This window comes from Parasphingorhabdus sp., assembly GCF_048269865.1.
In the GTDB taxonomy this organism is placed as follows: domain Bacteria; phylum Pseudomonadota; class Alphaproteobacteria; order Sphingomonadales; family Sphingomonadaceae; genus Parasphingorhabdus.
Genome location: NZ_JBLWUA010000002.1, coordinates 368,519 through 424,150 on the forward strand (window position 1 = coordinate 368,519; position 55,632 = coordinate 424,150).

The following is a 55,632-nucleotide window of genomic DNA, read 5'->3' on the forward strand; positions in this document are numbered from 1 at the left end:
GGTCGAGACCGAGCAAATCTTCCACCGCATCGAACAGGTCGTTGGTGAAAGCACATTCTTCTGGGCCGTGCATCTTCGGTTTCACGATATAGATCGACCCGGCGCGGCTGTTGCGGAGCGTTCCGAGCTCCTTGATATCGTGCATCGCGATCAGGCTGGTGAAGACCCCGTCGAGCAGACCTTCCGGCGCTTCCGAGCCATCGGCCAGCAGAACGGCGGGATTGGTCATCAGATGGCCAACGTTGCGGACGAACATCAGGCTGCGGCCCGGCAAAGAAAACGGCTTGCCGTCAGGATCGACATAATCGCGGTCCGGGTTCGCCTTGCGCTCGACAGTCTTGCCACCCTTTTCGAACGATGCGTCAAGATCGCCGCGCATCAGGCCCAGCCAGTTGCTGTAAGCCAGCGTCTTGTCCTCGGCATCGACTGCGGCAACGGAGTCTTCCATGTCGATAATCGTCGTAAGCGCGGATTCCAGCACAACATCGGCGATATTGGCGGGATCGTCCTTGCCGATCGGATGGTCGGCATCAAAGATCACATCGATATGCAGGCCATTGTGGCGGAACAGGCAGCCCTTGTCGCTTTTCCCGACATATTGCGCCGGATTTTTGAGCGGGATTCCCTTTTCCTTCACGTCCGTCAGGTCAGCCCATTTGCCATTTGCGAGCGGCAACGCTTCGTCGAGGAAGGCCTTGGCTGCGTCGATAACGTGAGCACCCCGCTCCGGATCATAGCCACCCGGTTTCGCTGCCGGCGCATCCAGCGCATCGGTGCCGTAAAAAGCGTCGTATAGGCTGCCCCAGCGTGCATTGGCAGCGTTGAGGACAAAGCGGTCGTTGAGCGATGGTACCACCAGTTGCGGCCCGGCCATGGTCGCGATTTCCGGATCAACATTCTCCGTCGTAATGGAAAAAGAGGCGGGTTCTTCAACCAGATAACCGATATCCTTCAGAAATGACTGATACTCCGTCTGATCAATCGGCTGTCCTTTGCGATCTAAGTGCCAGGCATCAATTTGTGCCTGCAACGTCTCGCGCTTTGCCAGCAACTCGGCGTTGCGAGGTGCGAAGGTACCGAGGAGTTCTGCAAAGCCCAGCCAGAATTTTGCGGAGTCCACACCGGTTCCGGGCAAGGCGCGGTCGTTGACGAAATCAAACAGTTCCGTTGCGATCTGGATGCCGTTCTGGCTGACATATTCGGACATAGTATTTCCTCGTTCAAATGCATTTGTCTGCGGCATACCGAGTGTGCTGCAGCTTTTCAAAATTTTCCGGGGAGGAATCACAAGCGTCTATGACGGCTCTTGCTGGCGCTGTAAATGGGATGCTTCTGCAGCAAATCGTCAAAGATGAACTTGACAAACTTTACAGTGTTATGAATTTTTACTCCATTGCTCTCCAACATTCTCAGGATAAGGCCACAAGCCACTGATAATTTGTTGACTTTACCCTGTCATCGGCCGCGGCGTTCGATGCAGGCTGATTTATGATTTTTCTCAGCTTCATAATTTTCTCGTTGAACAAAGGGTGTGGTTCAAGGGCTATATTCATATCGGAAAGCGCGCGTGTAGGACAGCCTGCTCACGAGAACAGAGCGGGTGGCATGACAGCATGACAAATGCTATCGGTTTCAGATGAAAGCAAATTCCTTCTCTGAAAAAGACACGCTCGAACAGGCGTCCGGCCTGCCGCTATTGCCGCGCACTTTGACTTGGTCGAAGATCAACAGCGGCACCACCAATCTTGATGGCCTGAAAAGGGTTGCTGAATTGCTCGCCGGGGCCTTTTCGGTATTGCCGGGTGAAACCCGGCTGGTCGACCCGGAGCCGGTCGAGACCGTGCGCCCCGATGGAACGGTTGATCAGATCGAACGCGGCCAGCATCTGAGCGTATCGGTTCGCCCGGAGGCGCCCGTTCGTATCCTGCTGACCGGGCACATGGATACGGTGTTCCCGGCGGACCATCCGTTTCAGCAGATAAAGGAGCTTGAAAACGGTACGCTGAATGGCCCCGGCCTCGCCGACATGAAAGGCGGCCTCTCGGTCATGCTGGGCGCGTTGCAATTGCTGGAGCAAAACGAATATGCCAGCCGGATCGGCTATGATGTAATGATCAACAGCGACGAAGAAGTGGGCTCCGGATCATCGGCATCGCTGATCAAACAGCTCGCCCGAGGCAAGACCGCAGCGCTCACCTATGAACCCGCCCTGCCCGACGGCACGCTTGCGGGAGAACGCGGCGGCAGCGGCAATTTCTCGATCATTTTTACCGGCAAGAGCGCCCATGCCGGGCGCAACCCTGATGAGGGACGCAATGCGCTGGTCGCGGCGGCGGATATGGCCTTGCGACTGAAAGCGCTGCACCGGGAAGGCCTGAGCGTGAACCCGGCGAAAATCGATGGTGGCGGCCCGAATAATGCGGTGCCTGATCATGCCATTTTGCGGGTCAATTTCAGGCCCAAGGCACTGGCCGATCAGAATGAGGCGCAAAGCAGGCTCGACCAGCTGGTCCGAGAGATCGCGAGGGCTCATGACCTTGCCGTTCATTGCCATGGCGGCTTCGGCCGACCGCCAAAGCCGATCGACCCCCAGGCAGAGAAGCTGTTCGGTCTGGTCAGGCAATGCGGTGCCGAACTCGGTCTCGATATCAACTGGCGCGGCACGGGCGGTGTCTGCGACGGCAATAATATCGCAGCTTGCGGCATTCCCGTGGTCGACACTATGGGTGTCAGAGGCGGGGCGATCCACAGTTCGGATGAATATTTGATACCAGAAAGTCTGGTCGAACGGACACAATTGTCGGCGCTGACGATCATGCGGATCGCCGAAAAGGGAGGATTATGAGTTTTCGGATACGGGCGGCGCGGATCGACGATCTGCAGCATCTTTATGAAATGGCGAAACTGACCGGAGGCGGCTTCACCAATCTGCCAGCCGATCGCGGATCGCTGACCGCAAAGCTGGAGCGATCCGAGCGCGCCTATCAGCGCGATACAGAGGAACATGGCGATGACCTGTTCATCATGGTGCTGGAAAATGTGGAAACCGGAGCTGTACGCGGTACGTCGCAATTGTTCACCAAGGTGGGGCAGACATGGCCCTTCTACTCCTATCGTCTGAGCAACCTGTCGCAGACAAGCAAGGAGCTGGACCGGACTTTCAGCGCCCAGATGCTCAGTCTGGTTACCGATCTGGAAGGTGCGAGCGAAGTTGGCGGCCTGTTCCTGCATCCCGGGGAACGGGCCGGTGGCCTGGGCATGCTTTTGGCCCGTAGCCGTTATCTGTTCATCAAGGAACATCGCGAGCGGTTCGGCGACAAGATATTTGCCGAATTGCGCGGGGTGATCGATGAGGCTGGCGGATCCCCGTTCTGGGACGGGCTCGCCGGTCGGTTTTTCGGCATGAGCTTTCAGGAAGCCGATTATTTCAACGCCATTCACGGCAACCAGTTCATCGCCGACCTGATGCCGAAACACCCGATTTACACCGCCATGCTGAGCGATTCCGCGCGGACGGTGATCGGCGTTCCGCATACCAGTGGCCGAGCAGCGATGCGGATGCTGGAGAATGAAAATTTCTCCTATGACGGCTATGTCGATATTTTTGACGGCGGACCGACAATGATCGCGAAAACTGACGATGTTACCAGCATTCGCAATGCCAAATCGGCCGTGATAAGCGCCATCAAAGAGGGCGCTACTAAATCGATCATCGCCAGCGGCACGCTGGAAACCTTTCAGGCTACCTATGCAATGGTCTCTGCCGATGATGACGGCGTAATGATCGATCAGCAAGCTGCCGGTAATATGGGGCTGAGCGTTGGCGACACGATCTGGCATATTGCGCGATGAGCACACTCGTTGAAATCAATTTTGACGGCATTATTGGGCCAAGCCACAATTATGCCGGGCTGAGTCTTGGCAATATTGCCTCGTCTTCCAACGCCGGAGAGACCGCCTACCCCCGCGAAGCGGCTCTGCAAGGCATTGCCAAGATGCGGCATAATCTCAGCCTCGGTCTTGCACAGGGCTTTTTCATGCCGCTCGACAGACCGAACCAGAGCTGGTTGGCTTCCCTGGCAACAACTGCCGCCGAGGCCGAGCCCCATATCAGGGCAGCGGCATTTTCTGCCTCTTCGATGTGGGCAGCCAATGCCGCGACAGTATCCCCCGCACCAGACACTGATGATGGGAAATGCCACCTTACCGTCGCCAATCTGCAGACCATGCCGCACCGCAGCCATGAATGGCCGGGAACACTGGCGCAGCTAAAAATGGCGTTCGCGGACGAGGATCATTTTGCCGTGCATGCGCCGATACCGTCACCCTTCGGTGACGAGGGCGCGGCCAACCATATGCGACTTTGCTCCGGTCATGACGCGACAGGGGTAGAAATATTTATATTCGGCAAAAGCGGCGGGCCATTTCCCGCGCGTCAGCATATCGAGGCCAGTAAAGCGGTCGCACGCAAACACGGGTTGAGCGATGATCGGGCGCTTTTTGCGCAGCAGTCGGAAACAGCCATTGCCGCCGGTGCATTCCACAATGACGTTGTGGCCGTCGCCAATGAGCGCGTCCTGTTCACCCATGAGCAGGCTTTTGAATATCCGGACGCGCTTTATGATGCGATCCGCGAAAAATTGCCCGAGACCGAGATAATCGTGGTGCCGGCCGACCAGGTAAGCCTGGCAGATGCGATCAAGTCCTATCTGTTCAACGCCCAGTTGGTGACGCTGCCTGACGGCGGCGGTATGGCGCTAATCCTGCCAAGCGAAGCCCGCGAGAATGAAGCAGTCTGGCGCTATCTGACGGATCTGGTGGCGGGTAACGGCCCGATCCGCCGACTCTGTCCGGTCGACGTTCGTCAGTCCATGGCCAATGGTGGCGGTCCGGCCTGTCTGCGCTTGCGGGTGGCTGCCGACCCTGCGACGGTCGATCCGCGCTTTCTGGCAACGCCGGAAAAACTGGATGCGATTACCGCAGTCATCACCGAACGATGGCCGGAAGCGATCCGTCCGGATCAACTATCCGATCCAAGCCTGATCGATGCAATCGGCGCAGCAAGACATCATCTGCTAGCGGTCTGCGGATTGACCGAGCTGGATCGCTAACGCCTGCCTGACAGTGTCGGGTTAACTTACAGTTAACTATATTTTTTTGACAGAATTGGCGGTTTTCCGCACTTGGCACGACGCTTGCTAATAAAATCTCATGTGGAAAAAAATCAGACGGCTCTTCGTTATCAAGACCAAGTTCGAGGCTTTCCTCATCATATACGCACTTGCCACCGGCGCGGTTCAGCGTGGCCAGCATTATCTGGTCCAATATCCCGGATGGGGAGGAAAGCTGCTGTTTCTGGCGGTTACCGGAGCGGTGTTCATGGCCGGGGCCAAGATGATCGAGGCCATTGACCTCAACCGGATTTACAGTTCCGAATATTGATCGGGCCGCGTTCGGTCCGGCAATGCTTATTTCGCCGTTGATTGTAATGAGTGGAAGGCTTCTGTTGCCCGGTGCCTTCCAAACCGCTGAATTCCCTTCTGTTGCCCGGTGGGTTCAACCGCGCGTAGCTTTCTAACTTATGACCGTGAGGTCAATGGGTTAGGCAGCAATAGCGAGTGCTTCGTTATCGTTTGCACTTATAAGTTTTGAGCAATCACGGCATACTCAGGCCGGGCAAAAATAACGCCTTTGAACACCCGTCGATCCTAGTTCGGCCCCATCAACAGAGGCGTTTCACATTGCTGCAAATCGCCTGAGATGGTGGAGCCGCCGGGTACTGCCCCCGGGTCCGTAGTGTCTATTACACGCCATCGTTTATCGCCATAGTCCGTCGGAACGGACGCTCCCTATATAGGGACATAATTCTGAATGAACAGTGCACAGACAAGAAAAAGGGCCAACCGGTTGCCCGGTTGACCCTCCTCTAGTTCCCCAAAGGGAAATCGAAATTACTGAGCGAGAACGCCTTCTTCAGCGTCGGCTTTGTCTTCCAGGGCATCAGCCTTGTCTTCCATTGCATCAGCCTGATCTTCCAGCATCTCTTCACCAGCTTCCGTCGTTGCATCATCGGCAGCTGCTTCGAGATCGTCAGCTTTCATCTCAGCTTGCTGAGCGTCAACTTCCGTTGCGGTTTCGGCACCGCTGGTGTCTTCTTGTGCACAAGCGCTAAGCGCCAGAGCGGCCGCAGAAGCGGTCAAAATCATTAATTTACGCATGTTAATCCCTCACTATTTTCAAGGAGCAAATAAGAGCTCCTCAACTCTTCCAACCTGTTGGCGAAAGATTGGTTCCCGATTTAGGAAAAAAGGTCACGCGATTGCGCGCCTGAGCCTTTTTATCTTGCCAACAGAAAGTTTCAAATACGAAATGCTTACTCGGTAGCAGCTTCTTCAGCAGGAGCAGCAGCTTCGTCCGCAGGCGCAGCTTCAGCAGTTGTTTCGTCAGCCGCAGGAGCGACTTCTTCTTCAACAACCATGGCATCTTCAGCAGGTGCCACTTCTTCGGTAACAACTTCGTCAGTTGCGGCAGCATCGTCAGCTGGAGCATTGCAAGCACTCAAAGCGAATACAGCTGCTGATGCAGCCAAGACAGCGAATTTACGCATAATAATTAGTCCCCATTTTGTCGGTCATATAGCTGAGAATCAAACCAGCTAAACCGGCCTATAGAATTGAAAATTCTGAATGTATCTCAAAAAATAGGAGCGGATTACAACCTTCTGAATTGTTTCACTTATTATTTATATTTTGGTCCATTTTTGAGCGTTTTCATCGGCCCAATTCCGCATCTTGCACGCCAATATCAGGGCCTGAGGCCTGGTCTGGATCATAGCCCCGACAGTGGCCAGACGATCGCCAGACTGGAATGCCGAGCCCGCTATTTTTTCAGACTGTCCCGGATCTCGATCAGCAGGTCAATTTCACTCGGACCCGCCGGCGGCGCTTTGGCCTCTTCTTTCTCAATCAGCTTGTTCGCATAGCGAACGATCAAGAAGATGATGAAGGCCAGAAGAACGAAGTTGATCACCACCGTCAGAAACTGTCCCCAGCCAATCATTGGCACGCCCGCTTCCTTCAGTGCAGCATAATCGGTCATCGAACCTGTGTAATCCGCTGGCGGCGAACCAAGCAGCAGAAAAAGCCCCGAGAAGTCGGGCGCGCCGATGATCGCGCTCACAATCGGCATCAGCACATCTTCGGTCAGGGATGTCGTGATGGTCGAAAATGCGGCGCCAATAATGACGGCGACGGCCAGATCGAGCACATTCCCCTTAAGGACGAAGGCTTTAAACTCGTTCAACATATTTACCTCGATTCAATTTTCTTATGGGCTGTGAATGTATGAATATTCGGAAATTGTCGAGCACAGCCGTTGCAAATGCAGTCAATGCTCACTATTTTTTACGCAATGGAGCGGCTTTTCGCCGTGCGGATGGAGGGTATTCAAACATGCTGAACAAATGGATTAAACTGCTGCTCGTGCCGGCCGTGGCCTTGTCGCTTAGCGCCTGCGGAATAAACAGCGTGCCGACGGCGGAAGAAAATGCCAAGGCCAAATGGGCTGATGTTGAAAGCAGCTACCAGCGCCGCGCCGATCTGATCCCGAATCTGGTGGAAACGGTGAAAGGCTTTGCGACACAGGAGCAGGACACACTCACGGCAGTGGTGGAGGCCCGGGCAAAAGCAACCTCCATTCAGGTCAATGCTAATGATCTGGGAGATGCGGCGAAAGTTCAGGAATATGCCGCGGCGCAAGGTGCGCTCTCGCAAGGACTGGGACGTCTGCTGGCAACGGTGGAAGCCTATCCCGAATTGAAATCGAACCAGAATTTCCTGGCACTCCAGAGCCAGTTGGAAGGCACGGAAAACAGGATCAATGTGGCTCGCCGCGACTATAACGAGGCGGTCCGCGAGTATAATACAACCATTCGGACGTTCCCGGATATCATTGGTGCGAAAATCATCCACGGGGCCGAGCCTATGGAGCCATTCAAGGCAACAACCCCAGGTGCCGACGAAGCACCTGAAGTAAAATTCTAGGAGTGATTGCTCCTCGACCCTTAGTGCAGCTGAAAGCTGTGCTGCTTGGGCTGGCCGTCGCCTTTTTCGCGATGGCCAGCCCTGTATGGGCCCAAAGCTTTCCCGAATTGACCGGACGTGTTGTTGATCAGGCGAACCTGCTCGATCCGGCCCAAGAGGCGGAGCTCACGGCCAAACTGGCAGCGCTGGAGGCGCAGTCCAATCGGCAAGTCGTTGTCGCGACCGTCAACAGTCTCGAAGGGTATGACATTGCTGACTATGGGTATCGGCTCGGTCGGACATGGGGAATCGGGCAGGATGGCGATGGTGAAACAGAGAAAGATAATGGCCTGATCCTGCTGGTTGCGCCGAACGACCGCAAGGTCCGCATCGAGGTTGGCTATGGCCTTGAGGGCATAATGACCGACGCGCTGTCGAGCATGATCATCCAGAGCGACATTCTGCCCCAGTTTCGTGATAACAATATGGCCGGTGGAATCATTGCCGGCGTCGACCGGATTTCCGCGCAATTGACGCTACCGGAAGAAGAAGCGCGTCTGGTCGCCCAAGATGCTGCACAGCAATCCAGTCAGGGCGACGGAGAGAATATCGGCCTGATCATCTTCTGGGGTTTCATCCTGATCTTCTTCGTGATCATCCCGATGTTCTCGAACCGCAGCGGCAAACGCTATCGGCGTGGTACCGGACCGGTTGTCATCTGGGGTGGCGGATCTGGCTGGGGCGGTGGCAGTGGCGGCGGTTTCGGCGGCGGCGGCTTTGGAGGCGGTGGCGGCTTCAGCGGAGGCGGTGGCAGCTTCGGCGGCGGCGGCGCTTCGGGAGGCTGGTAGTGGCAAAGGTGAACCAGTTTACGCCCGCCGATCATGAGATCGTCACATCTGCCGTATCGCTGGCAGAAAATGCAACCGATGGCGAAATCGTTACCATCGTGACCGAGGAATCCGATCATTATGGCGATATTGCCTGGGCCATTTCCGGTCTCGTCGCACTGACAGCCCTGCTGGTGGTCAGCCTGTTTCCAGAAATCTATCTGACGATGATAAACTGGCTCGCTGGCGGCTGGAGCGGGATGACCGCCCTTCCCTATTGGGCGTTGTTCGCCTTTACGACGCTGAAATTTTTTGGCGTCAGGCTGGTGCTGATGTGGAAACCGCTGCTGTTCCTGCTGATCCCAAATCCGATCAAGGCCACCCGTGTCCGCGAACGCGCGACGTCATTGTTCCGGGTTTCGACTGACTATCGCACAGTCGGTCGCACGGGTATTTTGCTCTACCTGTCGATGCGCGAGCATCGCGCGGAAATTGTTGCAGACACAGCGATCGCCGAAAAAGTCGAGCCCGCGATATGGGGGGATGCCATGATTGCGATGATTGATCTCGTCCGGATCGGGGCACCGGGTGAAGGCATGGCAGAAGCCGTGCGGCAGATGGGCATTGTCCTATCGGAACATTTTCCCAAAACCGACCAGAATCCCAATGAACTCCCTGACCGGTTGATCGAACTTTGAGCGATCGTGACGACGCTCCAGTAGAGGTGATGTGGCAGGGTCGCTTCATTACGGCCAAGCGCGAAGGCAAGTGGGAATATGTTTCCCGCAGTCGCGGTATCCGGGCTGCTGTCATTCTGGCGATAGAGGACGGACACGTCCTGCTGGTCGAGCAATATCGCGTACCACCTGGCAAAACCTGCATTGAGTTGCCAGCCGGGCTGGTCGGCGATCACGAGGACAATGCCAACGAAGACAGCGCCATCGCGGCGACCCGTGAACTGGAAGAGGAAACAGGCTATCGCGCCGAAACCATGGAAAATTGCGGCGAATATTATTCGTCCCCAGGAATGGTTTCCGAGAGCTTCTGTCTGTTTCGGGCGCGCGGGTTGACGAAGGTTGGAGAAGGCGGTGGAGTCGACGGAGAGAATATCACCGTTCACCGGGTCCCACTGACGCAGCTATCCGGGTTCATCGAGCGAAAACGCCAAGACGGCGCCGGCATCGATGTAAAACTCATGCTTTTTCTAGAGACAAGCTGAAGACGACTGAGACATCACAACACCCGAATAATTTGCGCGGGTATAATTGGCTAAAGGGGCTCCAGTCTTCGCCAAGCCAGGATTATTTGAAGTTGTCGGCGTAGGCCTGAATTTTCAACGTCTTTTGCGGCGTTGGGATCACCGCATAATCGATCGCATATTTATCCGCATAGGCCTTCGCTTCATCACACGACCCGAAGGTGAGATGCACCTGCCGTTGGGTATCGCCGGATCCGGCCCAGCCAGTCAGGGGATCAGGTTTCCGCGCTTCGGCCGGCTCGAATTCGAGTATCCATTTATCGGTCAGCGCCCTGCCCGACTGCATTGCATTTCTGGGTTTCTGATAAATTCGTGCGGCCATATTCTGTTCCTGTCGTGAACGGCGTCAATAAGCGCGAGAAATCGCAAATTCAACCGCTTCGGTCATCGCATCTTTCGCTTTCCCGGATGGGAAAATTCCGAGTGCGTCGATCGAGCGCTGACCATAGTGACGGGCCCGCGACATCGTATCTTTCATCGCTTCAGTCGAGCGAATCAAATCTGTCGCACGGGCGAGATCCTCGTCGGACGATTTATGGCCGATAATCGCATCTTTCCAAAATTTGCGATCTTCTTCACTACCCCGAGCGTAGGCCAAAATAACCGGCAAGGTCACTTTCCCCTCGCGGAAATCATCACCGGCATCCTTGCCCATGGTTTCTCGGTCGGAAGAATAGTCGATCGCGTCATCGACGAGCTGAAATGCAATGCCCAAATTGCGTCCATAGCTGTCCAGTGCCAGTTCGATTTCGTCATCGCATTCCGCGACGACAGCGGATATCCGGCTGGCTGCAGCGAACAGCGCCGCGGTTTTCGCGCCAATGATATCCAGATAGCGGTCTTCGCTGGTTTCGATCTTGCGCTGTGCGGTGAGCTGATTGACTTCGCCTTCTGCAATCACCGCAGAAGCATTGGACAATATTTTCAAGACTTTGAGAGAACCATCCTCGACCATGAGTTCGAATGACCGGCTGAACAGAAAGTCGCCAACCAGCACAGTGGCCGGGTTACCAAAGATGAGATTGGCCGCTGTCTTGCCACGCCGCAAATCGGAACCATCGACCACATCATCATGCAGCAGGGTCGCGGTATGAATAAACTCGACCGCAGCCGCCAGTTTGAAATGACGGTCCCCCGGATATCCAATCAGCTTTGCCGCTGCCAAAGTCAGCATCGGCCGCATGCGCTTGCCTCCGCCCGCGATCAGATGTCCGGCCAGTTCGGGGATCAGAGGAATTTCGGATTGCATCCGGTCCAGAATCACGCTGTTGACCTGATTCATATCGCTGGCGACCAGCGATATGATGGGTTCAAGTGAAGGCACGGTATCCCGCCCGAGATGATGGATCGTTGCTGACATGTTGCACCGGATGTGGCAATTCACTAGGGATAAGGCAAGAGAAATAAGGCCCGTGGCGCTTGCATATCGCGTAAGTGTGGCAAAATGACTGGCGGGCGGAAATCAGGCGACAAATCATGGACGAAAAGCTCAAGCAATATCGCGAAAGCATCAACAATATCGACGCCGCGTTGGTATTCATGCTGGCCGAGCGATTCAAGGTCACCCAGGCGGTAGGCGAGTATAAGGCGAAAAACAGTCTGCCTCCGGCCGATGGTGCACGTGAAAAAGAGCAGATCGCCCGCCTCCGCCAGCTTGCCAGCGATGCCAATCTCGACCCGGAGTTTTCCGAAAAATTCCTGCGCTTCATCATCGATGAAGTGATTCGACATCACGAACGGATCCGCGAACAGGTCTAGCTTGCCCTATCATTACCGGATCGTCAGCCCAAGCTTGCCAGACACCGTCTTGGCAATAAGCCTGCGGACAATCGGCAATCTCGCGAAATGATGGATGATGACATCCCTGATCCACGGCTTGATGACGCTGTCCGACTGATAGAGCGGCGTAAAGACCGAACTGAGCGCCTGATATAGGCGAATATGCGACAGGCGCGCCTGACGGTATTTTTTACACACTTCCGGCAGTGAACCAGATTGTTCCAAGGCTGTGGCCAACGCCGCCGCGTCTATCAGCGCCATATTGGCCCCTTGTCCGAGTTGAGGACTGGTACAATGCCAACTGTCTCCGACCCGGATCAGTCGGCCGGCCGGTGAAGACGGCCCGTCCGTGCGATGATTGTAAACGGCCAGGTTCAAGTCTTCCACGCTAGTTAGCTGCGAAACGAAGGGTTCCGCTTCCGGCCAGAGATCGCAATAGTTTTTCCGAAACCGTTGAATGCCCGATTCTATCACACGCTCAAAATTTTCAGGCTTTTCCGACCAGAAAATTGCGGCGCCGGGATTGCCGGTTGCGGGGTTCAACCCGATCGGCATGATACCCGCCATTTGACTGGCCCGATAATATCTTTGATCCAACGCGTCCGGTATCAAAGCATGCGTGGCCGGCATATCGACCGTCGCCCAAAAGGCACCATAGCCAAGCCGTTTTGCCTTGCCTGAAGCCATCGGACTCCGCGCTCCGCTTGCATCGATCAGGAGATCGAAAGACATATCAGACGTTCCCGTCTCGAAGACCGGTGTAATCAGATTTTCGCTCTCTTGAACGCCCACCAGCTTGCTATTGACCACAATCGGAACAGAAGCGGCCTCAACCGCTTCCAGCAGAACGGAAAACAGGCTGGCGCGATGGATTCCCAACGCCGCTGTCCCCTCGCCTGTATTTGAATAGCGCATGTCGAGAGCGCGAAGATTATGCTGCACAGAGATCCCGTGGAGCTGCCGCACAGGGCTGGCCAGTGACCGAATAGGGTCCAGCAATCCTAGCATATCAAGTATCGACTGACCTGAAGGCTGGATCAACAATCCTGACCCCACTGGCAGCGGTTTTGAGAACCGTTCGAAAATCGTTACCGCATGACCTTGGCGTTTGAGGAACAGAGCTGTGGCCAATCCGCCGGGTCCGCAGCCGGTTATCGCTATGTTGAGTTTGCCAAGCATGACGATCGATTGTCCGGCGCTGTCAGGAGAAGGAATTAGACAATTTGTGCTTCAGCCTTTGGCAAACGCAAACGCACCAGCAGGCCGCCCAGATCTTCGCTTTCTTCCAGCGATACCGAACCGTCGTAGATTTCCGCAACATCCCGGACAATCGCCAGCCCCAAGCCCGTTCCCGGCTTGCCGCTATCCAGCCGTGCACCGCGATCAAATATCCGCTGCCGTTCTTTTTCCGGAATGCCACGACCGTCGTCTTCAATCTGCAGTTCGACGAATGCATCATCGCTTTCGACCGTGATAAACACGCTGCCACCGCCATATTTGGCGGCATTTTCGACGAGATTGCCGATCATTTCATCCAGATCCTGCCGCTCGACCGAGGCGACGGCTTCCTTGTCGCCGTCGATATCGATCCGCACATGCGGATAGAGTCGGCCCACGGCGCGCTCGACCGCTTGCAGGCTTTGCCAAACCTTCGCCCTGCTGTGGACGTGACCTCGCCTGCCGACGGCTCGCGCGCGGGCGAGATGATGATCGACCTGCCGGCGCATGACACCCGCTTCGCGTATGACCGTATCAGCCAGGTCATCGGCTTTCGCAGTGGCGCTGTTCATTATTACGGTCAGCGGCGTTTTCAGGGCATGGGCGAGATTACCGGCGTGACGCCGCGCCTCCTCTGCCTGCTTCTCGTTGTGATCGAGCAACGCATTCAGTTCGTCGACCATCGGCGTCACTTCGATCGGCATCGGCTCCACCACCCTGCGCTGTTGGCCCGTCCGCATCGCCGCAATGGCAATCCGGATTTTCCGCAATGGCCAAAGACCATAGAGCGTTTGTAGCGCCGCCATCCCGATGAGGCCGAGCGCCAGGATCAGGAAGCTGTTGACCAGTATCGAACGGATATTGGCAATCTGGGCATCCAGCCCGTCGCGGCTTTGCCCGACCTGGAACAACCATGTCGTATCTGAATCCGGTAGAATGATGCTGCGCTCCAGCATGCGCAAGGGTTCGTCCGGAAATTGGTCGCTGTCATATATATGGGTCTGCCGGTCGTCATGACTGATATTCGATTGCAATGTACGGTCCCAGAGCGAGCGGGAGGGAAAGTCATCATGGCCTGCGCCGCTGATCTGCCAGTAGAGGCCGCTGTTCGGCTCGAGAAAGCGCTGGTCCCCCAGAGGACGGTTCAAAAACACCTCACCATCCGGACCGATCTCGGCTGAGGCAATCATCGCCGTCAGTACATATTCCAGCTGATTGTCGAAATTGCGGGTCACCGCGTCGTTCAGAACACGATCCAGAGCGAGACCGCCACCAAAGAGCAAGACGACAATCCAGACAGCAGCAATACCGGTCATCCTCCGGCCCAGTGAGCCAGTGGTCTGGGTGCCTAGCCGGGAGTGGGGTGTTGCTGCCTTTTGATCGACTGGACTATCTATCGGACTGGATTCATTCAGGCTTCGGGATCCTCTAGACTATAGCCAAGCCCCCTGATTGTCGAAATGACCTCGGCGCCCAATTTTTTGCGGATGCGGGTCACGAACACTTCAATAGTGTTGGAATCCCGGTCAAAATCCTGATCGTAGATATGCTCGATCAGCTCGGTCCGGGACACCACCTTGCCCTTGTGATGCATCAGGTAGGAAAGCAGCTTATATTCCTGCGCTGTCAGCTTGACCGGGCTGCCATCCAGAGTCACTTTTCCCGACCGCGTATCAAGCCGGACGGCACCGGCGGTCAGTTCGGATGACGCGTTGCCCGAAGCACGGCGAATCAGCGCGCGCAATCTGGCGATTAATTCTTCGGTCTGGAACGGCTTGGCGAGATAATCATCGGCGCCGGCATCGAGTCCGGCCACTTTATCCGACCAGCTGTCCCGGGCGGTCAGCACCAGCACCGGAAAATTCCGCTCTTCCTTGCGCCAGCGATCCAGGACCGTCAGGCCGTCGATTTCCGGCAGACCGAGATCCAGAATGACCGCGTCATAATCCTCTGTCGATCCCATGAAATGGCCGTCTTCGCCGTCTGTCGACAGATCGATGGCATAGCCGTTGGCCTCCAGTGTCGATTTGAGCTGCTGTCCCAGCGTGGGTTCGTCTTCAACAATCAAGACGCGCATGCTTGTCCTCCGAAAAAGTGCTTTTATGTGGCATAGCCTATATCACCATCCCGAAACCGCACAATGTTTTAGAAAATCTGGAAATCGCCGGTATAGCTCAGCGAGTCTGGCGCAAAATCGACCCTGTCCTGCCATCAACATCCACGAATATGACGCGTCCATCGCGGATAAATTTCAGGCGATAGACCTGAGCGGCAGGATCAAATTCGGGGCCGATATATTCGCTGTCGGACATCCGCGGCAAAACGCTGTTCTCAATCGAGCGAATTGATTTCACTTTACCGGCCATCATCTGAGCGCGGGCCTCATCCTGCTCGCCACGACGATCCTTGGCCGACGCCGTATGCGGCATCAGCCCAATAGCGCAGAGCGAAAGGAGACAGGAAAAGATGAATTTCTTCAGCATGATCATTTCTCTACGCTCTGCGGTTTTAACATCAGGTGAATGGCGGGACAACACTCCCGCCTATTCTATCAGCGCGTCATTTCAAACGTAATGTTCAGCGAAACGACGGTACCCACCTGGCCGGGCTCGACCGGCGGGGATGCGGCCGCCTCGGCGAAGACTTTTCCTCTCATCATCGGTGCCTCTGACTGATTTGAGATGCCTTCACTGATCGAGAGCACCCGAACACCGGTATATCCTTCGGATCGCGCGTAGCTCATCGCCCGCGCTTTGGCGCTGGCCAGAGCGCGCTCCCGCGCCACGTCCTTCAACTTGCTGTCATCGCTGATCGAAAAAGACGGACCATTTAAATTGGTCGCGCCGCTGCTGACGATCGCGTCGAGAATTTTGCCCAGCTTTGAAATGTCATGTACCGTCGCCGAAACCTGATTGGAAACGACATAGCCAACGAAATTATTTTTGCGGCTTTCCTGATCATAGTCATAATCCGCCCGCAGGTTTATTCCGGTGGTCTGAATGTCTTTTTCAGCGATACCAAGCGCCTTGAGACGCTCGACCACTTTCCGCGCCTGCGCGGAATTTTCACTCAGCGCCTGGGAGGCGGTTTTTGCTTTGGTCTCAACACCGGTACTGAATGTGGCGGTATCAGGCGCACTATCCACCTGTTCGGAAACGCTGAGTTCGATCACCGGATTTTGGGCGACAATCTCGACATTCGCAGCTTGTGCAAGAGACGCCGGGGCCAGGGTCAGGGCCGCACCAGCCATTAGAATTGAAAGTCTCATAATATTCTCCATTTATTCAATTTGTTATAGGCCCCTCTGTCTGAACGGCAGCTAAATAGCTCTGTCGAATCTTGCCGGTCTTTTCTCCGGGTCGCCCGTCGCCAATCCTGTGGCCGTCAATCTCGACGACCGGCATGATCAAAAGGGTTGATGACGAAATGAACGCTTCGGCTGCCTGCTTTGCCTCATCGATCGAAAAAGGCCGCTCCTCTACCATCAGTCCCATCGATTTTGCCTGAGCGAGCATTTCGATTCGGGTCACACCAGGCAATATCCTGCGATCGAGCTGGTGCGAAATCAGCACACCTTCCTGATTTATGATATGGGCATTTTGCGACGTACCCTCCGTGACAAGATCGTCCCGTGTCATCCAGACATCATCGACGCCTGCGGCCTCGGCCTCCATTTTCATCAGAGAAGCGTAGAGCAATTGGGTGGTTTTAATATCGCACCGTTGCCATCGCAGATCGGGGCGGGTGATGATCCGCATTCCCCGCGCCGCCATCGGATTGTCGATCAGAGTCCGTTGTTGGGCGAAGGCAAATATGGTCGGGGCCGTGTCTGGTGCCGGCCAGCGATAGTCCCGCTCTTCCATTGCACCGCGCGACACCTGAAGATAGATCACACCTTCTCGCAAACCGTTGTCGTCCAGCAGTTTTTGCGCAATCGCTGACCAGTCGGCGTAGGCATTAATTGAAAGCTCGCCAAGCGACCGCTCCAGACGGGTGATATGGCGCTCCATATCGATGAGCTGGCCGCCGATGACCGAAATCACTTCGTAGACGGCATCTGAAAATAGAACGCCGCGGTCATATATGGAGATTTTTGCGGCGGACTTGGAAATATAATCGCCGTTCAGATACACGATACACAAAGCCCGTTCCCATCGCCAAAATTGTCAAACTGCTTCCTACCAATCCCATCTGCCACAGGAGGTCAATGATCTTTGTCGACAAGAGAAGGCTTGAGCCAGAGCCCGCTTGCCCCTAACGCCCGGTAACGATGTCACAGCCCCCGATTTTTTCCTATGAGAATCTCTCGCTCCACCAGGGGGAAGGATGGCTGTTCCGCGATCTTGACCTGCATGTCGGTCCGCGCGACCGGCTGGCGCTCATCGGCCGCAACGGGGCCGGTAAGACAACGCTGCTGCGGCTGATTACCGACGAGATTGAAGCGGACAAAGGCAAGAGGGTCATCCAGCCTGGCGTCAATATCGTGATGCTGGAACAGGAACCGGATTTCACTCCGTTTGAAACATTGCGCGACTTTGCGGTTTCCGGCGAGATGGGCCCGGCCTTGCATGAAGTCGAGGCCATTGCCGACCAGTTGGGAACCGACCTTTCGACCCGCGCAGACAAGGCGAGCGGCGGCGAAAAACGGCGCGCCGCGCTGTGTCGGGCGCTCGCTTCGGAGCCCGATTTATTATTGCTGGACGAACCGACAAACCATCTGGATCTCGGCGCGATCGACTGGCTGGAAGAATGGCTGGGGCGATACAAGGGCGCATTTATAACGATCTCGCATGACCGTACTTTTCTGACCCGCTTGACCAAACAGACCTTATGGCTGGACCGCGGAACGATCCGGCGGCTGGAAGTCGGGTTCGGCGGCTATGATGCCTGGATGGAAAAGATCTACGCCGACGAGGCGCGCTCGGCGGAGCGGCTCGACGCCAAACTCAAACTGGAGGCGCACTGGCTGGAGCGCGGCGTAACGGCCCGGCGCAAGCGCAACCAGGGACGGCTTGAGAAGCTGTGGGAAATGCGGGCACAGCGCGCGGCAATGATCGGCCCTGCCGGTGCTGCCAAGCTGCAAGCCGAAAGCGATGATAGTCGAACCAAATCGGTTATCACCGCGACCAACATTTCGAAGTCATTCGGACAGGGTGATGACAAACGCGTTATCATCCGCGATTTCTCCTTGCGGATCCAGCGTGGCGACCGAATCGGGATTGTTGGAGCCAATGGCGCCGGCAAGACCACCTTGCTGAAAATGCTGACCGGGGAGCTCGAGCCTGACACCGGCAGTGTTGCGCTCGCCAAGACCCTCAATGGCGTTTTCATCGACCAGCAGCGCAGCCTGCTCACACCGGACAAGCGGGTTCGCGATGTACTGGCAGACGGCAGCGACTGGATTGACGTCCGCGGCACCAAAAAGCATGTGCAAGGCTATCTGAAGGAATTTCTCTTTGCGCCCAGTCTGATCGACGCAAGGGTCGGCACATTGTCAGGTGGCGAGCAATCGAGACTTCTACTCGCGCGCGAATTTGCCCGCATGTCTAATCTGCTGGTGCTGGACGAACCGACCAACGATCTCGATCTGGAAACGCTTGATTTGCTGCAGGAAGTCATTGCCGATTATGAAGGCACAGTCCTGCTGGTAAGCCATGATCGTGACTTTTTGGATCGCACGGTGACCGTCACCCTTGGCCTCGACGGCAGCGGAAAAGTCGATGTGATCGCCGGCGGGTACGCGGAATGGGAAGCCAAGCGCAAGCAGGACGATTCTGACCAGAAAAACGCATCTAAACCTGCCTCTGCTAGTCCTCGTCCAGCCTCTCGCTCCAGCAGTCCGAGCAAGAAGTTAAGCTACAAGGACCAGCGCGACTATGATCTGCTGCCAGAGCGGATTGAAGCGATCGACAAGCGGATCGGGGAGATCGAGCAGGCACTCGCCGATCCCAATCTGTATAGCCGCGATTTTGACCGGTTTGACGCTTTAACTAAAGAGAATACCGGCCTGATCGAAGAAAAAGAAACCGCTGAAATGCGGTGGCTCGAGCTTGCAGAAGAAGTTGAACGACTAGCCCAGCCGGATTAGCCCGGTAGCCGATAGAAATCGACGAGCCGGTCGAGCGCGATTTTCAAGACCAGCTTGCCCGACCGCGCTGGCCAGCCCAGATTTTTTTCAGCTACCGGCGTGCCCTCCCCGCCGCAAATGATCCGCCAGGCGATATCCGACAGATCACTGCCAAGATGGTCGATGGCCTCGGTAAAACGCTGTTTTGCGACCAGCTGTGCCTCGGTTTCATTCAGAACCGCCGGGATACTGCGACGCTTTCCTCCGGAAATCGGCGCGGCATCCCAGCGCATCGTGATCCGGGGGGCGAGATGCGCTCTTTCCCAATCGGCCCGCAACTTCTCGCCTGCGTCGAACTGCCGATCAGTTAGATGACCTCTGGCATGGAGCCAGCCTAAAGGCGATTCTGCCAGATTGACGGTGACGCTGCGCGCACGCCCGGATTTGCGTTCTCGGGCATTTCTGTCTTCGCCATCTTGCGGCAATGCTCGTTCGGCGAGCAATCGCGGATCAGAGCAGGTTTCCGCCGTTTTGGTTTTTCTTTTTGCCATATTATCTCCCAAATGGAACTATTATCTACTTGCCATTCTCGGTGGACTGTAGGAAAGTAAAAACCAAATAGGTTTGGAGATACAAAATGATCAGCCGTATCAGAGACGTTCGCAAGGCAAAAGGATTGACGCTCGATGAAGTCGCCAAGAGGTGCGAACCGCCGACCACGGCTCAAACCATCGGCAGGCTGGAGACCGGCACAAGAACCTTGTCGCTTGGCTGGCTGAACCGGATTGCAGATGCCCTGGGCGTGGACAGCGCCGCGCTGATATCACTCCCGGATCAGGAAGAATTGCCGGTCGCCGCAATTCTCGACCATAAGGGCGCTCACGCTCTCAGCAAGGTTGAACATATCTATCAACCGCCTTTCGAACCGGAGATGGTTGCGCTCCGGGTCAAGAGCAGCATCGGTGATTATCGCGCAGGCGATGACGTATGGCTGTCGCGGCGCGTACCGGAACAATATGGCAGCGCCGTCAATCGGGACATATTGGTCCCTCGCCCGGCGGGTCGCTTTCTGTTCGGGAGACTGATCGGTCGCGAGGATAATCGTTTGCAAATACTTCCGCTGGGCAGCGGCACACGGCAGCAGATTGTCAGCGATCCTGAATGGATCGGCGTCGCGGTCCGTCTGGTAAGGGAGCTTTAGGGCCTGTATGCTAGGACAGCTCCCATGACCAGAGCTCTCAACGTCCTGACGCTGTCTACCTTGTTCCCGAACGCAGCCGCACCCAATTTCGGGATATTTGTTGAACGACAAACCGCCGAGCTGGCGAGCCGTCCGGAAGCAGATGTCACGGTCATCAACCCCGTCGGGATACCTCCCTGGCCCTTGAACAAACACAAGCAATATAGTGCGTTAAACGACCTCGCAGAGCATGAATCTTGGCATGAGCTGAATGTGTACCGCCCACGGTTCAAACTCATCCCGAGGATCGGCGGCCCCCACAATCCTCGCCGCATTGCGGCCGCGATACTGCCATTGGTGAAGGCGCTGCACGAGCAAAGACCATTTGATATAATTGACGCTGAATTTTTCTATCCCGACGGGCCTGCAGCAATGCGGCTGGCTGATGCACTAAACATCCCGTTCACGATCAAAGCACGCGGCGCAGACATCCATCATTGGGCCAGCGAGCAACAATGTCGGGAACAGATATTGCGGGCGGCCGAGAAAGCCAGCGGACTGCTGGCAGTCTCGGAAGCGCTGAAGAAAGACATGGTGGCGCTGGGCATGGATGGTAACAAGATTACCGTCCATTATACCGGCCTGGACGAGGAGCGTTTTGTTCCCGTTGACCGGTCGGCAGCGAAGGACAAGCTGGGCGTCAGCGGGCCGTTGTTTATAAGCGCGGGAGCGCTCATTCCCCGCAAGAATCAGGATCTGGCGATCCGTGCGATGACGAGTTTTCCAGACGCCACATTGATGCTCGCCGGCAAGGGCGAAGAAGAGCAAAATTACCGGACATTGGCCCAACAGCTTGGCGTCTCAGACAGGATCCGCTTTCTGGGCAGCGTCGCGCATGAGGAGCTGGCCTATCTCACCGCTGCAGCGGACATTTCCATATTGGTGTCCAAATCCGAAGGGCTTGCCAATGCGTGGGTCGAGGCGCTCGCCTGCGGGACCCCCGTGATCATCAGCGAGGCAGGCGGTGCCCGGGAGTTGCTGTCCAGCATCAGTACCGGACGGATCGTCGACCAGTCCGTCGAAGCGATTGTCGAGGCTGCGCAGGCCATCCTGGCCGAGCCACCCGAACAGCAGCTGGTGCGATCATCGGTCAGCCGGTTCAGCTGGAAAAATAACGGTGACCAGCTATTGGCGATTTTGCGCAAGGCTGCGGGAGCGAGCTAGGCCAGCGGCAAAAAGGCGCCGATGATCCAGCGTTCCTCAGCGCGCAGCACGCCCCAGGTTCGCGCCGCGGCGCGGCTGTCCATCACCTCGAGCCCGATGCCGGCGGCCTCGACTTCGCGCCGGAACGCGGCTGGCGGCTGCAACATCGATGCACCGCTTCCCAGTAGAATAAACTCGGGTTTCGGAGACAGGTTGAGGCTCGATAAAATCTCGGTCAGATCCAGCCGGTCAAGCCCTGCCGCCGTCCAGCCAAGCGCCTGTTCCGGTGAAATCAGCAGGCCCTGCTCAAACCGCTGGTCACCCACTTTGTAACCTTGTGGCGTGAAACCGGTGACAACCGGGCCGATAAATTCGACATCCTTGCGCAGCTCTACCAAAGGTCAGCCAATCTGTTCCGGCCCGCCCATCTTTTCCGCTTTATCATTGCCTGACTCGGCTGGCACAAATGTGTCCGGGCCAACCTTAAGCCAGATCAGGATCGGAGCGGCCATATAGACCGAGCTGTAGGTACCAACGAAGACGCCGAAGAACATCGCGACCGAGAAACCGAAAATCACATCCGGTCCCCACAGGATCAAGGCGCCGAGCGCGATCAGCATCGTCAAGCTGGTCATCACCGTCCGCGCCAGCGTCTCGTTAACCGAGAGGTCGAGCAAGGCAATGATATCCATCTTCCGGTATTTTTTCAGATTCTCGCGAATACGGTCAAACACAACGATTGTATCGTTCAGTGAGTAGCCAATGATGGTCAGCAGCGCCGCGACGATATTGAGGTTGAACTCCATCTGGGTCAGCGCGAACAGGCCAAAGGTCAGCGCAACGTCGTGGACCAGAGCGAAGAGCGCACCGACACCAAACTGCCATTCAAAACGAACCCAGATATAGATGGAAATCGCGATTACCGCGAACAGCAGTGAATAGGCACCGGTTTCAAAAAGCTCGGACGATACTTTACCCGAGACCGACTCGACACCATCGATCCTTACATCAGGATGATCCGCCTTGATCGTAGAGACGATCTTCTCGGTCATTTCATTGGCTGCTTCCGGCCGGGATTCGGCTTCGGCAGGCAGCCGCATGCGGATCGATACCTCATTCGCGTCCCCGAACCGCTGGATCGTTGCTTCGCCGTAGCCAAGTCCGCCGATGCGATCACGCAGCTCGGAAATCGGAGCCGTTTCGGTTTCTGTAAAGGTCGCCTGAATCATCTGGCCACCGATAAAATCGACGCCGAAATTCAAGCCCTTGGTTGCCACCAGTCCGATCGACGCGATGATCGTCAGGATACTGAATGCCATGGCGATATTCCGCCATTTCAGGAAGCCGATATTGGTATCGTCCGGAACAAGTTTGAGCAATCTCATATCAGCAACTCCTGCGGACGGGTCCGTCTGACCCAGAGCGCCACGAACATTCTGGTTACGACAACGGCGGTGAAGACGGACGAAGCGATGCCGATCATCAACACGACTGCAAAGCCCTTGACCGGTCCGGAACCGAACATGAACAGCAAGACCCCAGCGATGATGTTGGTGATATTGGCATCCATGATTGCTCTGGATGCTTCCTTATAGCCGACCTCGATCGCCTGCACGACCCTTCGTCCTCGCTTGCGTTCCTCGCGTATTCGTTCGTTGATCAGCACATTGGCGTCAACCGCCGAGCCGACGGTCAGCACAAAGCCGGCAATACCCGGCAGCGTCAATGTGGCGTTAAACAAGGCCATCACCCCGACGATGATGAACAGGTTCAGGGCCAGCGCGATATTGGCATACATGCCAAAGCGACCATAGGTGACGACCATGAAGGTCAGCACGGCGACAGTGGCGATGACCGCGGCAATCAAGCCTTTGTCGATCGAGTCCTTGCCAAGATCCGGACCGACGGTGCGCTCCTCAACGATCTTCAGCTCCACCGGCAGCGCACCAGATCGCAGGGCGATCGCCAGCTGATTGGCGCTTTGCACGGTAAAGTTGCCGGAAATCTGGGCCGAGCCACCGAGGATCGGCTCGTTGATATTCGGCGCGGACAACACTTTCCCATCGAGAATGATCGCAAAGGGTCGGCCGACGTTATTCTGCGTCAGACGGGCAAATTTCGAACCGCCTTCGCTGTCGAAGGTAATATTGACCACGGCAGCGTTGGTCTGCTGGTCAAAGCCCTGACCTGCATCGGTCAGCTTGTCGCCGCTGATGCCGCCCAGCCGTTTGACAGCAATGTTCGGAACGCCTGACGGATTATCGGGATAGGGAAAAATCTGGCTGCCGACCGGCGCGCGGCCAGCGGCCACGGCATTCGGATCGGCTTCAAAGTCAACCAGCTTGAATTCCAGCTTCGCGGTTTGTCCAAGCAAAGCCTTCAGCGCCGCTGGATCATCCAAGCCGGGCACCTGCACCACGATGCGGTTGTCGCCCTGACGGATGATTGTCGGCTCGCGGGTCCCCATTTCGTCGATCCGGCGGCGGATCACGTCGGTCGCGGTTTCCATCGCATTTTCGACGGCATTTTCCAGACCCGCTTCGGTGGGGGTCAAAACAAAGCGCGTATCGTCGCGCACCTCGATATTCCAGTCGCGCTGACCGGTCAGCCCGGCGCCGCTGGTCAGCGGTACAATCGCGTCACGGGCGGCATCCACCTGCGTGCTGTCCCGCACCATGAAGCTGAGCACGCCATCGCGGCGCGAGATATCGCCAATGCTGATGCGCGGCGATGCCCGGCGCATTTCCGCGCGCACGGACTCTTCCATGGTTTCCAGCCGGGCCTTTGCGACATCGGCTGGATCGGCTTCCAGCAAGATGTGGCTGCCGCCCTGGAGATCGAGACCCAGATTGATCGTTTCATCCGGCAAAAAGCTCGGCCAATATTTGTGACTGTCCCCGACCAGCAGGCTGGGAATCGCCATCAGCACACCAAAGGCCAGCAACAGGGAAATGGAAATGACTTTCCAGCGCGGGAAATCGAGCATTGAAATTAACTTTCTATATCACTGCGTTCAATCGTTCGCAGGTTTGGCTCCGCCGCGTGGTATCACATCCGACAAGGTGGCCTTGACCGCTTTCACGCGAACCCCGTTGGCAATTTCAACCTCGACATATTCGTCGTCGACCTTGACTGCCTTGCCCACCAGGCCACCACCAGTGACAACCTGATCATTCTTCTGAACCGCACCAATTTTCGTCTGATGCTCTTTCATTTTCTTCTGCTGGGGGCGAATCAGCAGGAAATAGAATACGGCAAAAATCAGCACCAGCGGCATGACCGAAATCAGAAATCCCCCGGCACCGCCGGTGCCAGCTGCTGCGGATAATATGGAAATACTTGTCATGAATTCGTCCCGATAATTGCAATTTTGATGTGAGGTGTCCGGGCCTGTGTTTCAAGGCCCCGGACGGCCGACCCCGATGATGCGCGCGCTTATCACGCAGTTTGCCAGCGCGCAATGAAATCCGTATTTCGGAAAGGTGGGAATCAGGGCGCAAACGACTTGCCAAGACCCACCGACCGCCATATATGCCCAGCCTCGGTCGGGACGTAGCGCAGCCTGGTAGCGCATCACACTGGGGGTGTGGGGGTCGGAGGTTCGAATCCTCTCGTCCCGACCAGTGGTTTTACAGAAAAACCAACAAGTTAAACGGGTGGCGAGAGCCACCCGTTTTGCTTTGCAAGGTAGTCCGTAAGCGATGCGTAAGCAGGGCTGCTAGAAACGAGCAGTCAAGAGCAGCGCCCCGTGTTCGGAGGCACCATGCGCAGGCGGCGGCAGGACGCATGAGTTTGGTAATGTTGACCAACTCTATATAAATGAATAGGTTCGAATAGGAGCGCCTGAGTGACGGGAGACGCTAGGCTACTCGAAAAAGGGGGACAAAGTTGGCTGAGAGCGATAAACCAATTCTGGGCTTCATTGAGTGGTGCGGCACTCATCCGTTCGCTACCGGTTTGATGGCTATCGTCGGTATTCTGGGCACAATCTTTTCAATTTATGCATTTCAAGTGGACAGAGAAGAAAATAAACAGTCAACGATGCAAAGTGAGCGAATGGAAGGATCTATCGATAACTTTGCTGACGAGTCAACAGTTCGAGAAACCGAAATACAAGAGTCGCTCGGTCGGATTGAAAAGGCCGCTCCAAAGTCCATCTTGGATAGAATACCGAATATAACGAACGTTGCTTATTCAGATGCAAAAACTCGTTTAATTGAATCTGGGTGGATCCCCGATAAGAAGCCTTGGCGTCTTTACCTGAACGCTAATTCCACAGTACAAGATATATGGGAGCAGGGCCTTGAGGAAGTGGATGACTGCCTTCAAACCGGAAATGGAGCTTGTCGATTTCTTTATTACAACCCAGAAGGCGTAAATTTGGTGGTCGTTGCAATTGATCAAGGCGATGGTCTAGTCGTCCAACGTTACTGGATTGAAGAAGAAGAATAGAGTTAGTTCTTACACAACGGCCACTTTGGTCACCAACCCAGTTATAATAAGCGTCTGCACGGAACTACGCTGCTTGGGAAATTTTTAAGCGGCACACTGCCTTGTTGCCTGAACCGACCGGCTCACTCTCCTCGCAACCGTCGAACGGCCACGGCACTGGCTCGCTGTAACCGAAACCGTCGACGGTGCGGCGCACGCCCGCTTGCGCCGGTGCCGGGGCGCGAGCCTGTTCCTCGATCCAGTCGCCAATGGCTTGTGCCTCAGGGTGCAAGTATTGGAGGCGCGAGGTCTTGAGGTAGTGTCGGGCGGTGACGCCCTGCGGGACGTGATTTGTGAGGAGTTCCAGCTTGAACAGGTCGATGCTGCACTCCGAGAAGCCCGCCGTGACGAACGTGCGGCGGAGGTCGTGCGCCGACACCATGCCGCTCCCGTTACTGGCTAAGCCTTAGATGTCGCGCAGCCGCTCCAGCGGCGCGCGGGCGTCGGTGATGTGACCACACCGGCTGTTCGACGGGAAGACGTGCGGTTCGTCAGTGCCGTCTGGCAGCTTTGCGCGCGGTCTCTCCCGCAGCAGGTCCGCAGCCTGCGACGACAGCGGTAGCCACACCGGGTTGCCATTCTTCGGGTTCGGCAGGTGCCACCAGCACTGCGCGGCGTCGTCCGACAGGTGCACCTGATCCCAGCGGAGCGAGCCGCCCTCGCCTTTCCGTGCGCCGGTGAGCAGGAGGAACCGTACGAGGTCCACGCCCGACCGGGCGTTCGCATCGCGGGCGGCCAGTCGCAGTTCGGTGAACCGGTTCCAGACCTGGCCAACCTTGTCAATCTCCACGTGGCGGCTGCGCGGTTCGAACTTCTTCCACTCGTCCTTCATGGCGTGCACGGGGTTGTGCGGGATTAGCAGCAAGCCGTCCGCCCGCTTGAAGCGCCGGTTGGCGAAGTTCACCTGCGTGCGGAGGGTGACGAGCGAAATCTGCGCCTGCCCCGGAGCGGGGCGAACACCTTGTCGACGTGGCGGTCCATCTCGGCCTTCGTGCTGTCGCGCATCTTGCCCTCGCGCGCTATGTAGAGGTCAGCGACCTGCCGCAACGTCACCTTCTCCGCCTCGCTCTGCCGCCACTGCTCGCGCGGGTCTTCGCCCTCCTCAAGCTGGTGACGGATCTCCTCCGCACGGCGGCGGGCGTCGTCCACCGTCCAAGCGCCGTAGGTACCGATAGTCGTGCGCACCTCCTTGCCCGAGCCGCGGATTCGCCCCTGCGACACGAACTTGGCTAGGCCAGTCGGCGTGACCCGCAGGCCGAACCCCCTGCTCTCTGTGTCCCAGTACAGCGCGTCGTTCTTCGTCAGACCGGGCTTGGCAACCCGGTCGATGCTGGTCTTCGTCAACTTCATCTTTGGCATGTCGTAAGCTCCTCGTAAGCGTCAGCGGTAAAGCTGTGCTAATTTGCCTACGGCGTGCTTTTCGGGCCAAGCAACTGATTTCCTTGAATTATCAAGCTACTTAAAGCTGCGCGAAGTTGCGTAAATCCGGGGTGCCCGACACTGGGGGTGTGGGGGTCGGAGGTTCGAATCCTCTCGTCCCGACCAGTTTTCCGGAGCCAAGGCGCTTCCGGCAGGCAAGCGACCGAGAACTAGACAAACAAGACTTGTTTTGTTTTCTGTGACCTTTGCTCCAAAGCCTCAGGTTTCCGGCATTTGTAGGAGGCAAAACGGCTCTCGAGTGTGACCTTCCAGATTGCGCCATCAACCGTTCCAGCAGCCAATATGTCAGCGTCTGGCGGGTTCGTCGTCATATCCAAATTGTCAAAGAGCCTGTCCCATCCTGTCGCGGGAGCGATGCGAATAATAAACGCGTGATAGCGGTGTAGGACAGATTTTTTCGCGCGACCTAGGGTGCCATTCGTTTTTCATAGGCCAGCACGTCAGCACGCAGGCGGAGCGCATCATGATAGGCATTGTGCGGAACCGCACTGCCCGTACCCGAGCTGACGAGAGACGGATCCACCAGATCAAACCGAATATTGCGCACCGGCTTCATAAGCCCCGGACCAATAACCAGCAACCGCGCCGCGTGGGCGATATCTTCCGGCCAGTCTGCAACCAGAACCGGTTCGGGATCGTCGATCAGATAGGCAGCGAACTGGTCGCCAAGACGGCTTTGCGTCACTTGCTCCACGTCCAGCCTGGGGATGATATGCTCTGCAACCCATGAGGTGGGGTTCTTGCATTCGACGGCCGAGTAGAACGGGACCGCGCTTTCATCTTCGGGAACCAGGGCAATCGAAATCAGCTCACCGCCAAAGCCATTAAATTCGGTATCAAGAAAAAAACGCATCGTTCAATGCCCCGCAACTTCTCTACCGTCACCTGCATATCTGATTCCAAGAATGCCGATCACTCCTGTCGCACCTTAACCAAACGGCCGATACAGATCCTGCTGCGGCTCGGTAAACCAGTTTGGCCCCGCGGCGGTCATATAGAAATGATCCTCCAGCCGGATGCCATATTGCCCCGGCACGACGATCATCGGTTCGTTGGAGAAGCACATGCCCGCTGCCAGCGGCGTCTGGTCGCCCTTCACCAGATAAGGGCCTTCGTGAATATCGAGACCGATGCCGTGGCCGGTGCGATGGGGGAGTCCCGGCAGGTCATAGTCGGGGCCGAGGCCGTGACCGACCAGAACGTCGCGGGCGGCCTTGTCCACATCTTCGCAGGGCGTGCCGATCGCGGCGGCGTCAAATGCGGCCTGCTGCGCTTCCTTTTCGACCTGCCACCATTTCTCGATCCCGCTGTCGAGTTTGGACAGGGCATAGGTGCGGGTGATGTCGGAATTATAGCCGTCGATAGTGCAGCCGGTGTCGATCAGGATCAGTTCACCCTCTTGCAGCGCCGGATCGCCCGGCACGCCGTGCGGATGCGAGGTCGCCTCGCCAAACTGGACGGCGCAAAAGCTGTTGCCGCCATCAGCACCGCCAGCGCGGTGCAAGCGGTCTATTTCGGCGATCACCTTGCTGGCTTTCATGCCTGGCTGGATCCATTCGAAAATGGTCTGATGGACAGAAAGGGTGAGTTGCATGGCGGCGATAATCAGATCGATTTCCTGCGCGGATTTGGTCGCGCGCAGCGGCGCGATTAAGGCAGCAGCGGATTCGCAGTGGATCGGCAGATCCAGCTGCCCCAGCGCATCGCCAATCCTGGCGGCATGGCCATAGGAACATTCGGGGTCGAGGGCACAGCGCTGACAGTCCTGGCCCGCGAGCAACGAGGCGATCAGGTCAAACGGGCTTTCATGCTCTTCCCAGAATGCCATGTCCGGGATCATCGGGAATTTGGCACGGATCGCGGATTCCTCGAACTTCGGGCAGATGAAGATGATGCGCTCGACGGTCAGCAACACCCCGACGAAGCGTTCGCTTTCGTAAAAGGCCTCGCCAAAGAAATAGCGCATATTGCTGCCCGGCGTGAGCAGGACGGCATCGACTCCGCTTGCCGGCATCGCCTGACGTAGACGGTCCAGCCGCTGTTGCCGTTCGGCATCGCCGATTGAGGGTGGTCGCGATCGGCTTGTCATGATTGAGTCTCAAGAATTTGATTGGCAGCGACTGCGTTCCCGGTCACGACCTAGTTGCTCGCCCGATAAGCCTGCGCTTCCACCGCAGCCAGCACGTTCAGAGCCGCCTCGTCGGCAAAGGGAAGAAATTGCATCAGCACCAGTCCGGCGATATCGCTGGCAGGATCGATCCAGAAATAGCAATTGGGTAGACCGGCCCAGGCCAGACTGCCCGCCGCGCGCCCGGCCGGACCCGGTTCCGGGTTTATAAGAAAGCCGAGCCCCCATCCGCAGTGCATGTCAGGGAACAGATCGTGATTGCGGGCAAGCAGCGGTACCACGCTTTCCATCTGCCCTGCTCTCATTTCACCGATCTGGTTCTGCGCCATGTTTGCAATGCTGTCGGGACTGACGATCTGCTGCCCGTCGAGCGCGCCGCGGTTCAGGATCATCCGCAGGAACCGCATATAATCCGCCGCCGTGGAATAGAGACCGCCGCCACCGGACTGAAATTCCGCCGCATCACCGCCGCCAATTTCGAGCGGGAACGGCACCATGCCATCCTCCTGGCGCGAGAGCATCGGCACCCGGCGGTCAACCTTGTCCGGCGCGACGGCAAAGCCGGTATCGTGCATCGCCAGCGGCCCGAATATATGCTCCGCCATATAGGCGCCCAGCGTCTGGCCAGTGACGGATTCAATCGCGCGACCGACCCAGTCGGAACTGACGCCGTACAGCCAGCCCGTTCCCGGCTCGAACATCAATGGCGCGGTGATGCTGGCGACGCTGGCCGGCGGCACCTTGCCTTGAGCCTTTGCCATATTGGCGCTGGTGAAGGAATAGCCGAGCCCGGACGTGTGCGTGAGAAGATGACGAAGCGTGATCGGCGTTTTGGCGGGTTGCAGCATTGGCTTGCCATCCGGATCAAAACCGGTGAGCAGATCAGGGGCAGCCAGTTCGGGCAGTACCGGCCCAATCGGATCGTCAAGCGACAACTGGCCGCGCTCAACCAGCTGCATGGCTGCGAGCGAGGTCACCGCTTTGGTCATCGAGGCAATCTGGAAAATGGCGTCGAGCGCCATCGGCTTGCCGGTCGCAGGGTCAGCGAGACCGGCTACTGCAGAAGCCAGCACCGTCTCACTATTGCCGACCATCGCGACTGCGCCGCACACTGGCTGTTGGGCTAACGTCTGATCGAGGGTTTTCTGTAGGTCCAAAACCGGCATGGTCATGATCCCAGCCGCTCGGCGTGCCAGCGCAAATGATCGGCCATGAAGGTCGAGATGAAATAATAGCTGTGGTCATAGCCTTCGCGCATATGCAGCGTGAGCGGGATCGCGGCTTTCTCGCAAGCCTCGGTCAACAGGTGGGGCTTGAGCTGTTCCTCAAGGAAGTTATCGCCGGTTCCCTGATCAACCAAAATATCGTCGACGCGCGCCCCGTCCTCAATCAGCGCGCAAGCGTCATATTGCCGCCATGCTGCATGGTCGCTCCCGAGATAGCCGCCCAGCGCCTTTTCGCCCCAGGGACAACGCAAGGGCGCGACGATCGGCGAAAAGGCAGACACGCTCTTGAACCGGTCGGCGTTGCGCAGCGCGATGGTCAGCGCGCCATGGCCGCCCATGCTGTGGCCGAATATGCCCTGCCGGTCCATGTCGACCGGAAATTCTTTGGCGATCAGTTCGGGCAATTCCTGCTCAATATAGCTGCGCATCCGGAAATGCTGCGCCCATGGCTCTTCGGTGGCATCGACGTAGAAGCCGGCGCCCTGCCCCATGTCATAGGCTTCATCATCGGCAACATCCTCGCCGCGCGGCGACGTGTCAGGCGCGACAATGATCAGGCCGAGTTCGCTGGCGGCCCGGCGATACTCGCCTTTCTCCATGACATTGGCATGGGTGCAGGTCAGGCCGGAGAGATACCAGAGCACCGGCAATTTCGCGCCTTCTTCATGGTCCGGCACATAGACCGCAAAGGTCATTTCGGTGCCGGTTGCGCTCGACGCATGCGAATAGACGCCCTGCGTTCCGCCGTAGCTTTTATTGGTGGAGACGGTCTCCATCAGAATATCACGACGCTGCGGATGCTTTCGCCGGCGTGCATCAGGTCAAAGCCCTTGTTGATTTCTTCCAGCGTCAGCGTGTGGGTGATCATCGGGTCGATCTCGATCTTGCCATTGACGTACCAGTCGACGATCTTCGGCACATCGGTCCGGCCCCGCGCCCCGCCGAAAGCGGTGCCCTTCCAGACCCGTCCGGTGACCAGCTGGAACGGTCGGGTGGCGATTTCCTTACCGGCTTCGGCGACGCCGATGATGATGCTTTCGCCCCAGCCGCGGTGGCAGGCTTCGAGCGCCTGGCGCATCACGTTGGTGTTACCGGTGCAGTCGAACGTATAGTCCGCGCCGCCGTCGGTCAGCTTGACCAGATGCTCGACGATATCGCCGTCGATCTTGTTGGGATTAACGAAATGGGTCATGCCGAAATTCTTGCCCCATTCCTCGCGGTCGTCGTTGATGTCGACGCCGATGATCTTGTCCGCGCCAACCATCCGCGCCCCTTGCAGCACGTTGAGGCCGATACCGCCGAGGCCGAAGACGATGACGTTGGAGCCCGGCTCCACTTTCGCCGTGTTGACCACAGCGCCGACACCGGTGGTGACGCCGCATCCGATATAGCAGCTGGTGTTGAACGGCGCGTCGGTGCGGATTTTGGCTACCGCGATTTCCGGCAGGACGATGAAGTTGGAGAAAGTCGAGCAGCCCATATAGTGATAGATCGGCTCTCCCTTGTAGGACATGCGGCTGGTGCCGTCGGGCATCAGACCCTGGCCCTGGGTCGAGCGGATCGCGGTGCACAGGTTGGTCTTGCCGGACAGGCAGCTTTTGCACTGACGGCATTCGGGCGTGTAGAGCGGGATCACATGATCGTCAGGCGCGACCGAGGTCACGCCGGCGCCGACTTCGCGCACGATACCCGCGCCCTCATGGCCGAGCACACTGGGAAATTTGCCTTCACTGTCGAGACCATCGAGCGTGTAAGCGTCAGTATGACAAATGCCGGTAGCCATGATTTCGACGAGAACCTCGCCCTCCTTGGGGCCTTCCAGATCCAGTTCAACAATCTCCAGCGGCTTTTTGGCTTCAAACGCTACGGCGGCACGGGTCTTCATATTTCTGATGTCCTTTGTCTGATCGGATGGTCCTGTTGACCGGCTATAGTCAGAGGCATCGCCAATATAAAGTGCAGAGATCGAACTGAAGGAACGCGCGTCTTGCAACTGTACCAAATCCGATAGGCTTCGCCAAAAAACTGTGGCCAGATCAACCTGTTGATCGCATGTAGAGTGAATTATCCGCTTGTTGAAAGATTAGAATATGCCAACCAACCGCCAGATCTTAACTTTGTCCTGCCCGGACCAGCCCGGACTCGTCGCTACGGTGGCGAAAATATTGGCGGATAACAGCGGCAATATCGTTGACTCACAGCAGTTCAACGACGCTGAAACCGACTATTTTTTCATGCGCGTGGTGTTTGAACTGGCTGAAGGAGCGAAAAGCGCATCGGTTCGCGACGCGCTGGGCTCCTTTGCCGAAGAAAAGCAGATGCAATGGCAATTGCGGCGGAGCGACGCACGGCCCAAGGTCATCATCATGGTTTCCAAGTTCGACCATTGCCTCAGCGACCTGCTATATCGTCAACGGATCGGTGAACTGCCAATGGATGTGGTCGGGATCATCTGCAACCATCCGCGATCCGCCCTCGAAACCACCTTTATCGGCGATATTCCGTTCCACCATCTGCCGATTACAAAGGACAGCAAGCTTCAGCAGGAAGCGCAGGTGAAAGAACTGGTCAGCGACAGCGGCGCGGATCTGGTGGTGCTGGCGCGCTATATGCAGATCCTGTCCGATGACCTCGCCGGTTTTCTGTCCGGGCGCTGTATCAATATCCATCACAGCTTTCTGCCCGGCTTCAAGGGAGCCAAACCTTATCATCAGGCGCACGCACGCGGGGTCAAAATGATCGGTGCAACAGCACATTATGTGACCGCCGATCTGGACGAGGGTCCAATCATCCATCAAGACGTCGAGGCGATCAGCCATGCCGACACGCCGGAGGCGCTGGTCAGCAAAGGACGCGACATCGAGCGCCGGGTGCTGGCGCAAGCGGTGCGTTATCATCTGGCGGACCGGGTTTTTCTGAATGGCCACAAAACGATAGTTTTCAAGGATTGAACATTCAAAATAGGACAGCCGCTAGAGCGGCGATGGCCGCACTTGGCCCAAAAAAGGACTGGAATGCATGCAGGATTACAGCGAGATACGCGAAGAAGTTTCAAAACTTTGCCAAAAATTCCCGGGCGAATATTGGCGCGAGAAGGACAAGGCGCGCGAATATCCGTCAGAGTTTGTCGCTGCTCTCGGCGAAGCCGGCTATCTGGCAGCGCTGATTCCGGAAGAATTTGGCGGCGCCGGATTGCCGATTTCCGCTGCAGCAGCGATCCTCGAGGAAATTCAGGCGCAGGGCTGCAATGGCGGCGCGGTGCACGCGCAAATGTATATCATGGGGACGATGCTGCGCCACGGGTCGGACGAGCAGAAAAACCAGTATCTGCCGAAAATCGCAACCGGCGAATTGCGGCTGCAAGCGTTCGGCGTGACAGAGCCGACCAGCGGCACCGATACGCTGGCGCTCAAGACGGTCGCAAAGCGCGAGGGCGATGAGTATGTCATCAACGGTCAGAAATTATGGACCAGCCGCGCCGAGCATAGCGATCTGATGCTGCTGCTCGCCCGCACGACGCCGCGCGACCAGGCGGCCAAGCGGACCGATGGCCTTTCGGTCTTTCTGGTCGACATGAACGCGGCGCTCGGCAACGGGCTGACGATCCGGCCAATCGAGACGATGATGAACCACAGCACCACGGAGCTGTTCTTCGACAATATGCGGGTGCCGGCGGCCAATCTGATCGGCGAGGAAGGCAATGGCTTTCGCTATATCCTGTCGGGCATGAACGCCGAGCGGCTGCTGATCGCGGCGGAATGTATCGGCGATGCCAAATGGTTTATCGAAAAGGCGACGGCCTACGCCAAGGAACGGGTGCTGTTCGGCCGCCCGATCGGCCAGAACCAGGGCGTCCAATTTCCGATCGCCCGCGCCTACGCGCAGATGCGCGCTGCCGAGCTGCTGGTCCACGAAGGGCTGCGCAAATATGAAGCGGGCGAGAATTGCGGCGAAGAAGCCAATATGGCCAAGATGCTGGCCGCCGATGCCAGCTGGGCAGCGGGCGAGGCGTGCGTACAGACCCATGGCGGCTTCGGCTTTGCCGCCGAATATGATGTCGAGCGCAAGTTTCGCGAGACAAGGCTCTATCAGGTCGCCCCGATCAGCACCAATATGATCCTGTCCTATGTCGCCGAACATGTATTGGGTCTGCCAAGGAGCTATTGATGAGCGAATGGGCAGACTGGATCGGCAAGAGCGAGACGCGGCAGGACATGATAACGCCGGGACTGCTGCAACGTTTTTGCGCGACCCTGGACAGGCCAGTTACGGAGGAAATTCCACAGGGTCTGCACTGGTGCCTCTGTCTGCCCGACACACCCACGGCCGAGCTGGCGGAAGATGGTCATCCCAGAAAGGGCAGCTTTCTGCCGCCGGTCGCCCTGCCCCGCCGGATGTGGGCGTCGAGCAGCGTCGCCTTTGAACAGCCGCTGCAATTGGGTGATGCAGTATCGCGCACCTCCACTATCGCCTCGATCGAGGAAAAGTCAGGCAAATCCGGCGATCTGGTATTTGTCGCCATCGACCATGAAACACGCGTCGATGATCGGGTGGCGATCAGGGAACGGCAGAATATCGTCTATCGGGAACCTGCGAAGACCGCGGCACCGGCCAGCTTGGCCAGCAACGAAACTCCAGACCTCGATGAATGGGACTGGCAGCAAAAAATCATTCCGTCGGAACCATTGCTCTTCCGTTACTCGGCACTGACCTTCAACAGCCACCGCATCCACTATGACCAGCCCTATGCGGTACAGGAAGAAGGCTATCCCGGACTCGTCGTGCAAGGTCCGCTGATGGCGACATTATTGCTGAACCTGGCCGCGAGCGAAATGGGCGCAAACAGGCTCTACAGCTTTTCCTTCCGGGGCCAGGCGCCCGCTTTTGCAAACGCCGTGTTATATCTGGTTGGGAAGCGTAGCGCGGAAAGCATCACTCTGGCTGTGCTCGGCAGTGACGGAAACGCGATCATGGCCGCTGAGGCAGCAATCTAAAGCCCTCCATCGGCACAGCGAATGAAAAAGCCCGGCGGCTGCGGTTCACGCGGCTACCGGGCTTTCCGATATTCAGACTGGTCCTAGAAGCGGTCGGCGTTCATCACCTTGGTCCAGGCCGCGGCAAAATCGTCTGCAAATTTCTGGCCCGCATCATCAGAAGCGTAGACTTCGGCCACCGCGCGCAATTCCGAATTTGATCCGAAGATCAGGTCGACAGGGGTCGCGGTCCAGACCAGCTCGCCCGTCTTGCGATCACTGCCCTCGTACAAGCCGGGTTTGGAGTCCGACTTCTTCCATTGTGTCTTCATATCGAGCAGATTGACGAAAAAGTCGTTGCTGAGCTGCCCAGGCCTAGCCGTGAACACGCCAATCGAAGAACCACCAGCATTGGCATTCAGAGCACGCAACCCCCCAACCAGCACCGTCATTTCCGGCACCGTCAGATTGAGCGCGTCAGCCTTGTCCACGAGTGCCGGCGCTGGCGCCAGATCGGCACCGGAGAGATAATAGTTGCGGAAGCCGTCAGCCTTGGGTTCCAGATAGGCAAAGGACGCCGCATCAGTCTGCTCCTGCGTGGCATCAACCCGTCCGGGCGTGAACGGCAGGCTGACCTTGTACCCAGCCTTGCTGGCGGCCTGTTCGACTGCGGCATTGCCACCGAGGACGATCATATCGGCGAGCGAAACCTGCTTGCCGCCGGTGGCGCTCTTGTTGAAGTCCTGCTGGATCGCTTCCAGCTTGCCAAGCACTTTGGTCAACTCCGCCTTGTCGTTGACCGCCCAGTCGCGCTGGGGTTCCAGCCGCAACCGCGCACCATTGGCGCCACCCCGCATATCGCTGCCCCGGAAAGTCGAAGCCGAAGCCCAGGCCGTTCGCACCAGTTCGGGTGTCGTCAGGCCGGAAGCCAGAATTTTCGACTTGAGCTGCGCCACGTCCGCGTCGCCAATCATCGCATAGTCTACTGCAGGCAAAGGGTCCTGCCAGATGAAGCTCTGGCTTGGTACGTCAGCACCGAGATAGCGGGCCGACGGGCCGAGATCGCGGTGGGTCAGCTTGAACCAGGCGCGGGCGAAAGCCGCCGCGAATTCATCGGGATTTTTATGCCAGCGCTCGGCAATCTTGCGGAATCCCGGATCTTCCTTGATCGCGATATCGGTGGTGAACATGATCGGCGCGTGGGTCTTGCCCGGGATATGCGCGTCCGGCACCATATTAGCGGCATTCGGATCGCTCGGAATCCACTGGGTGGCACCGGCCGGGCTCTTGGTCTTGACCCATTCGAAACCGAACAGATTGTCGAGATACTGGTTGGTGAAAGCGATCGGATTGGCCGACCACGCGCCTTCGAGACCGCTGGTGATCGTATCCTCGGCATTGCCCTTGCCACATTTATTCTCCCACCCCAGGCCCTGACTTTCAAGGCCGGCAGCCGATGGCTCGGCACCCATACATTCCTCCGGCTTGTGCGCACCGTGCGCCTTGCCGAACGTGTGACCACCAGCGATCAGCGCCAGAGTTTCCTCGTCGTTCATGGCCATATTGCCGAACGCCCGGCGAATATCGGCAGCAGCCGAGATCGGATCATGGTTGCCGTTCGGGCCTTCCGGATTGACATAGATCAGGCCCATTTGCGTGGCTGCGAGAGGTCCGGTGAGGTCGCCTTTACCATCGCGCCGCTTGTCAGCCAGCATCTTTGCCTCCGGGCCCCAGAACACCAGATCCGGTTGAAAGGCATCGACGCGGCCACCGGCGAATCCCAAGGTCTTGAAACCCATGTCTTCCAGCGAAACATTGCCGGCCAGCACCATCAGATCACCCCAGGACAGCTTCCGACCATATTTCTGCTTGATCGGCCATACCAGCCGGCGGGCCTTGTCGAGGCTGACATTGTCAGGCCAGCTATTGAGCGGCTCGAAACGCTGTTCACCGCCATCAGAACCGCCGCGTCCGTCACCAACGCGGTAGGTACCGGCGCTGTGCCAGGCCATGCGGATGAAGAACGGTCCATAATGACCGTAATCCGCTGGCCACCAGGCCTGCGACGTCGTCAGCACCTTGCGGATATCTTCCTTGACGGCGTCGAGGTCGAGCGTCGCAAATTCTGCGGCATAATCATAGTCGGGTCCATAGGGATTGGACTGTGCCTCATGCTGACGAAGCGCGGCCAGATCGAGGCTCTGCGGCCACCAGTCCTTGTTGGACATTGCGCCTGGCGGATCTTGAGCGACGGTTTTTTGGGCCTGTACCGGACCAGCCGCGACCACAGGCGTCATCGACGCTGCGAGCAAAGCTAAAAGCGAAATTTGGGATTTAAACATCATTCTCTCCATCAATACTATGGCGGTATTGATAGACGCGACCAACTAATTCAGGAAACCAGTTAACTTGCTGAGTGTAATCGAACATCTCGATCAACATGATCCAAGAAGACATCCAATCCAGTCAGGAATTCGAAATCGCGGAAGAGGAGCAACGCAAAAAGGAGCCCTGTGAGGACTTGGAGCGAGCACCAAAAAGAAGCCCGACGGCCGGGTCGCAAAAACCGCCGGACTTCTCCTGTTCACCCACAAGGGCTTGGTGCGGCACCGAGTCTGTATCAATGAAATGCATCGTTTGATCGATACCGCAGGGCCTGCTTAGCGGTATTTTTCTTGGATGGTTGTGACAGCCATCACTGGTCAACACAAAATCCGGATTGTTGGAACTGTACCTGGCAGGCCAATTGCCGGACTTTTGCCGGTTCTACAAACGAAAAACGGGAGCTTACCCGAAGATAAGCTCCCGCTGCGCCTCTGTTGGGGCTGCTGTCCTCTTGCGAGTGCAGCTTCCGCTTGTTCGGCGTCCGGTTTCCGGGCCAATTGCGTTAATGGTCGGTGGTTGTCCACGTGTCCGCTTGCGCTTCTACGCTTCGGTTCCCGACCCGCACTTGGTCCAGTCACCTGATGGTCTTCCTCCGTCTGATCCGGTCTGGCTTGCGCCGTTCCTTTTCGGTCGTTCTCCGATCATCGATCCAGAGATCAATTTCCTTTTCTTGCGAAAAACAAACTGGTCGTCCTGATCATCTTCCGGTTCCGGGGCTGTCCTGCGGGTCATTGCTGACTGGTCGCTGGTTCGTCCCTTTCCCTTCCGATGACTTATATATGACTCTCGATACCGAGTCGCTCCTAGGGGAAAAGCGTGAGTTATCCACAGGGACGCCACTTAGCGGTGGAAAACCGCTGCTGATATGGTGGATAAATCAATGATTGCGTATTTGAGCAAAATTGCGCGGATTGTGTCCGCTGGTCCGGTCGACCTGCAATGGGAGGGGATGGAGGAAGACCGGACCTTTGGACCAATCCCGGCGCCGCTTCAGGGAGGAGGAGGAGACGGCGGCCGGGACTGTAACGTTTTGCTTTAGACCTGAACCGTGGACAGCAGAATTACGCTGCTAACGGACAGGGCTGCGACAATATTGAAAAGCGTTCTCATGGATTTTTTCCTTATTCCAACGCCTGTCAAACATCTCTTTTCCTGCGTAACTTACAGGGCGCAAATGGTCGCAAGTTATTCGGGTTTCAATTGAAAACGGAGCCATTGCAGTTGCGTTTTTTGCAACTGAGAAGTGTAATACACGGTTGCTCCAAAACAGAATTGGCTGCCCTCCGCACGCAGGGCTTGGACCGATCGTCCGCTCCTTCAGCCTCAAGGGCTGTCGCCTCCCCGATAACGGCGGCGATTGTTGGTGGGCCAGTTCGGGAAGGGAGTGGTGGCCGGGTGCCAAGGGATTGGCCCCAACGCCCGTCATCCTGAACTTGTTTCAGGACCTCCGTCGGCACTGGTCAATCTCACGGGATCCTGAAACAAGTTCAGGATGACGATATCGGGCGCGGGACTGCCGCTTATTTGCTTTCGGAGAATTCCAGCACGCCTTTGGATTGCGCGGCAGAGATTTCGGTCACAGCCAGGGCGAAAGGATCGCCTTCATCGGTTTTGCCAGACAGACTGCTACCGTCGCGGACCACGTCAAAACCCTTGCCTGTCAGTTGGTCGGCATACCAGTCGGCCAGCTTGTCTGCGTCGACCGGGGATTTGAAACTGATTTGCACCTTGCCACCCTGGCCCTTGGCATCTTCAATATCAAAGCTGGTGATCTGGCTGCCGGGATATAGATCGACATTGTTCATGTCGAAATCATCGCTGTCGAGCGTGATCGAAGGCAGATCGATATCCATCGAGAAGCCGTCGGCCTTGATCGAGAATTTGCTGTCGTCATCCCCGCCGATTTTGATCTTTTCCGCGCCGGGCTTGCTGTCATCACTGAAATCGATCGACACACCGCTGCCGTCACCGGAATCGTCCTCCGCCTTTGAGCATGCAGAAAGCGCCAGCGGCAGAGCGGCAAATAAAATCAGATATTTGGGGGTCATGAGCATATCTCCAAGCTGTATTGCCTTATTAATACAGCTTGGAGTAGAAACCGTCAAGCGGCAAAGCCGGATCAAGGGTCTATCGTTGCACCGGGATTGGCCGCATTGACGATGCCACCATCGACCGGGATCGTCGTGCCCACGACATAATCGCCAGCCGCACTGGCAAGAAATATTGCAGCAGACGCCATATCTTCGGGGCGGCCAATGCGTTTGGCCGGGATTCCCTTTTCTACCGCATTCTCGTGATCACGGGCGGCCTTGTTCATCGACGAAGCAAAGGCACCCGGCGCGATGCCGGTCATGATGATATCTTCCTGCACGAGCTTGGACGCCATTTTACGGGTCAGATGGATCACCGCTGCTTTCGATGCCTGATAGCTGTAGGTCTCCCAGGGATTGACCTTCATGCCGTCGATCGATGCGATGTTGATGACCTTGGCAGGCCGTTCAAAGCTGGCTGCCGCTTTCAATTGCGGATGCAAGGCCTGAGTCAGGAAGAACAGGCCTTTGACATTGGTGTCCATGACCTTGTCCCAGCCGGATTCCGGGAACGAAAGATATTCCTCGCCCCAGGCGACGCCGGCGTTGTTCACCAGAATATCGAGCTTGTCTTCCCGCGACGCAATTTCTGCGGCCAAGGCCTTGCACCCTTCATAGGTCGAGATATCGCCCTGAATATAAATGCATTTGTCGCCGAATTCGGCGGCGGCGGCTTCGCCCTGATCCGCCTTGCGACCGGAGATATAGACTTTCGCGCCTTGGTCCAGAAAGCCTTCGGTGATCATCGCGCCGATACCGCGCTGACCGCCGGTGACAAGGGCAACGCGGCCCTCGAGCGAGAAAAGCTTGTTAAAATCCATCAGTCTGTTCCTTTAATAGCCGTGCATTTCGGCGACGAGATTGGTGTGATAATTCACATCGCCCATGAATTCCTGCAGCGCGCGGTCGCGCTTCATATAGAGGCCGATATCATATTCGTCGGTCATGCCGACGCCGCCGTGCATCTGGACGCCTTCCTTGACCGAAAGCGAGGTCGCCTTGCCCGCCTTGGCTTTGGCGACCGATACCATCAATTCAGCCTTTGAGGAGCCCTCGTCCAGCATCTGCTGCGCTTTCAGAACCGTTGCGCGGGCAATTTCCATCTCGCTGTAGAGATGCGACATGCGGTGCTGCAGCGCCTGAAACGTCGCAATGATCTTGTCGAATTGCTTGCGGCCCTTGATATAATCGACGGTGATATCCATCGACCCGGCGCCGACCCCCAATATTTCAGCGGCAGAACCGGCCCGACCGGCGTTGAGAAGGCGCTTCAACACGGCATCCCCTTCATCGACTTCGCCGATCACGGCATCGGCGTCGACAAGGACGCCATCAAACTCGACATGCGCGGCCATGGCGCTGTCGACCAGGCGCACGCTGTCCCGGCTCAGGCCGGCAGCATCGGTATCCACCGCAAACAGGGTCAGCCCCTTTTCGTCACCGGCGCTGCCGCTGGTACGGGCTGCAACGATCAGGGTGTCCGCCGAGCCGCCCTGCACGACAAATTGCTTCTTGCCATCCAGCTTGAAACCATTGCCTTCTCGGGTCGCCGCCATGCTGATCTGATCGGGCCGATGCTTTGCGCCTTCGTCGATCGCTAGCGCCAGAACGCGGTCACCGGCCAGAATGCCTGGGAAATATTTGTCGCGCAGCGCCTTGCCGCCCGCATTCAGCGCCTCGACCCCAGCGACTGCGGTGGTCAGGAATGGCGATGGCGTCAGGTTCCTGCCGATCTGCTCCAGCACCACTCCGGCTTCAATATGGCCAAGGCCAAGCCCGCCTTCGTCTTCCGCGATCATGATCCCGGTAAAACCCATCTCGGCAAATTTCTTCCACAGGTCGTGAGAAAAGCCGTCCTTGCAGTTCATATCGCGGAATTTGCGGAAATGGGCGACGTCGCCCTCGCCTTTCATGAAGTCGGCGGCGCTGTCCTGCAGCATCTGTTGGTCATCATTTAGATAAAGCGGCATCGCTTCTCATCCTCTCAAAATGTAATGTTTTGGCTTATCTGGCTCAGGCGCCGGGCAATTGCAGAATCTGTTTGGAAACGACGTTCAGCATCACTTCGCTGGTGCCGCCTTCAATGCTGTTTGCCTTGGTCCGCAACCAGCTGCGCGCGGTGAGCCCGCCATTGGTGGCTTCGCTCTCCCACTCGAGCACTTCGCTGCCGCCAGCCGACATGATCAGTTCATGGCGGCGCTTGTTGATCTCGGTGCCCGCATATTTCATCATATTGGGCTGAGCCGGGTGGCACAGGCCAGCCTTGAACGTATCGCCGAACCGTTCGGCCATGGCGCGAAAGGCCAGCACTTCAATATCCATCTCGGCCATTTGCGCCCGCAGCATCGGATCGTCGAGGCGGCCCATTTCGTCGCGACCATATTGATCGGCGAATTTTGCGCCGAGCGAGGTCGCGCCTTCCGAACCGCCACCGGAAATCATGCTGCGCTCGTGGCCCAGCAGATATTTGGCCACATCCCAGCCCTTGTTCACTTCATAGACGACCGAGGAAACCCCCTCGGCATATTCCTTCGGCACTTTCACATCGTCGAAAAAGGTTTCGCAGAAGGCAGACTGACCGGAGATCAGTACGATCGGTTTGGTGCTCACGCCTTCATTGGTCATGTCAAAGAGCATGAAGGAAATGCCCTTGTGCTTTTCAGTCTTGTCGGTCCGTGTCAGGCAGAAAATCCAGTCGGCCTTGTCAGCATAGCTGGTCCAGATCTTCTGGCCGTTGATGACAAAATGGTCGCCCTGATCGACGGCGCTGGTTTGCAGCGAGGCCAGATCGGAGCCGGAGCCGGGCTCCGAATAGCCCTGGCACCAGCGGATTTCACCGCGCGCGATCGGCGGCAGGAAATATTTCTTCTGCGCTTCGGTGCCGAAATGCAGCAGCGCGGGGCCGAGCATCCAGATACCAAAGCTGGACAGTGGCGAGCGGCATTTGAGCCGCGCCATTTCCTGTCCGAGGATTTTGGTTTCGGCGCGCGACAGTCCGCCGCCGCCATATTCCTTTGGCCAGTCGGGCACCGTCCAGCCCTTGGCCGCCATGACATCCAGCCATTCCTTCTGGCCCGGCTTGAAAGTCGGATTGCGCCCGCCCCAAACGGCGTCGCTTTCGTCGACCATCGGCTGCCGCATCTCCGGCGGACAATTGGCCTCAAGCCATGCAGCAGTCTCTGCGCGGAAGGTTTCCAGGTCAGACATCACGAAATTCCTTTAATTGATCGGTTAACTGCTGCTTATCATAGGACAAGCCCCCGGTTCAATCATTCCCGCCTTGGAAATCGTATAAAAATTTGCACCAAAATTAGAGAGGTCGGATTCCGTAGCGTCCCCCTGATTCCGCCGATGTAATCGTTTGACGTCCAAAAGCGGACCGGCCTATGCAGCAAAGAAAAACACCCGTTTTGGGAGCAGGAATGGATGCAATCTGAAAGCGCCAGAGCGGGTCGCTCTGACCCGCCGGGACTGGCCGTGACAAAGGCCATTATCGGAATCGTGAGCCGCGTCTGGTTGGCCAGCCAATGACGGCGGCGACCGATCATGTCCCGTTGCGGATCAAATTGTTCCACGGCACCGGTTCCATTACCTATGGCGTAAAAGACAACGGCTTCTCGGCCTTCCTGCTGCTGTTCTACAATCAGGTTATTGGTCTCGATGCCCGCCTGGTTTCTCTGGCCTTGATGCTGGCGTTGTTCGTTGATGCCATTGCAGATCCGATCATCGGCCACCTCAGCGACCGAACCTATACCAAGTGGGGCAAGCGCTTGCCCTGGCTGTATATCGCGCCAATTCCGCTCGGCTTCGCCTGGATCTTGCTATGGGCCGCTCCGGCCAGCCTCGGGGGCTGGATATTCCTATATCTGCTTTTGATCGCCATCCTGGTGCGGGTGCTTGTGTCCTGCTGCGAGGTGCCATCGGCCTCGCTGATTCCGGAACTGACACGCGACTATGACGAGCGCACGGTGATCATGCGCTATCGCTATCTGTTCGGCTGGGCTGGAGGGCTGGTCATGCTGTTCCTTGGCTATATCGTATTCCTTGTTCCCGACGCCGAACATCCGGTCGGTCTGCTCAATGAAACCGGCTATTGGCATTATGGTCTGGTCGGCGGTGCCATGATGGCGACGGCGATGCTCATATCCGCTGGCGGCCAGCACAAGCGCGTCGCCCACTGGCCCGACAAGCGGCCCAAGAAAACCAGCCTATATGAAAGTTTCCACGAAATCCGGGAGGCGCTAACCCACAAAGCGGCGCTGATCCTGTTTGGCGCTGGTGCGGTCGCCTATATCAATCAGGGCATGACTTTCACGATATCCAACTATCTGTTTCTTTATGTCTGGAAGTTTTCGCAGCCGGCATTCTTCTTCTATCCCATCGTGCTTTTCGGCAGCGTGGTCGGATCCTTCTTCTTGGTCACGCCTTTGACAAAAGCCTTTGGCAAGCGGGCGGTCGCAATCGTCGGAGGGCTGGTCGGCATGATCTTCTGGATAATACCGTTCGCCTTTAACCTGTCAGGCCTATGGCCGGAAGTCGGCGGACAAGCCTCTACGACACTGGTCTTCGGCTTTACCTTTCTGGCCACTACCGCCAACGTGGTGACGATGATCACGTCTCAATCGATGGTCGCCGACATTGTCGAGGCATCCGAGATTGAAACCGGCAGGCGCACCGAAGGCGTCTTTTCCGCCGGATGGTTTTTTGTACAAAAGTGCGGGACCGGCATAGGCATATTCTGCGCCGGCCTGATCGTCAGCCTTTCTGGCGTGCCCGACAAGGCACAACCCGGTGAAGTGGCGCTGCCAGTGATCGAGAACCTGATGATATTCTATGCGCTGATAGTTTTGGTACTTTCCATTGCCGGCGCCTTGATTTTTTATCGCTTTCCGATCAACCGTGATGATCATGAAGCGCGCGTTGCAGCTTTGGCTGCCGCAAGGTCGACCAAGGACCAATAAATTCGCAGGCGCGCAGTTTCGCTGTGGCAAAGCGTGGCTGCCTCTGATAAGTTAATCGTATAGTTAAATTATAAAAACGCAGAAAAGGACGCAGGAATGGATTTCGATCTCACCGAAAAGCAGGAATATTGGCGCAACCGGGTACGCGAGCATATCGAGAATCATCTGCGCCCGCGTATCGCCGATTTCCAGGAAGAAGAATCGACTGGCGAGCGCTGGAAAGTTCTGCAGGTCATCGAGGAAGAAAAGAAGAAAGCCAAGGAAGCAGGTATCTGGAACCTGTTCATGCCACCTTCCAATCCGAACCTGCCGCATATTGATGATACGTTCGAATTCGAAGGTCCCGGCCTGACCAATCTGGAATATGCGCTGTGCGCCGAGGAAATGGGCCGCGTCAGCTTTGCCTCGGAAGTGTTCAACTGTTCCGCGCCCGATACCGGCAACATGGAAGTGTTTCACCGTTACGGTACGCTGGAACAGAAGGAGCAATATCTGCGCCCGCTGATGAACGGTGAAATCCGTTCCGCCTTCCTGATGACCGAACCGGCCGTTGCATCCTCCGATGCAACCAACATCGAAACCGCTATCGTCCGGGATGGCGACGAATATGTCATCAACGGCCGCAAATGGTGGTCGTCGGGCCTCGGCGACCCGCGCTGCAAGATCGCCATCGTAATGGGCAAGACCAGTTTTGAGGGCAGCCGCTATACACAGCAGTCGCAGATCCTGATGCCGACCGACGCGCCCGGCGTAAAGGTCCTGCGTCACTTGCCAGTGTTTGGCTATGACGATGCGCCGCATGGCCACATGGAAGTCGAAATGAAGGATGTTCGGGTACCTGCATCCAATGTCATTCTCGGTGAAGGCCGCGGCTTTGAAATTGCTCAGGGTCGCCTCGGGCCCGGTCGTATCCACCACTGCATGCGGACTATCGGTGTCGCCGAGGAAGCACTCGAGAAAATGGTCAAGCGCCTGCAATCGCGGATCGCCTTCGGCAAACGCATTTCCGAGCACAGCATCTGGGACGAACGCGTTGCCCGGGCGCGGATTGATATCGACATGAGCCGTCTGCTCTGCCTGAAAGCGGCGGACATGATGGACAAGGTCGGCAACAAATATGCCAAGGCCGAAATCGCCATGATCAAGGTTCAGGCTCCGAATATGGCGCTCAAAATCATCGATGATGCGATCCAGGCCCATGGCGGCGGCGGTGTTTCCAACGATTTTGGCCTGGCCAGCGCCTACGCCCATCAGCGGACCCTGCGGCTCGCCGACGGCCCGGATGAAGTGCACAATCGTACGATCGCGAAAATGGAATATGGCAAATATGCCGAGACCGCAGACGGCAGCAAGATGAAGGAAGAGTTCTCATCAGGTGACCTTGCGGTCACCCGCTAGGAGCTGATCATGAAGGCAGCCGTACTGGTCGAAACGGGCAAGCCGCTCGTTATCGAAGAGGTCATGATCTCAAAGCCGGGGCCGCATGAAGTGTTGATCCGGACGGCAGCCTGCGGGCTTTGCCATTCGGATCTGCATTTCATCGATGGCAGCTATCCACATCCCCTGCCCGCGATTCCGGGACACGAGGCGGCCGGGATTGTTGAGGCGGTCGGCAGCGAAGTTCGCACGGTCGCGGTTGGCGATGCTGTTGTTTCCTGCCTGTCAGCCTATTGCGGACATTGCGAATTCTGCGTGACAGGCCGGATGTCGCTATGTCTGGGCGCAGATACCCGGCGACGTCCGGACGAAGCGCCGCGCATTACCCGCCCGGACGGATCAACCGTCGGACAAATGCTCAATCTTTCGGCTTTTGCCGAACAGATGCTTATCCACGAACATGCCTGCGTCCGGATCGACCCGGATATGCCGCTGGACCGCGCCGCCGTGATTGGTTGCGCCGTAACCACCGGAGCCGGAACGATCTTCAACTCCTGCAAGCTGACGCCGGGTGAAACCGTCGCTGTCATCGGCTGCGGCGGAGTCGGACTCGCGACGATCAATGCGGCCAAGATTGCCGGTGCCGGCCGGATCATTGCCGCCGACCCGATCAAGGAAAAACGCGATCTGGCCATCCAACTGGGCGCAACCGATGTTATCGATGCTTCGGCCGATGACGCGGCGGAGCAAATAGTCGAGCTGACCAAGGGTGGTGTCGATCATGCCGTGGAAGCGGTGGGACGCCCCGCGTCCGGTGATCTGGCCGTCGGTTCGCTGAAACGCGGCGGCACAGCCACCATGCTTGGTATGATGCCGCTTGACCACAAGGTCGGCCTCAGCGCCATGGATCTGCTGTCCGGCAAGAAGCTGCAGGGCGTGCTGATGGGTTCCAATCGCTTCCCGGTCGATATCCCGCGTCTGGTCGATTTTTATCTGCGCGGACTCCTCGATTTGGATAGCATTGTAGCCGAGACGATTCCGCTAGAGCAGATCAACGACGGTTTTGAGAAAATGAAAAAAGGTGATGCGGCACGGTCCGTGATTGTCTTTAGCTAAACGAAGAGGGACTTCCATGAATCCACAGGAAGATATGACCGGTACGATGGAAGTGCCGGAGAAGGACAAGCTCGACGAAGCGGCGCTGCAAAAATGGATGGAGGCCAATGTCGAGGGTTTTGCCGGACCGCTCACGCTGAGCAAGTTCAAGGGCGGCCAGTCCAATCCAACCTATAAAATCGATACGCCAGAAACCTCTTATGTGCTGCGCAAGAAACCGTTCGGCAAATTGCTGCCTTCGGCCCATGCCGTCGACCGGGAGTTCCGGGTGATTGCCGGACTCTATCCGGCCGGGTTCCCCGTCGCCAAGCCTTATGGCCTGTGTGATGATGACAGTGTCATCGGCACGATGTTCTACGTCATGGGCATGGCCGATGGCCGTACGCTGTGGGACGGCACCCTGCCCAACAGCAATCCCGAAGAGCGCCGCGCGATCTATTTCGAGATGATCGATACGCTGGCGCTGCTGCACAGCTATGATCCAAAAGAACTGGGCCTGGAAAAGCATGGCAAGCCCGGCAATTATTGCGAACGGCAGATTTCCCGCTGGACGCAGCAATACCGGCTGTCCGAACTGCAGGAAATTCCGGAGATGGACAAGCTGATCGAATGGCTGACCAAAACCATTCCGGAACAGAAAAGCTTTGGCATCGTGCATGGCGACTACCGGCTCGATAACATGATTTTCGCGCATGACGAACCGAAGGTGATCGCGGTGCTCGACTGGGAGCTGTCGACCCTCGGCGATCCGATTGCCGATTTTGCCTATTGGCTGATGGCCTATGAAATGGAACCCGAGGGCCGCAGCGGCTTGAAGGGCGTCGATCTGGAGCCTCTGGGCATCCCCTCTCGCGAGGAAGCGGTTGCCCGCTATTGTGAGAAATCGGGCATGGCCGAGCTGCCACCGATGGACTGGTATCTGGCCTATAATTTGTTCCGCATTGCTGCTATTCTGCAAGGCATTCAGAAGCGGGTGGCCGACGGCACTGCCAACAGCGCTGCGGCAGCCGAAATGTCGGATCGGGTAACTCCGCTGGCACAAGCCGGTTGGGAGGCCGCAAAACGCGCAGGAGCCTAATATGGACCTCAAAGACAAAGTCGCAATCATCACCGGTGCCGGCAGCGGCATTGGTCGAGCGGCGGCTCTGCTCTTTGCGGAACATGGTGCCAAGGTCATTGCCAGCGACGTCACCGACGCGGTCGAGGACACGGCTAAGGGCTCCGAAGGCAATATCATCGCGATCAAGGCTGACGCCGGATCCGAGGGCGATGTTGAGATGCTGGTGGATGCCGCGGAACAGCGCTTTGGCGATCTGCACGTGTTCTTCGCCAATGCCGGTATCGGCGGCGGCTTTGAGGGAATTTTCGACAGCAGTGTGGCCGAGTGGCAGGAAGTGCTGCGGGTCAATCTGATCGGACCGTTCCTGGCGTGCAAATATGCCGGGAAGGTGATTGCCGAAAGCAAGCACGGCGGCTCGATCATCTGTACCGCGAGCGTTGCCGGGATCCGGTCTGGTGCCGGTGGCCCCGCTTATTCCGCCTCCAAGGCCGGCGTCATCAATCTGGTGAAAGTGGCGTCGCAACAGTTTGCGACGTCCAATGTCCGCTGCAACGCGATCTGCCCCGGCATTACCGAAACCGGCATGACGCAATTCATCTATGACAAGGCTCGAGAGAAGGGCAAGGAAGACCGGCTCGGCTATCTCAACCCGCTGCGCCGCGGCGCCTCGCCCATGGAAATGGCCGAGGTAGCCCTGTTTCTGGCCTCTGATCGTTCATCCTATGTGAATGGTCAGGCGATTGCCGTCGATGGCGGCCTGAGCGGCTCACACCCGGTCACCCGTCAGGAATTCGGACGCACCGCGGTCTAGTTCGCGAAAGCGAGACCGCCATCCTCCAGTTGCACAAAATCAACGCGGCCATCACTGGCGCCGCAAAGAAATGTACGCTGGGCACTGTTTGCCAGTTCCCCTTCCACCCGCCAGCCAGCGCCGTCGCGGACAACGGATTCGATCGCGGCGACGCGGGCATCGCGCCCCGCCTGACGCTCTGCAGCATCGGAACAGGCGTTGATCGCCGATTGCATGTCGCCGCCTTCTCGATCGTAGCGGCTGTCGGCCCGACGATTATCATAGCGCGCGTTATCGCTGCGATAATCGCGGTCTTCATAGCGTCGGTCACGACTGTTTTTTGAGGCCGCGCTAGCGATGGCGGCAATGCCGCCTATCACCAGGATGCCGGCCAGAACGTCGCCGCCGCTGATCCCATCACGATGACGGCGATAGCCCCGATATCCACGATACCCTCGGTAACCACGATAGTCGCGCCAGCCGTTGGCCTTGTCGGTTTCGACAGACCAGCCGAGGGCCGTCGTATCGATCGGGGTGGCAATACCAGCGCTGCTGTGCATGGGCGCAGCCATGGCTGGCGAAACGCCTGAAAAACATAGTGCGGCGGCTGCAGCCACGGCTGAAAATCTGGTCATCTTGGTCATATGAGATACCCCTATCAAGCGCAGCTCCTATATTCCCAATGCTGCGATGGGACAGAATATAGATGGCCCAGCCTGTCACCAGGCTGAACCATATTGGGTTGGTTGATGTCGCACATCGCGCTTAGCGACGGGCGTAACTAAGGCCGCTGTAGCGGACGTCGCTCACCCGGTTGCCTTCAATATAGCAGGTAAACTTACCGTTGTCCGCATAGCGGGCCCGCTGATAGCGGCCCCGGTTCTGTTCGACCAGAATCCGGCCCTTCACCCGGTAGCCATAGCGCGTCCGGTCGACGTCGCGGATGTCAGTGACATTGGCGCGACCATAGTTGGTAGCTCCGCGTTCAGCGGCGCGCACGCAACGGTTCACGGCTTGCCTTTGCCCAATCTGGCGATAGCGGTTGCCATAACGATTGTCAGAATATCGGTCACCGCGATAATTGTCGCGATATCTGCGGTCCTTGTTGCTGGAGCTGGCAATTGCCGCAATTGCGCCAACGATCGCTACACCGGCGATCACTTCGCCAGCACTCGGCCCGCCCTTATGCCCGTCGCGGGCCATTGCGGGGGTTGCAGAAACGGCCATTGCAGCGGCAGCAGCGGTTCCGACCAGAGCCTTGTTCAACTTGTTCATGTCCACTTTCCTTTCACACTGCTCGAAACCTTTTCCCGAGCTTGCAAAACCCTTTTAGCGGACTCCGGTTGAGTAGAGACTGAACTGGCTCGACAGGCGTCGTTAAGGTTAGTGGCTGTTTTTATGAACAGAAGTTAGCAGAGCAAACGTCTCCTCTCTCGGGGAAGCAGCAGAAACCAAGGTGCCGGTCGCTATTCGGTCAGGCGGAGTCCGGTCGCATCCGCCAGAAAGGCGTAGATATCCGAATATTCCTCGATCAGCTTGTCGGTCGGTTTGCCGCTGCCGTGGCCAGCGCGGGTCTCGATGCGGATTAGATGTGGTGCATCGCCCGTATCCAGCGCCTGCAACCGCGCAGTATATTTGAAGCTGTGACCGGGAACGACGCGGTCGTCGGTGTCTGCGGTAGAGACAATCAGGGCGGGATAATCAACCCCGGATTTGATATTATGATAAGGCGAATAGGTCAGCAGGTTTTTGAAGTCCTGCTCCTTGTTCGGATAGCCATAATCGTCGACCCAATAGCGCCCGGCCGTAAACCGGTCGAAGCGGAGCATGTCCATGACGCCGACAGCAGCATGGCCGGCGGTGAACAGATCAGGCCGCTGGTTCATCACCGCACCGATCAGCAGACCTCCGTTGGACCGGCCCTCGATCGCCAGACCGTCCTTCGGCGTAATGCCCTCGCTGATCAGATATTCGCCGGCAGCGATAAAATCATCGAAGACATTCTGCTTGTTCTGCAGCCGGCCAGCGTCGTGCCAATCCTTGCCATATTCTCCGCCGCCGCGCAGATTGGCCGAGGCAAAGACACCGCCCGCCTTGATCCAGGCCATCCAGGCCGGCTTATATTGCGGCAATACCGAGATATTGAACCCGCCATAGCCATAGAGCAGCGTCGGCGCACCTTCCGAGAGATCCTGTCCCTTCATGTGGACCAGAAACATCGGGATCTTGGTGCCGTCCTTGCTTTTGTAAAAGCGCTGCGTGACTTCCACCATTTCCGGATCAAAAGGCAGCGACGGTGCCGCCCAGACGGTGGGTTGAGATGAAGGCTGGTAACGGAAAACCGTGGTTGGCCGGTTGAAGCTTTGAAAGCTGAAAAAGCCTTCATCGCTTTTCATCGAACCACTGAGGCCGCCCACCTGCCCTGGCCCGGGGAGGTCGAGCGTGCCGAGCGCATTGCCATCGAGATCAAATGTGGAAAGCTGGCTCTTGGCATCGACGAGATAGCTGACGACCAGCCGGTCACCGACGATCATCGCCCCGTCAATGACGGCGTCGCTCTCTGCGACCAGTTCAGTGAACTCAGGCTTTTCCGCGCTCAGATCGGTTTTGACCACTCGCAACCGCGGCGCATCCTTGTTGGTGATGAAATAGAGCGTATCACCATCACCATCGATCAGCCGCCAGTCATTTTCAAAGCCGCTGACGAGCTTGCGTATTTCAAGCTTTGGCGCATCGACCTTGATCAGCGTGATGTCATAGCGCGCGTCAGTGCCGGACGAGGACGTGATCACCACCCATTCCTTGTCGGAAGTCAGTTCCGCTGAATGATTGAGGTCGGGCTGGTCCGGCGTTGCATATACGCGCGTATCGTTCGCCTGATCAGCGCCAATCGGATGCAGATAGACCGCATGGTTGCTGTTCAGCGACTGAAACGCCTCGCCGCCTTCCGGCTCCGGGAAGCGCGAATAGAGAAAGCCGACATTGTTTGGCATCCACGCCAGATCGGTGAACTTGGCCCATTCGATGTTATCCGGCTGCACTTCACCGGTTGTGACATCGAGAACCTTCAGCGTACGCCAGTCGGAACCGCCATCCTGAATCGCATAAACGAGCAGGCTGCCATCCCCCGATGGTTTCCAGCCGGCCAGCGCCGTCGCGCCGTCGTCCGACCAGGTAGCCGGATCAATCAGTGCCCGTTCTTCGCCATCCGCACCATCACGAACATAGAGCACGGCCTGATTTTGGCCGCCGCTCTTGCGCTCGTAGAAATATTTGCCGCCGGCTTCTACCGGATTGCTCAGATCATCATAATCGAACAATTCCGTCATCGATTTGGCCAGAGCGTCACGTCCCGGCAGCTTTTCGAGATAAGCGTCGGTAACGGCATTCTGCGCCTTCACCCATTCGGCAACATCGGAATCTTCCCGCACATCGTTTTCCAGCCACCGATAGGGGTCGGAAATATATTCACCAAATTGTTCTTCCACGACATCAACGGTACTGGTCTCTGGATAGGTCAGCGAAACGTCCTTATTTTCATGATCGTTGGCGAGCGCAGGAGATGCCAGAGCCAATCCGGTGGCCAATGTCAGAACAGTCAAACTACGCATAAACACCTCGACAAAAGAAAGAGGCCGCAAGCTTATCGCTCACGGCCTCTATTATCAATTGAAACTGTTAACGGACGGAAGCGGCTCAGGCCTCTTCGTATTCATCCTGTGCGCTCTGGTCAGGACCGCTGTCCTGCCCCTTCGCGTCAACATCGCGGTCAACCAGCTCGATGATCGCCATCGGCGCAGCATCAGACGCACGGAAACCGGCGCGGATGATGCGGGTATAGCCGCCATTGCGATCGGCGTAACGATCGGCGAGTACTTCGAAGAGTTTCTTTTCCTGGGTCTCATCCATCAAACGCGAATGCGCGATACGACGGTTGGACAGACCACCACGCTTGCCGAGCGTTATCAGTTTTTCGACAACCGGGCGCAGTTCCTTGGCTTTCGGAAGTGTGGTCATGATCTGTTCGTGCTTGATCAGTGCCGCAGCCAGATTCTTCAGCAGAGCCTGACGATGTGCACCGGTCCGCTGCATCCGGCGGCCCTTCATTCTATGACGCATGATATTTCCTTCGTTCGTTAAGGGGCCGTATGAGGTACCCCGCAGCAGGTGATTTTAAAGGGGCATCACCAATGAACCCCTGGTATCCGTCCGGACTGCGCCGGAACAGACGGTTGTACGTTTAACCCAGCAGCTCCTGTTCGAGCTTCTTGGCCATTTCTTCAATATTTTCAGGCGGCCATCCGGGGATGTCCATGCCGAGACGCAGACCCATGCTCGACAGCACTTCCTTGATTTCGTTCAAGGACTTGCGGCCAAAGTTCGGGGTGCGCAGCATTTCGGCTTCGGTCTTCTGCACGAGATCGCCAATATAGATGATATTGTCGTTCTTGAGACAGTTGGCGGAGCGAACGCTGAGTTCCAGTTCGTCGACCTTTTTGAGCAGGTAACGGTTGAGCTGGTTGGCATCGCTTTCTGCCTGGCTCTGCTGAGCGGCCATGCCGATTGGCGAGGAAACCTGCTCCAGAGCTTCTTCGAAATGGACGAAAAGCTGCAACTGATCCTGCAAAATGCGGGCCGCATAAGCGATCGCATCTTCCGGGCTGACTGTGCCATCGGTTTCGATGGTCAGGTTCAGCTTGTCAAAGTCGAGTTCCTGACCAACGCGGGCATTGTCGACCTTATAGGAGACCTGACGGACCGGAGAATAGAGCGAGTCGATCGGAATCAATCCGATCGGCGCGTCGGCGGGACGGTTTGCAACAGCTGGAACATAGCCCTTACCGACATTGACGGTCAGTTCCATATTCAGCGAAGCACCTTCGTCGAGATGACAGATCACGAGATCCGGGTTCATGATCTCGATGTCGCCGGAGACCGCAATATCGCCAGCCTTGACTTCGCCAGGCCCGGTTGCGGACAGCTGCAGACGCTTGGCGTCTTCGCTCTCCATTTTCAAAGCGATCTGCTTGATGTTCAGAACGATGTCTGTCACATCTTCACGAACGCCGGGCAGCGACGAAAACTCGTGCAAGGCATTTTCGATCTTGATCGAGGTAACTGCCGCACCCTGAAGCGAAGACAGAAGGACGCGGCGCAGCGCGTTACCCATGGTCAGGCCAAAGCCGCGTTCCAGAGGCTCAGCAACAAAGGTTGCCTTGCGCTTTGGATCACCGCCGGGTTTGATGTCGAGGACGTTGGGCTTCTTCAGTTCTTGCCAGTTCTTCATATTGACAGTCATGGACTTCCCCTAGTGGTTCAAAGAGCGGCTGTGGACGTCATCACCGCTCTGAATTTTAAAAATGTGGAACTGACCGACCGGTCGTCCCCGAAACTCGAGCGGTATTAGACGCGGCGTCTTTTGGATGGACGAACACCGTTATGCGGGATCGGTGTGACATCACGAATCGAGGTGATCGTGAAGCCAACAGCCTGAAGCGCACGAAGAGCAGATTCGCGACCGGAGCCTGGACCTTTCACTTCGACCTCAAGAGTCCGCACACCATGATCAGCCGCTTTCTTGCCAGCGTCTTCCGCTGCAACCTGGGCAGCATAAGGTGTCGACTTGCGGGAGCCTTTAAAACCCATCATGCCAGCCGAGGACCAGCTTATCGCATTGCCCTGAGCATCGGTGATGGTGACCATCGTATTGTTAAATGTGGCGTTGACGTGCGCTACGCCTGCCGAAATATTTTTGCGCGCACTTTTCTTTAAGCGCTGCGGTTCGCGTGCCATGTGATCAATTCCTACCTAATATCTTGAAGATACTTATCCGGAGACAAGTCTTATTTCTTTTTGCCAGCAATCGCCTTGGGCTTGCCTTTGCGGGTACGCGCATTGGTATGCGTACGCTGTCCGCGGACCGGCAGGCCTTTACGGTGACGCAGGCCGCGATAGCAGGCCAGATCCATCAGACGCTTGATGTTCATTGCAACTTCACGCCGCAAATCACCTTCAACCGTATGTTCGGCATCAATCGTTTCA

General features: G+C 57.1%; 58 protein-coding genes, 1 tRNA gene and 1 other RNA gene (2 of these 60 only partly in view). 22 read left to right on the forward strand and 38 right to left on the reverse strand.

Going from position 1 to position 55,632, the window contains the following annotated elements; genetic code table 11:
• On the reverse strand, window positions 1–1,207 hold the 5' portion of the coding sequence (locus ACN0WW_RS03980) for a malate synthase G (protein ID WP_417609603.1). It extends 908 nt beyond the left edge of the window; only the first 1,207 of its 2,115 coding nucleotides appear in the window; its start codon is at window positions 1,205–1,207; its stop codon lies off the left edge, out of view.
• Between the two features lie 429 nt (window positions 1,208–1,636).
• On the opposite strand from ACN0WW_RS03980, the gene ACN0WW_RS03985 reads away from it, so the two are divergent.
• From ACN0WW_RS03985 to ACN0WW_RS04000, 4 genes are all read left to right on the forward strand, one after another.
• Window positions 1,637–2,845 carry a hydrolase gene (locus ACN0WW_RS03985; RefSeq protein WP_417609605.1) on the forward strand — a complete coding sequence of 403 codons (1,209 nt, stop codon included), beginning with the start codon at window positions 1,637–1,639 and terminating at the stop codon, window positions 2,843–2,845.
• Window positions 2,842–3,852, forward strand: a complete 1,011-nt coding sequence (locus ACN0WW_RS03990; protein ID WP_417609607.1) for an arginine N-succinyltransferase — start codon at window positions 2,842–2,844, stop codon at window positions 3,850–3,852. The genes ACN0WW_RS03985 and ACN0WW_RS03990 overlap by 4 nt, the downstream gene beginning before the upstream one ends.
• A complete protein-coding gene (locus ACN0WW_RS03995) occupies window positions 3,849–5,111 on the forward strand; it encodes an N-succinylarginine dihydrolase (protein ID WP_417609609.1) in 1,263 nt (420 codons plus the stop codon). Before ACN0WW_RS03990 ends, ACN0WW_RS03995 begins: the two co-directional genes overlap by 4 nt.
• Before the next feature lie 100 nt (window positions 5,112–5,211).
• Complete coding sequence (locus ACN0WW_RS04000; RefSeq protein WP_417609611.1) at window positions 5,212–5,442, forward strand: hypothetical protein; 231 nt, start codon at window positions 5,212–5,214, stop codon at window positions 5,440–5,442.
• Window positions 5,443–5,491: 49 nt separating this feature from the next.
• On the opposite strand, the gene ssrA is transcribed toward ACN0WW_RS04000, so the two are convergent.
• The 4 genes from ssrA to mscL form a co-directional block, all read right to left on the reverse strand.
• Window positions 5,492–5,882, reverse strand: a transfer-messenger RNA (tmRNA) gene (ssrA, locus tag ACN0WW_RS04005).
• Window positions 5,883–5,951: 69 nt separating this feature from the next.
• Window positions 5,952–6,218 (reverse strand): hypothetical protein, encoded by a 267-nt coding sequence (locus ACN0WW_RS04010; RefSeq protein WP_417609613.1) that lies wholly within the window; start codon window positions 6,216–6,218, stop codon window positions 5,952–5,954.
• Between the two features lie 155 nt (window positions 6,219–6,373).
• Window positions 6,374–6,607, reverse strand: coding sequence for a hypothetical protein (locus ACN0WW_RS04015; protein ID WP_417609615.1), 234 nt, complete (start codon window positions 6,605–6,607; stop codon window positions 6,374–6,376).
• Window positions 6,608–6,879: 272 nt separating this feature from the next.
• Window positions 6,880–7,305, reverse strand: coding sequence for a large conductance mechanosensitive channel protein MscL (gene mscL, locus ACN0WW_RS04020; RefSeq protein WP_417609617.1), 426 nt, complete (start codon window positions 7,303–7,305; stop codon window positions 6,880–6,882).
• Window positions 7,306–7,451: 146 nt separating this feature from the next.
• On the opposite strand from mscL, the gene ACN0WW_RS04025 reads away from it, so the two are divergent.
• The 4 genes from ACN0WW_RS04025 (at window position 7,452) to ACN0WW_RS04040 (ending at window position 10,067) form a co-directional block, all read left to right on the forward strand.
• The gene (locus tag ACN0WW_RS04025) at window positions 7,452–8,042 is read left to right on the forward strand and encodes a LemA family protein (RefSeq protein WP_417609619.1); all 591 of its coding nucleotides are present in this window, start codon (window positions 7,452–7,454) and stop codon (window positions 8,040–8,042) included.
• A 71-nt stretch (window positions 8,043–8,113) separates the two neighbouring features.
• A complete protein-coding gene (locus ACN0WW_RS04030) occupies window positions 8,114–8,869 on the forward strand; it encodes a TPM domain-containing protein (RefSeq protein WP_417609766.1) in 756 nt (251 codons plus the stop codon).
• Window positions 8,869–9,546, forward strand: a complete 678-nt coding sequence (locus ACN0WW_RS04035; protein ID WP_417609621.1) for a TPM domain-containing protein — start codon at window positions 8,869–8,871, stop codon at window positions 9,544–9,546. Before ACN0WW_RS04030 ends, ACN0WW_RS04035 begins: the two co-directional genes overlap by 1 nt.
• Window positions 9,547–9,575: 29 nt before the next feature.
• Entirely contained in the window at window positions 9,576–10,067 is a 492-nt protein-coding gene (locus ACN0WW_RS04040; RefSeq protein WP_417609768.1) for an NUDIX hydrolase, read from the forward strand.
• Between the two features lie 82 nt (window positions 10,068–10,149).
• On the opposite strand, the gene ACN0WW_RS04045 is transcribed toward ACN0WW_RS04040, so the two are convergent.
• Entirely contained in the window at window positions 10,150–10,428 is a 279-nt protein-coding gene (locus tag ACN0WW_RS04045) for an ETC complex I subunit (RefSeq protein WP_417609623.1), read from the reverse strand.
• 24 nt (window positions 10,429–10,452) lie between these two features.
• Entirely contained in the window at window positions 10,453–11,466 is a 1,014-nt protein-coding gene (locus ACN0WW_RS04050) for a polyprenyl synthetase family protein (RefSeq protein ID WP_417609625.1), read from the reverse strand.
• Window positions 11,467–11,582: 116 nt separating this feature from the next.
• On the opposite strand from ACN0WW_RS04050, the gene ACN0WW_RS04055 reads away from it, so the two are divergent.
• Window positions 11,583–11,864, forward strand: a complete 282-nt coding sequence (locus ACN0WW_RS04055; RefSeq protein WP_417609627.1) for a chorismate mutase — start codon at window positions 11,583–11,585, stop codon at window positions 11,862–11,864.
• A 12-nt stretch (window positions 11,865–11,876) separates the two neighbouring features.
• Here the strand turns inward: ACN0WW_RS04055 and ACN0WW_RS04060 are convergent, their stop codons facing one another.
• From ACN0WW_RS04060 to ACN0WW_RS04085, 6 genes are all read right to left on the reverse strand, one after another.
• Window positions 11,877–13,064, reverse strand: a complete 1,188-nt coding sequence (locus ACN0WW_RS04060; RefSeq protein ID WP_417609629.1) for an FAD-dependent oxidoreductase — start codon at window positions 13,062–13,064, stop codon at window positions 11,877–11,879.
• Between the two features lie 35 nt (window positions 13,065–13,099).
• A complete protein-coding gene (locus ACN0WW_RS04065) occupies window positions 13,100–14,419 on the reverse strand; it encodes a sensor histidine kinase (RefSeq protein WP_417609631.1) in 1,320 nt (439 codons plus the stop codon).
• Between the two features lie 95 nt (window positions 14,420–14,514).
• Window positions 14,515–15,180, reverse strand: coding sequence for a response regulator transcription factor (locus ACN0WW_RS04070; RefSeq protein WP_067198543.1), 666 nt, complete (start codon window positions 15,178–15,180; stop codon window positions 14,515–14,517).
• Window positions 15,181–15,277: 97 nt separating this feature from the next.
• On the reverse strand, window positions 15,278–15,586 hold the full coding sequence (locus ACN0WW_RS04075) for a hypothetical protein (protein WP_417609633.1): 309 nt from the start codon (window positions 15,584–15,586) through the stop codon (window positions 15,278–15,280).
• A gap of 68 nt (window positions 15,587–15,654) precedes the next feature.
• Window positions 15,655–16,371, reverse strand: a complete 717-nt coding sequence (locus ACN0WW_RS04080; protein ID WP_417609635.1) for an SIMPL domain-containing protein — start codon at window positions 16,369–16,371, stop codon at window positions 15,655–15,657.
• A gap of 16 nt (window positions 16,372–16,387) precedes the next feature.
• Window positions 16,388–17,236, reverse strand: a complete 849-nt coding sequence (locus tag ACN0WW_RS04085; RefSeq protein ID WP_417609770.1) for an aminotransferase class IV — start codon at window positions 17,234–17,236, stop codon at window positions 16,388–16,390.
• Window positions 17,237–17,373: 137 nt separating this feature from the next.
• On the opposite strand from ACN0WW_RS04085, the gene ACN0WW_RS04090 reads away from it, so the two are divergent.
• A complete protein-coding gene (locus ACN0WW_RS04090) occupies window positions 17,374–19,191 on the forward strand; it encodes an ABC-F family ATP-binding cassette domain-containing protein (RefSeq protein WP_417609637.1) in 1,818 nt (605 codons plus the stop codon).
• On the opposite strand, the gene ACN0WW_RS04095 is transcribed toward ACN0WW_RS04090, so the two are convergent.
• Entirely contained in the window at window positions 19,188–19,721 is a 534-nt protein-coding gene (locus ACN0WW_RS04095; protein WP_417609639.1) for a DUF6456 domain-containing protein, read from the reverse strand. The two genes, ACN0WW_RS04090 and ACN0WW_RS04095, sit on opposite strands and share 4 nt — an antisense overlap.
• Before the next feature lie 86 nt (window positions 19,722–19,807).
• On the opposite strand from ACN0WW_RS04095, the gene ACN0WW_RS04100 reads away from it, so the two are divergent.
• Together ACN0WW_RS04100 and ACN0WW_RS04105 are read left to right on the forward strand one after the other, a co-directional pair.
• Window positions 19,808–20,371 carry a helix-turn-helix domain-containing protein gene (locus ACN0WW_RS04100; RefSeq protein WP_417609641.1) on the forward strand — a complete coding sequence of 188 codons (564 nt, stop codon included), beginning with the start codon at window positions 19,808–19,810 and terminating at the stop codon, window positions 20,369–20,371.
• 24 nt (window positions 20,372–20,395) lie between these two features.
• A complete protein-coding gene (locus tag ACN0WW_RS04105; RefSeq protein ID WP_417609643.1) occupies window positions 20,396–21,574 on the forward strand; it encodes a glycosyltransferase in 1,179 nt (392 codons plus the stop codon).
• Here ACN0WW_RS04105 and ACN0WW_RS04110 read toward each other — a convergent pair.
• Genes ACN0WW_RS04110 through yajC form a run of 4 tightly spaced genes read right to left on the reverse strand, consistent with a single transcriptional unit; the run spans window position 21,571 to window position 24,899 of the window.
• Entirely contained in the window at window positions 21,571–21,951 is a 381-nt protein-coding gene (locus ACN0WW_RS04110) for an Mth938-like domain-containing protein (protein ID WP_417609645.1), read from the reverse strand. The two genes, ACN0WW_RS04105 and ACN0WW_RS04110, sit on opposite strands and share 4 nt — an antisense overlap.
• Before the next feature lie 3 nt (window positions 21,952–21,954).
• The gene (secF, locus tag ACN0WW_RS04115; protein WP_417609647.1) at window positions 21,955–22,938 is read right to left on the reverse strand and encodes a protein translocase subunit SecF; all 984 of its coding nucleotides are present in this window, start codon (window positions 22,936–22,938) and stop codon (window positions 21,955–21,957) included.
• The gene (secD, locus tag ACN0WW_RS04120) at window positions 22,935–24,539 is read right to left on the reverse strand and encodes a protein translocase subunit SecD (protein WP_417609649.1); all 1,605 of its coding nucleotides are present in this window, start codon (window positions 24,537–24,539) and stop codon (window positions 22,935–22,937) included. Before secD ends, secF begins: the two co-directional genes overlap by 4 nt.
• A gap of 27 nt (window positions 24,540–24,566) precedes the next feature.
• Entirely contained in the window at window positions 24,567–24,899 is a 333-nt protein-coding gene (gene yajC, locus ACN0WW_RS04125; RefSeq protein WP_417609651.1) for a preprotein translocase subunit YajC, read from the reverse strand.
• 200 nt (window positions 24,900–25,099) lie between these two features.
• Here yajC and ACN0WW_RS04130 point away from each other — a divergent pair.
• Window positions 25,100–25,176: transfer RNA gene (locus ACN0WW_RS04130), tRNA-Pro, on the forward strand.
• 265 nt (window positions 25,177–25,441) lie between these two features.
• Complete coding sequence (locus ACN0WW_RS04135; RefSeq protein ID WP_417609653.1) at window positions 25,442–26,005, forward strand: hypothetical protein; 564 nt, start codon at window positions 25,442–25,444, stop codon at window positions 26,003–26,005.
• A gap of 64 nt (window positions 26,006–26,069) precedes the next feature.
• Here the strand turns inward: ACN0WW_RS04135 and ACN0WW_RS04140 are convergent, their stop codons facing one another.
• From ACN0WW_RS04140 to ACN0WW_RS04175, 8 genes are all read right to left on the reverse strand, one after another.
• Window positions 26,070–26,426 carry a hypothetical protein gene (locus ACN0WW_RS04140; RefSeq protein ID WP_417609655.1) on the reverse strand — a complete coding sequence of 119 codons (357 nt, stop codon included), beginning with the start codon at window positions 26,424–26,426 and terminating at the stop codon, window positions 26,070–26,072.
• A gap of 24 nt (window positions 26,427–26,450) precedes the next feature.
• Entirely contained in the window at window positions 26,451–26,948 is a 498-nt protein-coding gene (locus ACN0WW_RS04145; protein WP_417609657.1) for a hypothetical protein, read from the reverse strand.
• Window positions 26,945–27,403, reverse strand: a complete 459-nt coding sequence (locus tag ACN0WW_RS04150) for an Arm DNA-binding domain-containing protein (protein WP_417609659.1) — start codon at window positions 27,401–27,403, stop codon at window positions 26,945–26,947. Before ACN0WW_RS04150 ends, ACN0WW_RS04145 begins: the two co-directional genes overlap by 4 nt.
• A gap of 487 nt (window positions 27,404–27,890) precedes the next feature.
• A complete protein-coding gene (locus tag ACN0WW_RS04155; RefSeq protein ID WP_417609661.1) occupies window positions 27,891–28,337 on the reverse strand; it encodes a hypothetical protein in 447 nt (148 codons plus the stop codon).
• A 75-nt stretch (window positions 28,338–28,412) separates the two neighbouring features.
• The gene (locus ACN0WW_RS04160) at window positions 28,413–29,573 is read right to left on the reverse strand and encodes a M24 family metallopeptidase (RefSeq protein ID WP_417609663.1); all 1,161 of its coding nucleotides are present in this window, start codon (window positions 29,571–29,573) and stop codon (window positions 28,413–28,415) included.
• A gap of 50 nt (window positions 29,574–29,623) precedes the next feature.
• Window positions 29,624–30,784: a serine hydrolase domain-containing protein gene (locus tag ACN0WW_RS04165; RefSeq protein ID WP_417609665.1), complete on the reverse strand. Its 1,161-nt coding sequence runs from the start codon at window positions 30,782–30,784 to the stop codon at window positions 29,624–29,626.
• The gene (fghA, locus tag ACN0WW_RS04170) at window positions 30,781–31,620 is read right to left on the reverse strand and encodes an S-formylglutathione hydrolase (protein WP_417609772.1); all 840 of its coding nucleotides are present in this window, start codon (window positions 31,618–31,620) and stop codon (window positions 30,781–30,783) included. The genes ACN0WW_RS04165 and fghA overlap by 4 nt, the downstream gene beginning before the upstream one ends.
• Window positions 31,614–32,723, reverse strand: coding sequence for an S-(hydroxymethyl)glutathione dehydrogenase/class III alcohol dehydrogenase (locus ACN0WW_RS04175; RefSeq protein WP_417609667.1), 1,110 nt, complete (start codon window positions 32,721–32,723; stop codon window positions 31,614–31,616). The genes fghA and ACN0WW_RS04175 overlap by 7 nt, the downstream gene beginning before the upstream one ends.
• 205 nt (window positions 32,724–32,928) lie before the next feature.
• Here ACN0WW_RS04175 and purU point away from each other — a divergent pair, with 205 nt between their 5' ends.
• The 3 genes from purU to ACN0WW_RS04190 all read left to right on the forward strand — a co-directional run bounded on the left by purU (window position 32,929) and on the right by ACN0WW_RS04190 (window position 35,832).
• Window positions 32,929–33,789, forward strand: coding sequence for a formyltetrahydrofolate deformylase (purU, locus tag ACN0WW_RS04180; RefSeq protein ID WP_417609669.1), 861 nt, complete (start codon window positions 32,929–32,931; stop codon window positions 33,787–33,789).
• Between the two features lie 67 nt (window positions 33,790–33,856).
• The gene (locus ACN0WW_RS04185; RefSeq protein ID WP_417609671.1) at window positions 33,857–35,005 is read left to right on the forward strand and encodes an acyl-CoA dehydrogenase family protein; all 1,149 of its coding nucleotides are present in this window, start codon (window positions 33,857–33,859) and stop codon (window positions 35,003–35,005) included.
• Complete coding sequence (locus tag ACN0WW_RS04190; protein WP_417609673.1) at window positions 35,005–35,832, forward strand: FAS1-like dehydratase domain-containing protein; 828 nt, start codon at window positions 35,005–35,007, stop codon at window positions 35,830–35,832. The genes ACN0WW_RS04185 and ACN0WW_RS04190 overlap by 1 nt, the downstream gene beginning before the upstream one ends.
• An 83-nt stretch (window positions 35,833–35,915) precedes the next feature.
• On the opposite strand, the gene katG is transcribed toward ACN0WW_RS04190, so the two are convergent.
• The 5 genes from katG to ACN0WW_RS04215 all read right to left on the reverse strand — a co-directional run bounded on the left by katG (window position 35,916) and on the right by ACN0WW_RS04215 (window position 43,493).
• Window positions 35,916–38,153 (reverse strand): catalase/peroxidase HPI, encoded by a 2,238-nt coding sequence (gene katG / locus ACN0WW_RS04195; RefSeq protein ID WP_417609774.1) that lies wholly within the window; start codon window positions 38,151–38,153, stop codon window positions 35,916–35,918.
• Between the two features lie 1,563 nt (window positions 38,154–39,716).
• Window positions 39,717–40,244 carry a hypothetical protein gene (locus ACN0WW_RS04200; protein WP_417609675.1) on the reverse strand — a complete coding sequence of 176 codons (528 nt, stop codon included), beginning with the start codon at window positions 40,242–40,244 and terminating at the stop codon, window positions 39,717–39,719.
• A gap of 71 nt (window positions 40,245–40,315) precedes the next feature.
• A complete protein-coding gene (locus ACN0WW_RS04205) occupies window positions 40,316–41,107 on the reverse strand; it encodes an SDR family oxidoreductase (RefSeq protein WP_417609677.1) in 792 nt (263 codons plus the stop codon).
• 12 nt (window positions 41,108–41,119) lie between these two features.
• Window positions 41,120–42,256, reverse strand: coding sequence for an acyl-CoA dehydrogenase family protein (locus tag ACN0WW_RS04210; protein WP_417609679.1), 1,137 nt, complete (start codon window positions 42,254–42,256; stop codon window positions 41,120–41,122).
• A 43-nt stretch (window positions 42,257–42,299) separates the two neighbouring features.
• Window positions 42,300–43,493 (reverse strand): acyl-CoA dehydrogenase family protein, encoded by a 1,194-nt coding sequence (locus ACN0WW_RS04215; RefSeq protein ID WP_417609681.1) that lies wholly within the window; start codon window positions 43,491–43,493, stop codon window positions 42,300–42,302.
• Between the two features lie 320 nt (window positions 43,494–43,813).
• On the opposite strand from ACN0WW_RS04215, the gene ACN0WW_RS04220 reads away from it, so the two are divergent.
• From ACN0WW_RS04220 to ACN0WW_RS04240, 5 genes are all read left to right on the forward strand, one after another.
• On the forward strand, window positions 43,814–45,247 hold the full coding sequence (locus ACN0WW_RS04220) for an MFS transporter (RefSeq protein WP_417609683.1): 1,434 nt from the start codon (window positions 43,814–43,816) through the stop codon (window positions 45,245–45,247).
• Between the two features lie 96 nt (window positions 45,248–45,343).
• A complete protein-coding gene (locus tag ACN0WW_RS04225; RefSeq protein WP_417609685.1) occupies window positions 45,344–46,645 on the forward strand; it encodes an acyl-CoA dehydrogenase family protein in 1,302 nt (433 codons plus the stop codon).
• 9 nt (window positions 46,646–46,654) lie between these two features.
• Window positions 46,655–47,740 carry a Zn-dependent alcohol dehydrogenase gene (locus ACN0WW_RS04230; protein WP_417609687.1) on the forward strand — a complete coding sequence of 362 codons (1,086 nt, stop codon included), beginning with the start codon at window positions 46,655–46,657 and terminating at the stop codon, window positions 47,738–47,740.
• A 16-nt stretch (window positions 47,741–47,756) separates the two neighbouring features.
• A complete protein-coding gene (locus tag ACN0WW_RS04235; protein WP_417609689.1) occupies window positions 47,757–48,818 on the forward strand; it encodes a phosphotransferase family protein in 1,062 nt (353 codons plus the stop codon).
• A gap of 1 nt (window position 48,819) precedes the next feature.
• Entirely contained in the window at window positions 48,820–49,611 is a 792-nt protein-coding gene (locus ACN0WW_RS04240) for an SDR family NAD(P)-dependent oxidoreductase (RefSeq protein ID WP_417609691.1), read from the forward strand.
• Here ACN0WW_RS04240 and ACN0WW_RS04245 read toward each other — a convergent pair.
• From ACN0WW_RS04245 to rpsM, 7 genes are all read right to left on the reverse strand, one after another.
• Entirely contained in the window at window positions 49,608–50,234 is a 627-nt protein-coding gene (locus ACN0WW_RS04245) for a hypothetical protein (protein WP_417609693.1), read from the reverse strand. The two genes, ACN0WW_RS04240 and ACN0WW_RS04245, sit on opposite strands and share 4 nt — an antisense overlap.
• Before the next feature lie 121 nt (window positions 50,235–50,355).
• On the reverse strand, window positions 50,356–50,865 hold the full coding sequence (locus ACN0WW_RS04250) for a hypothetical protein (RefSeq protein ID WP_417609695.1): 510 nt from the start codon (window positions 50,863–50,865) through the stop codon (window positions 50,356–50,358).
• Between the two features lie 191 nt (window positions 50,866–51,056).
• Entirely contained in the window at window positions 51,057–53,201 is a 2,145-nt protein-coding gene (locus ACN0WW_RS04255; RefSeq protein ID WP_417609697.1) for a prolyl oligopeptidase family serine peptidase, read from the reverse strand.
• Window positions 53,202–53,286: 85 nt separating this feature from the next.
• On the reverse strand, window positions 53,287–53,709 hold the full coding sequence (gene rplQ / locus ACN0WW_RS04260; protein WP_417609699.1) for a 50S ribosomal protein L17: 423 nt from the start codon (window positions 53,707–53,709) through the stop codon (window positions 53,287–53,289).
• 121 nt (window positions 53,710–53,830) lie between these two features.
• The gene (locus tag ACN0WW_RS04265; protein WP_417609701.1) at window positions 53,831–54,889 is read right to left on the reverse strand and encodes a DNA-directed RNA polymerase subunit alpha; all 1,059 of its coding nucleotides are present in this window, start codon (window positions 54,887–54,889) and stop codon (window positions 53,831–53,833) included.
• A 104-nt stretch (window positions 54,890–54,993) separates the two neighbouring features.
• Window positions 54,994–55,383, reverse strand: coding sequence for a 30S ribosomal protein S11 (gene rpsK / locus ACN0WW_RS04270; protein WP_089132898.1), 390 nt, complete (start codon window positions 55,381–55,383; stop codon window positions 54,994–54,996).
• A gap of 50 nt (window positions 55,384–55,433) precedes the next feature.
• Window positions 55,434–55,632: the 3' portion of a 30S ribosomal protein S13 gene (gene rpsM / locus ACN0WW_RS04275; RefSeq protein ID WP_339691954.1), read on the reverse strand. 170 nt of this gene lie beyond the right edge of the window; only the last 199 of its 369 coding nucleotides appear in the window; its start codon lies beyond the right edge, outside the window — the gene reads right to left on this strand; its stop codon occupies window positions 55,434–55,436.

Bases quoted from the DNA above. Each gene is read 5' to 3' on its own strand.
- ACN0WW_RS03985 (WP_417609605.1), top strand. From the start codon at position 1,637: ATGAAAGCAAATTCCTTCTCTGAAAAAGACACGCTCGAACAGGCGTCC.
- ACN0WW_RS03990 (WP_417609607.1), top strand. From the start codon at position 2,842: ATGAGTTTTCGGATACGGGCGGCGCGGATCGACGATCTGCAGCATCTT.
- ACN0WW_RS03995 (WP_417609609.1), top strand. From the start codon at position 3,849: ATGAGCACACTCGTTGAAATCAATTTTGACGGCATTATTGGGCCAAGC.
- ACN0WW_RS04000 (WP_417609611.1), top strand. From the start codon at position 5,212: ATGTGGAAAAAAATCAGACGGCTCTTCGTTATCAAGACCAAGTTCGAG.
- ACN0WW_RS04010 (WP_417609613.1), bottom strand. From the start codon at position 6,218: ATGCGTAAATTAATGATTTTGACCGCTTCTGCGGCCGCTCTGGCGCTT.
- ACN0WW_RS04015 (WP_417609615.1), bottom strand. From the start codon at position 6,607: ATGCGTAAATTCGCTGTCTTGGCTGCATCAGCAGCTGTATTCGCTTTG.
- mscL (WP_417609617.1), bottom strand. From the start codon at position 7,305: ATGTTGAACGAGTTTAAAGCCTTCGTCCTTAAGGGGAATGTGCTCGAT.
- ACN0WW_RS04025 (WP_417609619.1), top strand. From the start codon at position 7,452: ATGCTGAACAAATGGATTAAACTGCTGCTCGTGCCGGCCGTGGCCTTG.
- ACN0WW_RS04030 (WP_417609766.1), top strand. From the start codon at position 8,114: ATGGCCAGCCCTGTATGGGCCCAAAGCTTTCCCGAATTGACCGGACGT.
- ACN0WW_RS04040 (WP_417609768.1), top strand. From the start codon at position 9,576: ATGTGGCAGGGTCGCTTCATTACGGCCAAGCGCGAAGGCAAGTGGGAA.
- ACN0WW_RS04045 (WP_417609623.1), bottom strand. From the start codon at position 10,428: ATGGCCGCACGAATTTATCAGAAACCCAGAAATGCAATGCAGTCGGGC.
- ACN0WW_RS04050 (WP_417609625.1), bottom strand. From the start codon at position 11,466: ATGTCAGCAACGATCCATCATCTCGGGCGGGATACCGTGCCTTCACTT.
- ACN0WW_RS04055 (WP_417609627.1), top strand. From the start codon at position 11,583: ATGGACGAAAAGCTCAAGCAATATCGCGAAAGCATCAACAATATCGAC.
- ACN0WW_RS04060 (WP_417609629.1), bottom strand. From the start codon at position 13,064: ATGCTTGGCAAACTCAACATAGCGATAACCGGCTGCGGACCCGGCGGA.
- ACN0WW_RS04065 (WP_417609631.1), bottom strand. From the start codon at position 14,419: ATGACCGGTATTGCTGCTGTCTGGATTGTCGTCTTGCTCTTTGGTGGC.
- ACN0WW_RS04070 (WP_067198543.1), bottom strand. From the start codon at position 15,180: ATGCGCGTCTTGATTGTTGAAGACGAACCCACGCTGGGACAGCAGCTC.
- ACN0WW_RS04075 (WP_417609633.1), bottom strand. From the start codon at position 15,586: ATGCTGAAGAAATTCATCTTTTCCTGTCTCCTTTCGCTCTGCGCTATT.
- ACN0WW_RS04080 (WP_417609635.1), bottom strand. From the start codon at position 16,371: ATGAGACTTTCAATTCTAATGGCTGGTGCGGCCCTGACCCTGGCCCCG.
- ACN0WW_RS04090 (WP_417609637.1), top strand. From the start codon at position 17,374: ATGTCACAGCCCCCGATTTTTTCCTATGAGAATCTCTCGCTCCACCAG.
- ACN0WW_RS04095 (WP_417609639.1), bottom strand. From the start codon at position 19,721: ATGGCAAAAAGAAAAACCAAAACGGCGGAAACCTGCTCTGATCCGCGA.
- ACN0WW_RS04100 (WP_417609641.1), top strand. From the start codon at position 19,808: ATGATCAGCCGTATCAGAGACGTTCGCAAGGCAAAAGGATTGACGCTC.
- ACN0WW_RS04105 (WP_417609643.1), top strand. From the start codon at position 20,396: ATGACCAGAGCTCTCAACGTCCTGACGCTGTCTACCTTGTTCCCGAAC.
- secF (WP_417609647.1), bottom strand. From the start codon at position 22,938: ATGAGATTGCTCAAACTTGTTCCGGACGATACCAATATCGGCTTCCTG.
- secD (WP_417609649.1), bottom strand. From the start codon at position 24,539: ATGCTCGATTTCCCGCGCTGGAAAGTCATTTCCATTTCCCTGTTGCTG.
- yajC (WP_417609651.1), bottom strand. From the start codon at position 24,899: ATGACAAGTATTTCCATATTATCCGCAGCAGCTGGCACCGGCGGTGCC.
- ACN0WW_RS04140 (WP_417609655.1), bottom strand. From the start codon at position 26,426: ATGGTGTCGGCGCACGACCTCCGCCGCACGTTCGTCACGGCGGGCTTC.
- ACN0WW_RS04150 (WP_417609659.1), bottom strand. From the start codon at position 27,403: ATGCCAAAGATGAAGTTGACGAAGACCAGCATCGACCGGGTTGCCAAG.
- ACN0WW_RS04155 (WP_417609661.1), bottom strand. From the start codon at position 28,337: ATGCGTTTTTTTCTTGATACCGAATTTAATGGCTTTGGCGGTGAGCTG.
- ACN0WW_RS04160 (WP_417609663.1), bottom strand. From the start codon at position 29,573: ATGACAAGCCGATCGCGACCACCCTCAATCGGCGATGCCGAACGGCAA.
- ACN0WW_RS04165 (WP_417609665.1), bottom strand. From the start codon at position 30,784: ATGACCATGCCGGTTTTGGACCTACAGAAAACCCTCGATCAGACGTTA.
- ACN0WW_RS04175 (WP_417609667.1), bottom strand. From the start codon at position 32,723: ATGAAGACCCGTGCCGCCGTAGCGTTTGAAGCCAAAAAGCCGCTGGAG.
- purU (WP_417609669.1), top strand. From the start codon at position 32,929: ATGCCAACCAACCGCCAGATCTTAACTTTGTCCTGCCCGGACCAGCCC.
- ACN0WW_RS04185 (WP_417609671.1), top strand. From the start codon at position 33,857: ATGCAGGATTACAGCGAGATACGCGAAGAAGTTTCAAAACTTTGCCAA.
- ACN0WW_RS04190 (WP_417609673.1), top strand. From the start codon at position 35,005: ATGAGCGAATGGGCAGACTGGATCGGCAAGAGCGAGACGCGGCAGGAC.
- katG (WP_417609774.1), bottom strand. From the start codon at position 38,153: ATGTTTAAATCCCAAATTTCGCTTTTAGCTTTGCTCGCAGCGTCGATG.
- ACN0WW_RS04200 (WP_417609675.1), bottom strand. From the start codon at position 40,244: ATGACCCCCAAATATCTGATTTTATTTGCCGCTCTGCCGCTGGCGCTT.
- ACN0WW_RS04205 (WP_417609677.1), bottom strand. From the start codon at position 41,107: ATGGATTTTAACAAGCTTTTCTCGCTCGAGGGCCGCGTTGCCCTTGTC.
- ACN0WW_RS04210 (WP_417609679.1), bottom strand. From the start codon at position 42,256: ATGCCGCTTTATCTAAATGATGACCAACAGATGCTGCAGGACAGCGCC.
- ACN0WW_RS04215 (WP_417609681.1), bottom strand. From the start codon at position 43,493: ATGTCTGACCTGGAAACCTTCCGCGCAGAGACTGCTGCATGGCTTGAG.
- ACN0WW_RS04220 (WP_417609683.1), top strand. From the start codon at position 43,814: ATGACGGCGGCGACCGATCATGTCCCGTTGCGGATCAAATTGTTCCAC.
- ACN0WW_RS04225 (WP_417609685.1), top strand. From the start codon at position 45,344: ATGGATTTCGATCTCACCGAAAAGCAGGAATATTGGCGCAACCGGGTA.
- ACN0WW_RS04230 (WP_417609687.1), top strand. From the start codon at position 46,655: ATGAAGGCAGCCGTACTGGTCGAAACGGGCAAGCCGCTCGTTATCGAA.
- ACN0WW_RS04235 (WP_417609689.1), top strand. From the start codon at position 47,757: ATGAATCCACAGGAAGATATGACCGGTACGATGGAAGTGCCGGAGAAG.
- ACN0WW_RS04240 (WP_417609691.1), top strand. From the start codon at position 48,820: ATGGACCTCAAAGACAAAGTCGCAATCATCACCGGTGCCGGCAGCGGC.
- ACN0WW_RS04245 (WP_417609693.1), bottom strand. From the start codon at position 50,234: ATGACCAAGATGACCAGATTTTCAGCCGTGGCTGCAGCCGCCGCACTA.
- ACN0WW_RS04250 (WP_417609695.1), bottom strand. From the start codon at position 50,865: ATGAACAAGTTGAACAAGGCTCTGGTCGGAACCGCTGCTGCCGCTGCA.
- ACN0WW_RS04255 (WP_417609697.1), bottom strand. From the start codon at position 53,201: ATGCGTAGTTTGACTGTTCTGACATTGGCCACCGGATTGGCTCTGGCA.
- rplQ (WP_417609699.1), bottom strand. From the start codon at position 53,709: ATGCGTCATAGAATGAAGGGCCGCCGGATGCAGCGGACCGGTGCACAT.
- ACN0WW_RS04265 (WP_417609701.1), bottom strand. From the start codon at position 54,889: ATGACTGTCAATATGAAGAACTGGCAAGAACTGAAGAAGCCCAACGTC.
- rpsK (WP_089132898.1), bottom strand. From the start codon at position 55,383: ATGGCACGCGAACCGCAGCGCTTAAAGAAAAGTGCGCGCAAAAATATT.